Below are 56,898 nucleotides of genomic sequence, written 5' to 3' on the forward strand. Positions count from 1 at the left end.
GTCCGGGCGCAGCCCGGTACCCCTCCCCAGCCCGTCCGGCGTTTGAGGACCGGGGTCCGGGCAGCGCCCGGGGAACGGTGGAAGGGCGGGTAGGGGAACTTCGGCCCGCGCAGCGGACACCCGTAGCGGGTGAGCGGCCCGGGGCGGGCCCCAGGGTGGGGCACGGGCGTGGCAGGGTGGCAGGGGCCATCGGTCGGGCCCCCCGGGGCCGGGCCGGGTACACGCGGAGCTAGGAGCAGCATGCACACCCTTCTCGTCACCGGCCCCGGCGGCGCCGGGCGGAGCACCATCGCGGCGGCCACCGCGCTCGCCGCCGCCCGCCAGGGCCACCGGGTGCTCCTGCTCACCGCCGGCCCCACCACCCCGCCCCTCACCCCGCACGGCACGCTCGACGTGACCCGCGTCGACTCCGGCGAGGAGTTCCGGCACGAGTTCGTCGAGCTCCAGGAGCGCGGCTCCGCGGTCCTCGGGATGCTCGGCGCCCGCCCGCTGCACGCCGACGAGATCACCGAACTGCCCGGCGCCGAACAGTTCGCCCTGCTCCGCGCCCTGCGCCGGGCCGCGCACACGCCCGGCACCGACCTCGTGGTCGTGGACATGCCCCCGCTGCACCAGGCGGTCGCCACCCTCGCCCTCCCCGCCCAGCTCCGCCGCTACCTCGCCCGGCTGCTCCCCGCGGAGCGCCAGGCGGCCCGCGCCCTGCGCCCCGTACTGGCCCAGCTCGCCGGCGTCCCCATGCCCGCGCAGTGGCTGTACGAGGCCGCCGCCCGCTGGGACGAGGACCTGGCGGCCGTCCAGGACGTGCTGGAGGCCCCCACCACCTCCGTACGGCTCGTCGCCGAGCCGGGACCCGCCGCCGACGCCGCGCTGCGCCTGGGCATGCTCGGGCTCGCCCTGTACCGGCTGCCCGTCTCGGCGCTCGTCGCCAACCGGATGCTGCCCGCAGGATCCGCCGACCCCTGGCTCGCGGGACTCGCCGCGCAGCAGGAGAAGTACGCGGCCCAGTGGGCCGGGACCGGCGACGGGAGCCTCCCGGTGCTCCCCGTGCTCCCCGTGCCCCACCTGGGCCGGGACCCGCACGGCCCCGAGGACCTCGCGGAGCTGGCCCCGGCGCCCGCCCCGGCCGTCGCGCCCCGGCCCGTCTGGACCGTCGAGGACCGGATCGCCGAGGACGGGGTGCTGCTCTGGCGGGTCCCGCTGCCCCGCGCCGAGAAGAGCGAGCTCGGGCTGGTGCGGCGCGGGGACGAGCTGCTGCTCACGGTGGGCCCGTACCGCAGGATCGTTCCGCTGCCCGCCGCACTGCGCCGCTGCACCGTCTCCGGCGCCGCCCTCGCCGACGACGAGCTCCGCATCCGCTTCACCCCGGACCCGGACCTGTGGCCCCGGAGCGGGGAGAAGGCGTAGCCCCCGGGGCGTACCGCCGTTCGGGTAACGTCGAAGGGAGCAGGAGTCCGTACCGCACGCCCACCCGCCGCCGCAGGAGAGTCCGCCATGAGCGAGGCCACTGACCGCCCCACCGATCCCTCGAACGGGGACGACGCCTGGGCCGAGGCCTGCGCCGAGGACCTCGCCGCCGAGCGGGAGCGCCGCAGGTCCGAGCAGGGCGCCTCCGGGGGCGCCGGCACCGGGACCGCCGCCGAGGAGCTGCTCAAGCTCTTCGAGGCCGTCGCGGACAAGGTGTCCGACAAGGTCTCCGCGCTGAACAACCCGCTGTTCGGCGTGGCCGCGCAGGGCGCCGTACGGCAGTTCGTCAACCAGGCGAAGACCGCCGCCAAACCCGTCGTCGAGCGCAATCCCGAGGTCTTCGACCACCTCGCGGCGGCCGGATCGGAGCTGCTCGCCGCCTACCGCTCCGCGGTCGAGGGCCACGAGCGCCGCTGGACGCGCGACGAACCGTCCCCCGACCGGGGGAGCGGCACCACCGCGAACGCGGCCGGAAACACGACCGCGAACGCCGCCGGGAACGCGAAGGACCCGCGTGACGAGGGCGAAGACGGCCCGACCGAGCGGATCGATCTCGACTGAACCCAGCCGTCCCTCGGGTACGGTTGACAGCGGCGGGGTTTGACCGGAAACCGAGGGACTAATGGGACTCACCATCGGCGTCGACATCGGCGGCACGAAGATCGCGGCCGGCGTGGTCGACGAAGACGGCACCATCCTTGAGACGTACAAGGTGCCCACGCCGCCGACCCCGGACGGAGTGACGGACGCGATCTGCGCCGCGGTCTCCGAGGTCAGCGCCAGCCACACCATCGACGCGGTCGGCATCGGCGCCGCCGGATACGTCGACGACAAGCGCGCGACCGTACTCTTCGCGCCCAACATCAACTGGCGGCACGAGCCGCTGAAGGACAAGGTCGAGCAGCGCATCGGCCTGCCCGTGGTCGTCGAGAACGACGCCAACTGCGCCGCCTGGGGCGAATACCGCTTCGGCGCCGGCCAGGGCCACGAGGACGTCATCTGCATCACGCTCGGCACGGGCCTGGGCGGCGGCATCATCATCGGCAACAAGCTCCGGCGCGGACGCTTCGGCGTGGCCGCCGAGTTCGGCCACATCCGGGTGGTCCCGGACGGCCTGCTGTGCGGCTGCGGCAGCCAGGGCTGCTGGGAGCAGTACGCCTCCGGGCGCGCGCTCGTCCGCTACGCCAAGCAGCGCGCCAACGCCACCCCCGAGAACGCGAAGGCGCTCCTCGCGCTCGGCGACGGCACCCCGGACGGCATCGAGGGCAAGCACATCAGCGAGGCGGCCCGCGCCGGCGACCTGGTGGCCATCGACTCCTTCCGCGAGCTGGCCCGTTGGGCGGGCGCCGGCCTCGCGGACCTGGCCTCGCTCTTCGACCCGTCGGCGTTCATCGTCGGCGGCGGCGTCTCGGACGAGGGCGACCTGGTCCTCGACCCGATCCGCAAGTCCTTCAAGCGCTGGCTGATCGGCGGCGCCTGGCGTCCGCACGCGCAGGTCCTCGCCGCTCAGCTCGGCGGCAAGGCCGGCCTGGTCGGCGCGGCGGACCTGGCCCGCCAGGGCTGAAGCCCGCCCCGGCGGCGACCCGTACCGGCGGACTGCCCGCCGCGCCCTCTGGGGTGCGGCGGGCAGTCTCGTTATGTTGCCGTGTATGGAACTGGGACAGGAACGCGCCGAGCTGCCGAACTCCCGTACCGAAGGCGATGGTTCCGCCGTGGTCCGGGTGCTCTCCTACAACGTCCGTTCGCTGCGCGACGACGAGGACGCGCTGGCGCGCGTCATCCGCGCGTGCGCACCGGACCTGGTCTGCGTCCAGGAGGCGCCGCGGTTCTTCCGGTGGCGCAAGCACGCGGCGCGGCTGGCCTCGAAGTGCGACCTGGTCGTCCTGTCGGGCGGCGCGACGGCCGCGGGCCCGCTGCTGCTGTGTTCCCTACGGGCCTTCGTGGAGCGGACGGAGGACGTCCTGCTGCCCCTGACGCCGGGCCGCCACCGGCGGGGCTTCGCCACGGCGGTCGTCCGGCTGGGCGGGGTGCGGGTCGGGGTGCTGAGCGCCCACCTGTCACTGGACGGGCCCGAACGCCTCGCCCAGGCGGAACTGCTCCTGGAACGGCTCGCCGGCATGGACGTGCCGTACGCGATCGCCGCGGGCGACATCAACGAGGGCCCGTCGGGGCCCGCCTTCCGCCGGCTGGCGGGGGCCCTGCAGGACTGCCGGGCGGTGGCGCCGTGGGGCGGGGAGCACACGTGGGTGCGGTCGTCGCCGCCCCGGCGGATCGACGCGGTCTTCGCCAGCCCTGCCGTGGAAGTCCTCGCCTGCGGCGTTCCCGAGGGCCTTGCGGGAGTCAGCCCCGCGGACCTGACCCGCGCCACGGACCACCTCCCGGTCCTGGCCACCCTCCGGCTTCCGGCCTGACGCGCCGCGGGCGCGGCAAGGGCCCCTCGAGCCCCTCGCCGCGCCCGCGACGCGTCAGAACATCACACCACCGCACCCCGGCCGGGGTCGTCGTCGTCGTCCTCGCCCGTGGACATCCGCGCGACCAGCGTCGCGAAGCCGCCCAGGAAGCCGCCGACGCCCAGCGTCGTCAGCCACCACGTCATCTCCCACTGCAGCAGCACCGCCAGGAGCAGCAGGACCGGTCCGCCCACCACCGCCAGCCAGGCGAACTTCGACGTGGCGTCGGCCTCCGGCAGCTCCGGCTCCGGGGGGACGAAGTGCCCCTCGTCCTTCGCGGCCTCGGGGGAGTCGTCCGGTTCGGCCAGGGAGTGGTCCCGGGGACCGGCTCCGCCCACGCCCGGAGCGAACACCACCGAGCTGCCCAGGGCCGCCGCCGACGGCGGCTCCGGGGAGGCCGGGCCCGCGGGGCCCGCCTGGTCGGGCGCCGGGGCCGGGCCGGCCGGTTTCACGTCCTCCTCCGGCAGGAGGAGGTTCTCGATCGGCCGGAACGGTCTCGCGCCCGGCGGGTCCGCGGGCTCCTGCCCGTAGCCGGCCACGATCGCCGCCCACGCCGCTTCCTCGTCCAGCGGGGGAACACCCCCGGCGGACTCCTCGTGCTCAGCCACCGCTGGCCGCCCCCTCCCTGCCCAAGCTCTCCGACAGCCGCCCGACGAACGCGTAGCTGTCCGCGAAGATCCGCTCCGCGTCATGGTCCAACGTCGCGACGTGGTAACTCTGTTCCAGCAGCGTCTCGGTGACGTCCGTGGAGGACACCCGCGCCAGGATCCGCGTCGAGTCCGTCGGCCGCACCACGTGGTCCTGCGGGCTGTGCAGCAGCAGCAGCGGCTGCGTCACCTGCGGCAGTTCGGTGTCCAGCATCCGCAGGAACGTGCGCAGCGAGTGCGCGGCCCGCGTCGGGACCCGGTCGTAGCCGACCTCGTCCGAGCCGGGCTTGGCGATGTCGCTCGCGATGCCCGGGGTCGACCGGATGAAGTGCTTGACCACCGGCAGGGCCACCGCCAGCGGGTCGTGGATCTTGTTGACCGGGTTGACGAGGACGATGCCGCTGATGCTGTCCCCGTGCTTCGCCGCCAGGCGCAGGGTCAGCGCGCCGCCCATCGACAGCCCGCAGACGAACACCTGGTCGCAGCTGTCGAGCAGCTCCCGCAGCGCGCGGTCCACCTCGGCGTACCAGTCCTGCCAGCCGGTGAGCTGCATGTCCTGCCAGCGCGTCCCGTGCCCGGGGAGCAGGGGGAGGGACACCGTCAGTCCGCGTGCGGCGAGGTACTCGGCCCAGGGGCGCATCGACTGGGGGGAACCGGTGAAGCCGTGGCAGAGGAGGACGCCGGCCTTTCCGCCCTCGTGGCGGAACGGCTCGGCTCCATGGAGGACGGGCACCAGGGTCTCCTTAGAGGGGGGCGTGGGGTGCGTAGCGCTGTGTGACTTCACCGTACGCGACGGGGATGACACCGACCAGGGTCGTCGGACGGCTCCGGGCACGACCAGGGGATAAGGTCTGTTCGACAGACACAGGAAGGCTTTCGAGTTGATCTACGGCGCAATGAAGTTCTCGATCGGCGGTTCCCTGAAGCTCGCCTTCAGGCCGTGGGTGGAGGGCCTCGAGAACATTCCCGCAGAGGGGCCGGCGATCCTCGCGAGCAACCACCTGTCCTTCTCCGACTCCTTCTTCCTCCCGGCCGTGCTGGACCGCAAGGTGACCTTCATCGCGAAGGCGGAGTACTTCACCTCCCCGGGCGTCAAGGGCAAGCTGACGGCCGCCTTCTTCAAGGGCGTCGGCCAGCTCCCGGTGGACCGTTCCGGTGCGCGCGGGGCCGGCGAGGCCGCGATCAAGAGCGGCATCGACGTCATCGAACGCGGAGAGCTGTTCGGTATTTACCCCGAAGGGACGCGTTCACCCGACGGCCGGCTGTACCGCGGCAAGCCCGGCGGTCTGGCCCGGGTGGCGCTGGCCACCGGAGCGCCCGTGATCCCCGTCGCGATGATCGACACGGAGAAGATCCAGCCGCCCGGCAAGGTGGTGCCCAAGCTGATGCGCCCGGGCATCCGGATCGGCAAGCCGCTGGACTTCAGCCGCTACCACGGCATGGAGGGGGACCGCTTCATCCTCCGCTCGGTGACCGACGAGGTCATGTACGAGATCATGAAGCTGTCCGGCCAGGAGTACGTCGACATCTACGCGACGGCCGCCAAGCGCCAGATCGCCGACGCGGAGAAGGCCGCCGCGAGGAACGAGAAGGCCGAGAGCGCCGAAAAGACCGAGCCCGGCGCCTCGGACACCGACAAGTAGCAGCACACGGGCGGGTCCGCCCGTACGGGGTGGGGGAGATGGCGAAGCGCGAGCGCGTCGTACGCATGTCGGTCGAGCAGCCGCTGTGGCGTGCCCTGACGGCCTACCGGCTGCTCACCATGGTCTACGCGGCCCTGCTGTTCGCCTCCGCCTACAAGAAGTTCGACCGCCCCTGGATCGCCGTCTCCTACCTGGCCCTCCTCGCGGGCTGGACCCTGTTCACGCTCCCCAAGGTGGCCAACGCCGCCAGTTGCACCAAGCGGTTCCTGGGCGCCGACCTCGCCGTCGCCTGCGTCGGGATCCTGCTCACCCCGCTCGCCGACAGCCACGAACGGGTCACCGGCGGCGGCCCCACGCTGCCCTCCATATGGACCGCGGGCGCGGTCCTCGCCTTCGCCCTCAAGGGCGGCTGGCGCTGGGCCTGTTTCGCCTCCAGCTTCGTCGCCGCCGCCAACCTCGTGCAGCGCGGCGAGCCCACCCGGGACACCCTGCACAACGTGCTCCTGGTGTGGGTGGCCTCCATCGCCATCGGCTACGTCGTCGAGGTGGCCCGGGCCAGTGAGGCCACGCTCGCCCGCGCCCTGGAGATCGAGGCCGCCACCCGCGAGCGCGAACGCCTCGCCCGCGACATCCACGACGGGGTCCTCCAGGTCCTCGCCATGGTCCAGCGGCGCGGCACCGAACTGGGCGGCGAGGCCGCCGAACTGGGCCGGATGGCGGGGGAGCAGGAGGTCGCGCTGCGCACCCTGGTCTCCAGCGGACTGGCGCGCCCCTCCCGGATCTCCCGCGACGAGGCGCTCGGCGCGATCGTGGCCGCCTTCGAGGTGGAGGAGCCCGGCGAGGACGAGGGCGACCTCGACCTGCGGACCCTCCTCGCCCCGCACGCGGGCTCACGGGTGAGCTTCGCCGAACCGGGCACCCCGGTGCCGTTGCCCGTGCCCGCGGCCCGTGAGCTGGCCGCGGCGGTCGGGGCGGCCCTCGACAACGTGCGCAAGCACGCGGGCGAGGGGGCCAGCGCCTGGATCCTGGTCGAGGACTGGGGCGACGAGGTGATCGTGACCGTCCGCGACGACGGTCCGGGCATCCCGGCCGGCCGGCTCGACCAGGCCGAGGGGGAGGGCCGGATGGGAGTGGCCCTGTCCATCCGGGGCCGCCTGCGCGACCTCGGCGGCAGCGCCGAGCTGGTGTCCGTCCCGGGGCAGGGCACCGAAGTGGAACTGAAAGTACCGAGGGGGAGCACCAAGTGAACGCGTCGAACGAGTCGACCGAGCCCAACGCGCCGACCGAGCCGAGCGGCCTCGGCGGCATCAAGGTCATGGTCGTGGACGACCATCCGATGTGGCGGGACGCGGTCGCCCGCGACCTGGCCGCCGCCGGCTTCGACCTGGTGGCCACCGCGGGCGACGGACCCGAGGCCGTGCGCAGGGCCCGCGCCGCCGCCCCGCACGTCCTGGTCCTCGACCTCAACCTCCCCGGCATGCCCGGCGTGCAGGTCTGCAAGGAACTGGTCGGCGCCAACCCGGCGCTGCGGGTCCTCGTGCTCTCCGCGAGCGGCGAGCACGCCGACGTCCTGGAAGCCGTGAAGTCCGGTGCGACCGGCTACCTGCTGAAGTCCGCCGGCGCCCAGGAGCTCATCGACGCCGTGCGCCGCACGGCGGCCGGCGACCCCGTCTTCACCCCGGGCCTGGCCGGCCTGGTCCTCGGCGAGTACCGCCGCCTCGCCACCGACCCGGCGCCCGCCGCCTCCGACGAGCCGAAGGCCCCGCAGCTCACCGACCGGGAGACCGAGGTGCTGCGACTGGTGGCCAAGGGGCTCTCGTACAAGCAGATCGCGGAACGCCTCGTCATCTCCCACCGCACCGTGCAGAACCACGTGCAGAACACCCTGGGCAAGCTCCAGCTGCACAACCGGGTGGAGCTCGTCCGGTACGCGATCGAGCGCGGCCTCGACGACGCCTAAGAGGTGTCTCGGGGACGTCCGCACGCCCGGGCGGCCCCTCGTACGAGTGAACGGGCGGATGCAACGCCCCGCAATTCCCCCGGAATTGACCCTTCCCGGCATCTTGCTGTGACCTGAGTCACCACTAGCGTGACCGTCATGCGGGCCCCGCGCCCTCAGCGGGCCCTGTGGCGAAGGGAAGATTCCATGAAGGCCATGAAGGTCGGAGTGCTGACGGGCGGCGGCGACTGCCCCGGGCTCAACGCGGTGATCCGCAGTGTCGTGCGCAAGGGCGTCCAGGAGTACGCCTACGAGTTCATCGGGTTCAAGGACGGCTGGCGCGGCGCGGTCGAAGGCCGCACCGTCCCGCTCGACATCCCCGCCGTGCGCGGGATCCTGCCGCGCGGCGGGACCATCCTCGGCTCCTCGCGCACCAACCCGTTCAAGCTGGACGACGGCGTCCGCCGGATCAAGGAGAACCTCGCCAAGTACGAGGTCGACGCCCTCGTCGCGATCGGCGGCGAGGACACCCTGGGTGTGGCCGCGAAGCTCTACGAGGAGTACGGCATCCCGTGCGTGGGGGTGCCCAAGACCATCGACAACGACCTCTCGGCCACCGACTACACCTTCGGCTTCGACACCGCCGTCGGTATCGCGACGGAGGCCATCGACCGGCTGCACACCACCGCCGAGTCCCACATGCGGGTGCTGGTCGTCGAGGTGATGGGCCGGCACGCCGGCTGGATCGCCCTGCACTCGGGGCTCGCGGGCGGCGCCAACGTCATCCTCATCCCCGAGCAGCGCTTCGACGTGGACCAGGTCTGCGCCTGGGTGAGCTCCCGGTTCAAGGCGAGCTACGCGCCGATCGTGTGCGTCGCCGAGGGCGCCATGCCCAAGGACGGGGACATGGTGCTGAAGGACGCGACGAAGGACTCCTTCGGGCACGTGCGGCTGTCCGGCGTGGGCGAGTGGCTGGCCAAGGAGATCGAGGCGCGGACCGGCAAGGAGGCCCGTACGACCGTACTCGGGCACATCCAGCGGGGCGGCACCCCCAGCGCGTTCGACCGGTGGCTGGCCACCCGCTTCGGGCTGCACGCGATCGACGCGGTGCGCGACGGGGACTTCGGGAAGATGGTCGCGCTGAAGGGGACGGACATCGTGCGGGTGCCGATCGCCGAGGCGACGGCGAAGCTGAAGACGGTGGACCCGGCGCTGTACCGGGAGGCCGGAGTGTTCTTCGGCTGAGCCGGCCGAGTCGGCTGAGCCGCCAGGGCGGGCACGGGGCATGGGTCGTAAGGTGACAAACGACCCATGGTCCGATTCTTTGGCGCAGTACGGGAGCGAACGTGGAAATCCTGGCATTCGGGGTGACGGCGGACGAGAAGCCGCTCATCGAGAAGGCTTTCGCGGGCCTGCACGAGGTGCGCTGCCTGGACGTCTTCCTCAGTGAGGACACCGCGCCCATCGCGGCCGGGTACGAGATCGTCTCGTCGAGCGTCAACGCGGACCTGAACGGCCGCGTGCTGCGCACCCTGGCCGCGGGCGGGACGAAGATGATCGCCCAGCGCTCCACCGGCTTCAACAACATCGACCTGGAGGTCGCGCGGCAGCTCGGCCTGACGGTCAGCCGGGTCTCGTACTACTCCCCGTACTCGGTGGCCGAGTTCGCGTGGACCCTGGCCATGGCGGTGAACCGGCGGATCGTCCGGGCCTCGAACCGCACGCGGGACTTCGACTTCCGGCTGAACGGCCTGATGGGCCGCGACATGCGCGGCCGCACGGTGGGGGTGCTCGGCACCGGCAAGATCGGGGAGGCGTTCACCCGGATCGCCCACGGGTTCGGGATGAACCTGCTGGGCTGGGACGTGGCGCAGAACCCGGCGTGCGTGGAGCTGGGCATGAAGTACGTGGACAAGGACACGCTGTTCGCCTCCTCGGACCTGATCAGCCTGCACGTGCCGCTGCTGGAGTCCACGCACCACATCATCGGCGCCGAGGCGCTGAAGGCGATGAAGGACGACGCCATCCTGGTGAACTCCAGCCGCGGCGGCCTGATCGACACGGAAGCGCTGGTCACGGAGTTGCGGTCCGGACGCTTCGCGGGGGTCGGCCTGGACGTGTACGAGGCGGAGGCCGGGCTCTTCTTCCTGGACAAGTCCCTGGTGGTCGTCGAGGACGACACCCTGGCGCGGCTGATCACCTTCCCGAACGTGGTCGTCACCTCCCACCAGGCGTACTACACCCACGACGCGGTGGGCCAGATCATCGACACCACGGTCGCCAACGTCGCGGACTACGTGGCGGGCCGCCGCTCGGAGAACACGCTCGTACCGTCCTGACGGACTCCGGCGGGTCCGGTCGGGTCGGGTCCGGCCCCGTTCGGCCCTGCGGGTGGGGGACGGCTCCGCGTGGCGGTCCCCCACCCGCCCGGGCGGGCTACGCCCGTGCGGCCGCGCGGACCCCGGCGATCAGATCGCGGACCAGGTCCGCGCCCCGCAGGGTCAGGACCGACTCCGGGTGGAACTGGACCCCCGCGAAGCCGCCGGAGGCGGAGCGCAGGGCGTGCACCTCTCCCGTGACGGGGTCACGGGAGACCTCGATGCCCCGCAGGGCCAGGGACCGCTCCCGCTGCGCCGAGCAGTGCGCCGCGTAGGTGTTGTAGAAGCCGACGACCTCCTCCGCCCCGAACAGCGGGATCCGCGTCTGCGCCCCCTGCGCCGGCTCCGCCTTGCGCACCAGCGGAAGCCCCAGCTCGGCGGCGAGCAGCTGGTGGCTGAGGCAGACCCCGAGCAGCCCGCCCCGGTGCGAGGCCAGCAGCTCCGCCGTCAGCTCGCGCATCGCGCGGATCTTCGGGTCGCCGAAGTCCGCCGGGTCGCCCGGGCCGGGGCCCAGCACGATCGGCCCGTCCCAGGCCAGGGCGGCGGCCCGCAGCCCGGGGTCGTCGTAGCGGCGTACGGTCACCTCCAGCCCGGTCACCCGCAGGACGTGGCGCAGCATCGAGGTGAAGGTGTCCTCCCCGTCCACCACCAGCGCGTGGCCCGTCACCGGTGCCGGCCGCTCCTGCATCCGCAGCCAGAACGGCGCCAGGTCCTCGCGGCGCGCCGCCAGGGCCGCCTGGACCCGGGGGTCGTCGGCCAGCCGCGGACCGGAGGAGGAGGGCGGCGCCGCCGCCGGACGCACGCCCAGCGCCGCCAGCACCCCGGCCGCCTTCGCGTGCGTCTCCGCGACCTCGCCCGCCGGATCGGAGTGCCGTACGAGGGTGGCCCCGACGGGCACCCGCAGCGTGCCGTCCGGGGCGATGTCCGCCGTCCGGATGAGGATGGGGGAGTCGAGGGTCTGGGCGCCCGAGGCGTCGAGGCCCAGCAGGGCCAGCGCGCCCGCGTAGTAGCCGCGGCCCACCCCGTCCTGCCCGAGGGGCTCGTACCGCTCGATGACCCGGCAGGCGTTCTGCACCGGCGATCCGGTCACGGTCGCCGCGAACATCGTCTCCTTCAGCACCTCGCGCACGTCCAGCGAGGAGCGGCCGCGCAGCTCGTACTCGGTGTGCGCGAGGTGCGCCATCTCCTTGAGGCGGGGGCCGACGACGACCCCGCCCATGTCCCCGACCGTGCACATCATCTTCAGTTCCTCGTCCACCACCATGGACAGCTCCTCGGTCTCCTTGCGGTCGCCGAGGAAGGCGAGGAGGGAGTCGGCCGTCGGCCCCCCGGCCGGGTGGCGGTACGTACCGCTGATCGGGTTCATCACGACCGTGCCCCCGGTCATCCGTACGTGTACCTCGGGGCTGGCCCCGACGAGGGTGCGCTCCCCGGTGTGGACCACGTACGTCCAGTACGCGCCCCGCTCGCCCTCCAGCAGCCGGCGGAACAGCGCGAGGGCGTCGGCGCGGCCGAAGCCCTCGATCCGGCCCCGGTAGGTGCGCCGGATGACGAAGTTCGCGCCCTCGCCCCGGCCGATCTCGTCCTCGATGACCCGCCGGACGGTGTCCGCGTACTCCTCGTCGGGGACGTCGAAGCCGCCGTCGTCGACCCGCACCCCGTGGTCCGGCAGCGCGGCCAGCGCCTCGGCGAGCGGGATCTCGTAGGTCTCCTCGGCGACCAGGACGCTCAGCGGCGTGCCGTCGTCGCGTACGTCGAACCCGCGCTCCCGGATCTGGCGGAACGGGACGAGCGCCAGGGCGGGGCGCTCGCCGACGGGCAGGTCGGCCAGCCGCGCGGCCTCGTGGACCGGGCCGATCAGCAGTTCCACAGTGTCGTGATCGCGGCCCGGCGTGCGGCGGCGCAGCAGCGCGAAGGGCGGGCAGGCGTCGTCGAGCAGGCGGTTCAGGAGCGGGTGCGGGTGCGAATGCGGATGCGCGTGCATGGAGTGGGCGTCCTATCCGGTTGCGGAGGGTGGGACGGCCCGGGTTTCCAGCGACTGTGTGTCTCACGGAATGCGGAAGGCCGCCCCTCGGGGCGGCCTTCGTATCGCTCGTGTCTTCAGGTACGCGCGAGAAGTGGGCCGCCGGGAGCGGGCCACCACCAGTTCTGGTTCGAGTGCGCGTACATGCTCCGAACCCTAGCCCACACGTCGGGCGGTGGGAGGTAAACGGGTGAGTAACACAGTGAGAGACATCCGTCTCACGTAGTGGTCCTCGACCGGAAGGCGGGGTGTGACGCCGTAATGTGTGTGGGGTGACCGTGAACGCTGAAACCCAAGCCCCCGCCTCCAAGGCGACCTGGCGAGACCTTCCCGCGGCGCAGCAGCCTTCGTACCCCGATGCCGAGGCCCTGCGCGCTGTCGTCGCGGACCTCGAGTCGTATCCTCCCCTCGTTTTCGCGGGCGAATGCGACCAGCTGCGCGCCCGTCTGGGAGCCGTCGCCAAGGGCGAGGCGTTCCTGCTGCAGGGTGGCGACTGCGCCGAGGCCTTCGATGCCGTCTCCGCCGACCACATCCGCGCCAAGCTGAAGACGCTGCTCCAGATGAGCGCCGTCCTGACCTACGCGGCCTCCGTGCCCGTCGTCAAGGTCGGCCGCATCGCCGGCCAGTACTCCAAGCCGCGCTCCAAGGACACCGAGACCCGCGACGGCATCACCCTGCCGACCTACCGCGGCGACTCCGTGAACGGCTTCGCCTTCACGGAGGAGTCCCGCGTCCCGGACCCCGAGCGCCTCAAGCGCATGTACCACGCGTCGGCCTCCACGCTGAACCTGGTGCGCGCCTTCACCACCGGTGGTTACGCCGACCTGCGCCAGGTGCACGCCTGGAACCAGGACTTCGTGAAGAACTCCCCGTCCGGGCAGCGCTACGAGCAGCTCGCGCGGGAGATCGACAACGCCCTGAACTTCATGAAGGCCTGCGGCACCGACCCGGCGGAGTTCAAGGCCGTCGAGTTCTACGCCTCCCACGAGGCGCTGCTCCTCGACTACGAGGGCGCCCTCACCCGTACGGACTCGCGCACCGGCCGGCTGTACGACACCTCGGGCCACATGGTCTGGATCGGTGAGCGCACCCGCCAGCTCGACCACGCGCACATCGAGTTCTGCTCGCAGATCGCCAACCCGATCGGCATCAAGCTCGGCCCCACCACCACGGTGGACGAGGCGCTCACCTACATCGACCGCCTCGACCCCGAGCGCGAGCCGGGCCGGCTGACCTTCGTCGTCCGCATGGGCGCCGACAAGGTCCGCGACAAGCTCCCCGAGCTCGTCGAGAAGGTCACCGCCTCCGGCGCGACCGTCGGCTGGGTCACCGACCCGATGCACGGCAACACCTTCGAGGCGGCCTCCGGCCACAAGACGCGCCGTTTCGACGACGTGCTCGACGAGGTCAAGGGCTTCTTCGAGGTCCACAAGGGCCTCGGCACCCACCCGGGCGGCATCCACGTCGAGCTCACCGGTGACGACGTCACCGAGTGCGTGGGCGGCGGCGACGAGATCTTCGTCGACGACCTGCACCAGCGCTACGAGACGGCCTGCGACCCGCGCCTGAACCGCAGCCAGTCCCTGGACCTGGCGTTCCTCGTCGCCGAGATGTACCGCGACCAGTAGGCGCCCGAGCGCAGTGTGAGCACTCCATGACGATGGGGCGCGGATCGAATGTGATCCGCGCCCCATCGGCGTATCCGGGTCTTTTAGGGAACCCTAAGTTTGGGTAGGGTTAGGTAAGCCTCACCGAATACGGGATGGCTGGCCGAACCGTTCCTGTCAGGGAGGTGAACCGCGTGTACGTCTGCTCTTGTTTCGGGATCACCGACAAGCAGGTCAAGGACCACGCGGAGGCCGGAGCCTGCACCCCCCGCCAGATCGCCTCGGCCACGAAGGCCGGCACCGACTGCGGTTCCTGCGTGCGGACCATCCAGGGCCTCCTCGGCCGCGGGGCCTGCCCGCGCCGCGAACTGCTGGAGAAGGGCGCCGCCGCCGCCGTGCTCGCCGCGGACCCGCTGGTACCGGCGGGCACGGAGCTCGCCGAAGCCGCGTAGGAGCCCCGGAAACCGGTACTAGCTCGGCTGCTCGATGAGCTGCGCGATGTAGAGCGCCTCGCCGATGGACTCGATGAGCTCCAGCTGGGTGTCGAGGTAGTCGATGTGGTGCTCCTCGTCCTCCAGGATCTCCTCGAACAGCCGCGCCGAGGTGACGTCGCCCTTGCCGCGCATGACCTCGATGCCGCGCTTGAGGCGGTCGATCGCCTCGACCTCGACCTGCCGGTCCGCCTGGAACATCTCCGTCAGCGTCTGGCCCACGCGGACGTGGAAGAGGCGCTGGTAGTTCGGCAGACCGTCGAGCATCAGGATGCGTTCGGTGATCTTGTCCGCGTGCTTCATCTCATCGATGGACTCTTCACGCGTGTACTTGGCGAGCTTCGTCCAGCCCTTGTTGTCCTGGATCCGGTAGTGGAGCCAGTACTGGTTGATGGCCGTAAGTTCGCCGGTCAGCTGCTCGTTGAGAAACTCAAGGACCTCGGGGTCGCCCTGCATCGCAGAGGCTCCTTCCAAGCAATGTCAGCAATGTGACGGGGCAGGTGCGCGCATCCTTGCACCGCCGCAGGAGGCCGTCCAGTAAGTGCCTCCTTAGTGGGAGTTACCGTGACTTGCCCGAATCCGGTCGAAGCTGGTCACGACCACCCCGCCAAGTCTGTCACCATGGAGACATGGGTCAGCCGGAAAGCCGGGAATCTCCGGGATCAGAGCAACTGGAGCTTCCCCCGGGGCAGAGGTTGCAGCGAGGCTGGCCGGTCACCCACTACGGACCGGTACCCAAGTTCAAGCCCGAGCGCTGGGAGTTCCGCGTCTTCGGCGCCACGGCCGACGGTGAGAAGCACTGCTGGAACCACGAGGAGTTCGCGGCCCTGCCGTTCGAGTCCGTCGAGGCCGACCTGCACTGCGTGACGAAGTTCAGCATGACCGGTGCCGAATGGGGCGGCGTCCTCGCCCGCACGGTCCTCGACCTCGCTCCGCCGTCCCCGCAGGTCACGCACGTGATGGTGTGGGCCGAGTACGGCTTCAGCTCCAACCTGCGCCTCGCGGACTTCGCCTCCGAGCGGACCGTCTTCGCCACCCATCAGGGCGGTGAACTGCTCACCGCGGAGCACGGTTTCCCGCTCCGGCTGGTCGTGCCGCACCTCTACGCGTGGAAGGGCCCCAAGTGGGTCCGCGGCGTCGAGTACATGACCGCCGACCGCCGCGGCTTCTGGGAGGAGCGCGGCTACCACAACATCGGCGACCCCTGGCGCGAGCAGCGCTACTCGTACCAGGAGGAGCCGGGGGACGGCCCCGAGCTGTAGCTCATCGGTTCGGTGGCTCAGTGGTGGTACTGGTGGACGACCGCGTGACCCTTTCCGCGGCCGATCATCCACTTGTTGACCGGCGTCGTGACGACGAAGGCCACCGCGAGCGCGATCCCGAGCGCCGCCCAGAAGAGCCCGTCCGACAGCATCGCGTCCATGGCTCCGGGCCAGAGCAGGATCACCCCGTTGTCGATCAGCTCCATGACGGCGATCGACAGGGTGTCCGCCGCCAACGCCACCCGGATGGCCGTACGGAAGTCCAGGCCCGCGGCGAGGATCCCGCGCAGGGTGAGCGCGTAGCCGAAGAAGAACGCCAGGACGATCGCGAGGACCATCGTCGGAGCGTTCCCCCAGCCGAGGGCGGTGCCGATGACCATGCCGAGCACCTCGCCGATGGCGCACCCGGTGAGGCAGTGGAGCGTGGCCTGCGCGGCGGCGGCCCAGGTGACCTTCCCGCCGCCGGAGGTGTGGGCGTGGGCGTGAGCATGGCCGTGCTCGTGCTCGTGCTCGTGGGTGTGGCCGTGATGTTCGCCCTGTGCATGGTGCTCGTGCTGCTCGTGCTGCCCCTGCTGCTCGTGCGCGTGTTCCATGACAACCCCCTGGCGAGGAACGCCGGATAGCGGCTCTGTCGGTCGATATGACAGAACCGTATACCCCCCTGGGGTATTCCTCAACAGATCAGTGGAGCCCGCGCAGCTCCTTCAGCAGCGCCACGTCCGCCGCGTGCCCCTCCTTGCCGCCGGGCGTCTCGATGATCAGCGGTACGCCCTCCATCGCCGGGTGCGTGAACAGCTCGGCGAAGGCCTCCCGGCCGATGTGGCCCTGCCCGATCTGCGCGTGGCGGTCCTTGTGGGCGCCCACGGCCTCCTTGGAGTCGTTGGCGTGCACCAGCTTCAGCCGGCCCTCGCCCACCGTGTCCACGAGCAGGTCCAGCGTCCGCTTCGTCCCGCCCGGCTCCGCCAGATCGTGCCCGGCCGCGAAGATGTGGCAGGTGTCGAGGCAGATCCCGAGCATCGGATGACGGTCGAGGGCGTCGAAGTACGGGCCGAACTCCTCGGCGGTCGAGCACAGCGAGGAACCCTGGCCGGCCGTGGACTCCAGCAGCAGGAAGGGGTCGTCCTCGTGCGTCAGCTCGTCCAGCAGCGGCAGCATGTGTTCCCTGACCTGCGCGTACGCCGCTTCGCGCGGCCGGCCCCCGGTCGCCGAGCCCGTGTGCACGACCACCCCGAGCGCGCCGATCGCCCGGGCCCGGCGCAGCGAGTGCCGCAGGGATTCCACGGACTTCTCGACGGTGGCCTCGGTGTGCGAGCCGAAGTTGATCAGGTACGGCGCGTGGACGTACGCCGGGATGCCCTCGGCCGCGCAGGCCGCGCGGAACAGCTCGTCCTGGGCCGGATTGCCGACCGGGGTGGCCCAGCCGCGCGGATTGGCGACGAAGACCTGCACGGCCTCGGCGCCCATCTCGCGGGCGTACGCAAGCCCGACCGAGGCCAGCCCGCCCGCGACGGGCACGTGCCCGCCGACCGGATTGCGGCCCGTTGAATTGTTGTTCATGGCGTGCTGTTACAGCCCCTTGGTCCTGATGGTGATCGTGCTGCCCTCGGCGGCGTTCTGGCCCGCGGGGACCGACTGGGAGTCGACGGTGTTGCTGAAGGAGAGGAAGGGCTTGTCGACCTTGACCTTGAAGCCCAGCCCCTCCAGGGTCGCGCGGGCCGCGTCGGCCTCCTGGCCGGTGACGTCCGGAACCGGGATCTGGCGGGGGCCCTTGGACAGGGTGAGGGTGACCGTGTCGCCGGCGGCGGCCTGGCTGCCGGCGCCGATCGACTGGTTGGCGACCGTACCGGCGGGGGAGGGGGAGTTGACCTCCTCCGGGGCCGTCTCCACCTTCAGGCCGAGGCCCTCCAGGGTGGAACGGGCCTGGTCGAGGGAGACGCCCGTGACGCGCGGGACCGGCACCGGGCGGCCCTTGCTGACCACCATCGCGACCAGGGTGTCCAGGGACCGCTTCTGCCCGCCCGCCGGGTCCGTGCCGATCACCGAGCCCTGCGCGACGTCCTCGCTGAACGCCTGCGTGACGGCCCCCGGCGTCAGACCGACCGAGGTCAGCTCCTCCTTCGCGGCCGCCACGGGCTTGCCCTTCAGGTCCGGGACCACGACGACCTCGGGCCCGCGCGAGATGGTGAGCGTCACGGCGCCGTTGCCGCGGATGCGCTTGCCGCCGGCCGGGTCGGTGTTCATCACGGTGCCCTTGTCGAAGGCCGCGCTGAACTTCCGGTCGATCCCCTTCACCCCGAGCCCGGCCGCCGACAGCCGGGACTTGGCCTCCGCCTCGGTCTTCCCGAGCAGGTTCGGGACCTTCGTGAACTGGCCGGAGCTGATGTACCAGACCCCCGTACCGAGGCCGAGGAAGAGCAGGACACCGAGCACCACGAGCAGCGGCCCGGGGCGCCGGATCCGCGGCCCGGCCGGCGCCGGGGGCAGCGGCGGAGCCGCGAGCCGGGAGGTGTGGGAGACGGGCTCGGCGTGCGAGGCGTGCGGGACGTTGTCGGCCCGCACGGTCACCGGGCGGGGGATCACGCTCGTGCGGTCCTCCGCGGCGGTCCGCTCCGCGGCCCGGGCCTGCGGCGGCACGGCGTCCAGCTCCGAGTCCGCGAGCTGGGCGCGGGCCTCCATGGCCAGCCCGAGGAGCGCGACCGCGTCGTAGGGACGCAGATCGGGGTTGCGCGCGGTGGCCTGGGCGACGAGCTCGTCGAGCGCGGTGGGCAGCCCGGGGACGGCGGCCGACGGCGGCGGGACGTCCTCGTTGAGGTGCTGGTAGAGCACCTGGGCGGGGTTGGTGCCGGTGTGCGGCTTGGAGCCGGTGAGCATCTCGTAGAGCACGACCCCGCAGGCGTAGACGTCCACGCGGGTGTCGGTGACGCCGTTCTCGATCTGCTCGGGGGCGAGGTAGGAGACGGTGCCGAGGACGGACCCGGTGGTGTTGGTCACGGAGTCCACGGACCGCACCAGCCCGAAGTCGGCCACCTTGACCCGGCCGTCGTCACCGATCAGCACGTTCTCGGGCTTCATGTCCCGGTGCACGAACCCGGCGCGGTGCGCGGCGCCGAGGGCGGCGAGCACCGGTTCGAGGATGTCGAGGGCCGCGCGGGGCTGGAGCGCGCCGCGCTCCCGGAGCACGTCGCGCAGGGTGCAGCCGGACACGTACTCCATGGCGAGGTACGTGTACGGGCCGTGCGTGCCCTGGTCGAAGACGGCCACGACGTTGGGGTGCGCCAGACGGGCCACGGACTTCGCCTCGCGGATGAACCGGTCGACGAAGCCGGGGTCGGCGGCGAGCGCCGGGTGCATCACCTTCAGCGCGAGGACCCGGTCCAGCCGGGTGTCGACGGCCCGGTAGACCGTGGCCATGCCGCCGGCCGCGATACGGGCGTCCACGCGGTAGCGGCCGTCGAGCGTCTGCCCGACGAGGGGGTCATCCAGGGTCGTGTCCACCCGGAGATTCTACGAGGGCCGGTCCGGCCCCCGCCCCGGGCCCGGACGGTTGCAGCGCACCTGTGACGTGGGGCGGTACGGGTTCCCGCGCGCGGGGGTGAGGGCTCCGCGCGCGCGGGAACCCGTACCGGCCCCTCAGAACGCCGGGCGTTCCGGGTCCAGGGCGGCTCGGCCCTCCACCGGGGAGGAGGCCTCCGCGAAGCGGCGTTGGGGGATGCGGCCCGCGCGGTGGGCCAGGCGGCCCGCCGCGACCGCGTCCCGCATGGCCGCGGCCATCAGGACGGGGAGCTGCGCCCGGGTCACCGCCGAGGCGAGCATGACCGCCGCGCAGCCCAGTTCCATGGCCAGGGCCACGTCCGAGGCCGTGCCGGCGCCCGCGTCCAGGATGACCGGGACCCCGGCCCGCTCGGTGATCAGCTCGAAGTTGTGCGGGTTGCGGATGCCCATGCCGGAGCCGATCGGGGAGCCGAGCGGCATGATCGCGGCGCAGCCCACGTCCTCCAGTTTGCGGGCGAGGACCGGGTCGTCGTTCGTGTAGGGCAGGACCGTGAAGCCCTCGTCGACCAGGGTCTCCGCCGCGTCGAGCAGCTCGATCCCGTCCGGGAGGAGGGTGCGTTCGTCCGCGACGACCTCCAGTTTGATCCAGTCCGTGCCGAGGGCCTCCCGGGCGAGGCGCGCCGTCAGGACGGCCTCGCCCGCCGTGAAGCAGCCCGCCGTGTTGGGGAGGACCGCGATGCCGAGGCGGTTCAGTACGGACAGGACCGAGCCCTGCACCGTCGGGTCGAGGCGCCGCATCGCGACGGTGGTGAGTTCGGTGCCGGAGGCGACCAGCGCCCGTTCCAGGATGTCCAGGCTCGGCGCCCCGCCGGTGCCCATGATCAGGCGTGAGGAGAAGGTCCGGCCGGCGAGGGTGAAGACGTCGTCCGCCATGGTGCTCAGCCTCCCTGGACCGCGGTGAGGACCTCGACGCGGTCGCCGTCGGTCACGGAGGTGTAGGGCCACTGGCCGCGCGGCACCACGGTCTCGTTGAGGGCGGCCGCGACCCCCTTGGTGGCCTCGGTGAGGGTGGCGACCACGGTGGCGAGCATGGTCCCGTCCGCGATCTCGCGCGGCTCGCCGTTGACGGAAATGGTCATGCGAACGACTCCTGTCGCGTGAGGGCCGGTGCGAGGGCGAAGCGGCGCGGGGTGAAGGGGCGGGCGATTTCCGGCAGTTCGCCGGTGGTCAGCAGGTCCGCCATGACGTCCCCGGTGAGCGGGGTGAGCAGGACGCCGTTGCGGTAGTGCCCGGTGGCCAGGTGCAGGCCGGGGAGTTCGGTGGGGCCGAGGAGGGGGGCGTTGTCGGGCGATCCGGGCCGCAGCCCGGCCCGGGTCTCCACCAGGGGGAGTTCGGTGATCCCGGGGACCAGTTCGTGGGCGTCGCGCAGGAGTTCGTAGACCCCGCCCGCGGTGACGGTGGTGTCCCAGCCGAGTTCCTCGCTGGTGGCGCCGACGACGAGTTCGCCGTTCTCACGGGGGACCAGGTAGACGTGGCTGCCGCGCACCACGGCCCGTACGGTCCGGGACAGGAACGGGGCGTACGAGGGCGGCACCGCGAGGCGCAGCACCTGGCCCTTGACCGGGCGTACGGGGGCCACGGCCTCGGGCGGTACGCCGTCCAGCCGGCCGCTGAGCGAGCCCGCGGCCAGGACCACCTGGTCGGCGCGCAGCTCCGTACCGTCCGCGTCGTCGAGGACCGCGCCGCAGGCCCGGTCGGCGGTGGTCAGCAGCCGGGCCGCCCCGGCGCGGTGCAGGGTGACCCCGGCCCTTTCGCAGGCGGCCAGCAGGGCGGCCGCGAGGCGGCGGGGATCGACCTGGTGGTCGCCGTCCACGCGCAGGCCGCCGCGCACGCCGGGGGCCAGCATCGGTTCCAGGCGGCGGCACTCGCGGCCGGTCAGCCAGTCGGACTCCAGGCCGCAGCGGCGCTGGAGGGCGTGCAGTTCGCGCAGGTGCAGCCGGTCGTCGGCGTCGAGGGCGACGGCGAGGGTGCCGCAGGCCCGGTAGCCGATGTCCATGCCGCCGCTGGCTTCGGCGAGCTCGGCGGCGAATGCGGGGTAGCGGGCGGCGGAGGCGAGGTTGAGCCCGAGGAGGGTCTCCTCGCCGTAGTGCAGCTCGGTGACGGCGGCCAGCATGCCGGCCGCGACCTGGGCGGCGCCGCCGCCGGGGGCCGGGTCGGCCAGCGCGGTGCGCAGCCCGCGCCGGGCCGCCCGCCAGGCGGTGACCAGGCCGATGATGCCGCCCCCGATGACGAGGACGTCGTGGCCGGTGCTCCGGCCGTTCCTGGATGAATGCATGGGCGTCCAGCCCCTCCCTTCGCCGGCATGACCCGGATCAGGTTCGTACGGTCGGAGGCCGGCCAGCCTCCCTCTCAGCCCGGTGCGCCCGGACTCCCGCGATAGGTTCCGTGCCAGAGTAACGGTGAGGCCGACGGGCGGTAAGGCTGCCTCCCCGGCGGCGGTGCCCGTCCGGATCCCGGAACGTGCCTGCCCGGATCCCGGCAGGTCGCCATCCCGCTATTCCTGACGGACCGTCAGTTGATTAGGCTGGGCCGGGTGAGCGAGCAGACGCAAGAGCAGAAGCGGCAGGCCCGGGACGCGGGGCGCGGCGTGGTGGTCGTCGGCGCCGGGATGGCCGGGGTCCAGACCGCGGTCGCCCTGCGGGAACAGGGCTGGACCGGCCCCGTCACCCTGCTGGGAGCCGAACCCCACCAGCCCTACGACCGGCCCCCGCTGTCCAAGGCGGTGCTCCTCGGCAAGGCGGAGGACTCGGCCTTCGACGTCGACTTCGAGGAGCTCGGCATCGAGCTCCGCCTGGGGGTCGAGGTCACCGGGCTGCGGGCCGCCGACCGGGAGGTCGACACCGAGGCCGGCCCGGTCCCGTACGAGGTCCTCGTGCTGGCGACCGGCGCCCTGCCGCTGACCCTGCCCGGCGCGGAGGGCGTCCCCGGGGTGCACCTGCTGCGCACCCTGGACGACGCGGCCCGGCTGCGGCCCGTCCTGGCGGACGGCACGCCGGTCGTGGTGGTCGGCGCCGGCTGGATCGGCGCGGAGTTCGCCACCGCGGCCCGCGAGGCGGGCTGCGCGGTGACCGTGGTCGAGGCGGCCGACCGGGTCCTGGCGGGCGCGCTGCCGGCGGAGGTCGCCGAGCCGATGGGGCGCTGGTACGCCCAGGCGGGCGCCGAGCTGCTGACCGGCGCGCGGGTGGCCTCCGTGGAGCCGGGCCGGGTCCTGCTGGCCGACGGCCGGGAGCTGCCGGCCGGTGCGGTGGTGGTGGGCATCGGCGCCCGGCCGGCCACCGGATGGCTGGCCGGGTCCGGCGTGGAACTCGGTGCCGACGGGGCGGTGGCCGCCGACGCGTGGCTGCGCACCTCGGTGCCCGGGGTGTACGCGGTGGGGGACTGCGCCTCCTTCCCCTCGGGGCGCTACGGGGCCCGGCTGCTGGTGCACCACTGGGACAACGCGCTCCAGGGGCCCCGGGTGGTGGCGGCGGACATCCTGGCCGGGGGCTCGGGGGGCCAGGTCTACGACCCGGTCCCGTACTTCTGGTCGGAGCAGTTCGGCCGCTTCGTGCAGTACGCGGGCCACCACGGCTCCGCGGACGCGCTGGTGTGGCGCGGCGACCCGGCGGACGCCACCTGGTCGGTGTGCTGGCTGCGGGACGGCCGGCTGGCCGCGGTCCTCGCGGTGGGGCGGCCGCGCGACCTGGCGCAGGGGCGCCGCCTGATCGAATCGGGCGCGCGGGTGGACCGGGCGAAGCTGGCCGACCCGGCGACGGCCCTGAAGTCGACGCTCCTCCCCTGACCCGGCGGGCCCGTCGGCGTTCTGATTCCGGGGTGCTCCGGGCCCGCCCGGACCCGTTTTCGGCCCCGTCCGGCGGGGCCCCGGGCCCCGGACGGGGCCGCTCGGGTACCGGCGGCGAGTCCGAGATGGCAGGCTTGTGCTCGTGACCGAGATTGACGCAAAGATCGATGCCCTTGTTCCCGCCTGGCTGTACCTCCCCGACATCGCGGAGATGCTCGACATCGAAGTGACCAAGGTTCGCCAGCTGGTCAAGGAGGGTCAGCTGCTCGCGGTGCGCCGCGGCGAGAACCGCTCCCTCCAGGTCCCCGCCGCCTTCATCGACGGAGACAAGATCGTCAAGGGGCTGGTCGGCCTGCTGACCGTCCTGCGCGACGACCGCTTCACCGACGCCGAGATCCTGGAGTGGCTCTTCACCGCCGACGACACCCTGCCCGGCACCCCCGTGCAGGCGCTGAGCGAGAATCGCGGCACGGAGGTGAAGCGCCGCGCTCAGGCGCTCGCCATCTGACCCGACTCCACCTCGAGCGTCGCGGTGGGCGGGCCCCGGTCCGGGGTTCGCCCACCGCGTACGTCCGTACTGACACGAACGACTCATCACCCGGGGGTACCCATGTCCGCCATCGCCGCCCAGCTGTCCGATGCCCGGCTCTACCTGTGCACGGACGCCCGCAAGCGGCAGGGCGACCTCCCCGGATTCCTGGACGCGGTCCTCGCCGGCGGCGTGGACATCGTCCAGCTCCGCGACAAGGGCATGGAGGCGGGCGAGGAGCTGGAGCACCTCCAGGTCTTCGCCGAAGCGGCCCGCCGCCACGGCAAGCTGCTCGCCGTCAACGACCGGGCCGACGTCGCGCACGCCATCGGCTCGGACGTGCTGCACCTCGGGCAGGGCGACATCCCCGTGCCCGCCGCCCGCGCCATCCTGGGGCAGGACGTCCTGATCGGCCGCTCCTGCCACTCCGAGGCGGAGGTCGACGCTGCTGCCGCCGAGCCCGGCGTGGACTACTTCTGCACCGGCCCCTGCTGGCCCACCCCCACCAAGCCCGGCCGGTTCGCCCCCGGCCTCGGCCTCGTCCGGCACGCGGCCTCCCTCGCGCAGGACCGGCCGTGGTTCGCCATCGGCGGGATCGACGCGGGAAACCTGGACGAGGTCCTGGACGCCGGCGCCTCCCGCGTCGTGGTCGTACGGGCCCTCACCGAGGCCTCCGACCCCGGCGCCGCCGCCGCCGACCTGGCCAAGCGGGTCCGCGCCCGGCTCGGCTAGCCACCGGCCGGACACCCCCTTGCGGCTCCGCCGTCTCATTTTCGCGTCCAGTCCGTGGACAACGCTTCGATGGACACCGGACCGCGTCTAACCTCCCCGTATGGCCCTTGGTACCTCTTCCACCTGGTCGGACCGTGCGCACACGGTCCGCGACCTCATCGCGTCCGGGCGCTCGTACTCCTTCGAGTTCTGGGCCCCCAAGACGGAGAAGGGCGAGCGCAACCTCTGGAACGCGCTCCGCCGGGTCGAGGCGGTGGCCCCGAGCTTCGTGTCCGTGACCTACGGGGCCGGCGGCTCCACGCGCGGCGGCACCGTCCGTGCCACCGAGCAGATCGCCGCGGACACCACGCTGACCCCGGTCGCGCACCTCACCGCCGTCGACCACTCGATCGCCGAGCTGCGCAACGTCATCGGACAGTTCGCCGACGCGGGCATCCGCAACATGCTCGTCGTGCGCGGAGACCCGCCGGGCAACCCCATGGGCGAGTGGGTGCCGCACCCCGAGGGCGTGCACTACGCGGCGGACCTGGTCCGGCTGGTCAAGGAGTCCGGCGACTTCTGCGTCGGCGTCGCGGCCTTCCCCGAGATGCACCCGCGCTCCACGGACTGGGACACGGACATCCGGCACTTCGTGGACAAGTGCCGCGCGGGCGCCGACTATGCGATCACACAGATGTTCTTCGATCCGGAGCACTACCTCCGGATGCGCGACAGCGTCGCGAAGGCGGGCTGCGACACCCCGATCATCCCCGAGGTCATGCCTGTTGTGAACATCAAGCAGCTCGACCGGCTCCCGCAACTCAGCAACGCAATCTTCCCCGCGGCTGTGAAAGAGCGCATGCTCGCGGTCAAGGACGACGCGGCCGCTGTACGCTCCATTGGCATCGAGTTCGCCACGGAGTTCTGCGCGCGGCTGCTGTCCGAGGGTGTCCCGGGTCTGCACTTCATCACGCTGAACAATTCCACGGCGACGCTCGAGATCTACGAGAACCTGGGCCTGCACCAGCGGGCCTGACCGGCCGTACCGTTCCCCCCGGGCGGGCGGCCGCACCGAGAGGGGCCCCGCATGGGAATGACGGTCCTCTACATCGCGTTCGGTTTCGTCGCGCTGTGGCTGCTTGCCGAGGTCCTGATGCAGTACAAGGCCCGGCTGCGCTGGCGCCTGCTCGCCTTCGCCGGGTTCGTCGGCGTGGTCGCCGGCGTCGTGCTGCCGTCGGTGCTCGTCATCGCGGCCGGAGCCGTGGCGTTCGCGATCGGCCAGACGCTGGTGACCCTCTCCTTCCGCAAGGGCTTCGTGTCCGGCTGGGCGCTGCGCCGGGGCAAGGCCCCCGAGCCCGAGCTCCCGCAGAGCCGGCGCCGGCGGGCCGGGGGCGCACCGCGCCCGGAGCCGGCCCTGGAGGTCACGGCCCTGGAGTACGGGCCGGACGAGGCCGGGGACGACAGCGACGCGTACGACACGTACGACACGTACGACAAGGAAACCGAAGAGGACTCCGGCGCGTTCTCCGGGGGCGCCGTGCGCGAACAGGTCCAGGGGTTCTACCCGGCGCAGCCGGCCGCCGCAGACGCGGGCTCGTACGGGGTGCCCGGCGAGACCACCACCTTCGCCTCCCCGTTCGCCCCGGCCGAGCAGGACGCCCACCAGTACGCGGCGTACTACGACCCGCAGACCCAGGGCGGCTACGACTACACCACCGGCTATCCGGCCCCCGGCGAGCAGCAGGTGTACGCCGCCTACTCGGATCCGTACATCGGCACCGGCGGAGCCGTCGCCCCGCAGCAGCCCTACGGCTACGCGCCCCCGTACGGCGGCTACGCCCCGGACCCGTACGCGAGCGGGCAGCAGGAGCAGTACTCCATGGACACCCCGCCCGGCGGTGTCTGGGTCCCGCAGCAGCGCGACGTGAACCAGCCCTACCCGGCGGACGATCCGCAGCAGCAGCAGCAGCCGTACCCGTATCCGTACCAGGGCACGGGCGAGTACGAGCAGTACCGCTACTAGCCGCCGGCCGACCATCGGCCCGGCGCAGCTCGGCGTACGGCCTAGCGAGAGCCCCGGAAGTCCGCGCCCTCCACGATCAGCCCGGCCACCAGGGCCCCCGTCATCCCGGCGTGCGCCAGCCCGCCGCCCGGGTGGGCCCAGCCGCCCGCCAGGTACAGCCCGGGCACGGCGGTGGTGTTCGCCGGGCGCAGCAGCCGGCCCCCGGCTCCCGCCAGCGCGGGCGCGGGCACCCGGCCGCCGACCGCACCCGTGGCCGCCTCCACGTCGGCCGGGGTGCGCAGCTCGTGCCACAGCAGCCGCTCCCGCAGTCCGGGGACGGCCCGCTCGGCCGCCGTCAGCAGGTCCTCGGCGGACGGCGCGGGCCCCGGGCCCCCGGTCCGCACCGCGTGCACGGTGACCGCCTCGTGGTCCGCGTCGGGCCGGGTGGCCGGGTCGTCGGGGCGCAGCACGGTGACCGGGCCCACCAGGGTGCGGTGCGCGGCGCCGGCGTCGCGGGCCCCGCGCAGCGCGGCGAACAGGGTGTACCAGCGTGCCGGTTCCGCGGTACGGGGGGACGCGGAGTCCGCGGCGGGCGGGATCCGCAGCCCGCCGGGGTCGGCGGCGCACACCACGTGGTCGGCCCCGACCTCGGTGCCGTCGTCCGTCACCAGCCCGGCGGCCCGGCCCTCGCGCACGAGGACCTCCCGCACCCCGGCGGCGAACTCGAAGGCGACCTTGCGCTCCAGGCACCGCTCGTACACGGCGGTGGCCAGCTCCCGGACCCCGCCGCGCACGTACCAGCTGCCGAAGGTCTGCTCCATGTAGGGAAGCACCGCGGCCGAGGCGGGCGCGGTCGCCGGATCGACCCCGTACGCCCGTACGCGCGCGGTGAGCAGCTCGTCGAAGCCGCCGCCGCCGAGCTCGCGGGCGGCCACCTCGGCCAGGGTCGGGGGGCGGCGGCGCAGCAGTCCGCTCCCGCGCAGCGCGGGGTACGGGTCGCGGGCCAGCGGGGAGGTGTCCTGCTGCAGCGGCTCCTCCAGGAGCGGCCGGCGGGTGGCGTCCCAGGCGTCCCGGGCGCGGCCCAGGACGGCGCTCCAGCGGTCCCCGGAGCCGGGTCCGAAGGCCGCGTCGACGGCGGCCGCGGCGCCACCGTGCGAGCCGCCCGGGAAGGTGAGGGTGCGGCCGTCCGGGAGGACGTAGCGGACGGCGGGGTCGATCTGGACCAGCTCCGCGCACTCCTCCAGCGGCCGCTTGCCGGTCTTGACGAACAGGTCGCGGTAGACGGCGGGCAGGTGCACCAGACCGGGGCCGGTGTCGAAGACGAAGCCGTCGCGGGCGTAGCGGCCGACGGCTCCGCCGTAGGTCGCCCCCCGCTCGTACACCGTCACCTGATGTCCGGCCACGGCCAGCCGTGCCGCCGTCGCCATCGCGCCCATGCCGGCGCCGATCACCGCAATTCGTGCCATGCCGCTGAGCCTATCGAGCGACGCGCGCGACCTCGGCGGCGAGCCTCTTCTCCTCGCGGCGCTGGGCGCGGCGGCGCAGGAAGCGGCGGATCTTGGCCCAGAGGTAGATCAGCAGGGCGAGTCCGATGATCAGCAGGACGGCGCAGATGATCGCGGCGGCCTCGGGATTGAACATCGCGAAGGTGACGATGCCGCCCACCCCGAGGTCCTCGGCGGTGCTCATCACGACGTTGCTGAAGGGTTCGGGGGAGGTGTTGATGGCCATGCGCGTGCCGGCTTTGACGAAATGGCTGGCCAGGGCGGTGGAACCGCCGACCGCGCCGGCGGCGATGTCGGAGAGCGAGCCGCTCTGCCCGGCCAGCAGCGCGCCGACCACCGCTCCGGACACCGGGCGGATCACGGTGTGGACGGTGTCCCAGAGGGAGTCCACGTACGGGATCTTGTCGGCGACGGCCTCGCAGAGGAAGAGGGCGGCCGCGACGATGAGCACGTCGGTGCGCTGCAGGGACGCGGGGACCTCGTCGGTCAGGCCGGTCCGGCCGAAGATGCCGAGCAGGAGGACCACGGCGTATGCGTTGATCCCACTGGCCCAGCCGCTGGTGAAGACCAGGGGGAGCACACTCATCTGATCATCATGTCCCAGAAGCCGTGATCCGGCGCGGATTCGGGAAACCGTGGATCCGGGAAACAGCGGATTCGGGAAACAGTGAGGGGACGGCCGCCTTTCGGCGGCCGTCCCCTCACCCGAGTCTGTCGGTGGGGCCTACTGCCCCTGTTCGTCCCGGCGGCGCTGCCACCGTTCCTCGATACGGGTCATCATCGACCGACGCTGCCGGTTCTGCCCTTGGGGCGAACCGCCTGCACTGCCGGAGGCGGGTTGCTCACCAGGCTTGGGTGCCTTGCGCCAACCGGTGACCACGAGCACCGTACAGCCCAGCATGACGAGGAATCCCACCACGCTGATCCACAGTACGTTCGGCACGATCACACCGGTCATGAGGAGCGCGATACCCACCACAATGCCTGCGACTGCCTGGTAGACCCGTCGCCGGGTGTACGTGCGCAGTCCGCTTCCCTCAAGCGCTGTAGCGAATTTGGGATCTTCGGCGTACAGCGCTCGCTCCATCTGCTCGAGCATTCGCTGCTCGTGCTCCGAGAGCGGCACGGGAGTCCTCCTCATCCGTCGGTCGCGGGGGGTAGCGACCAGGGGTCCCCTTCAGGATAGGCGGGGAATCGCCCCCGTGATACCCGCCCTCTACGCCACGTTCTAAAAAAACACTGCCCGTAAAAAGTACCGCTTGGGGAATGCTCAGCGCCGTTTGAACGGCTCACTGAGGGCGTTATTCCCCAGCGGTCCGCTCGGCATGCCGGGCGCTGACCCCGATCATACGGGTCACGACCCCGGTTCGGAGGGTGAGTGGCGCACCGCGTGCCCGGAAGCCGCGCAGATCAGGCGGGCTTCTCGCCCAGTACGTGCAGCTGCGTGGCGACCGCGTGGAACGCCGGCAGCTCCGCCGCGGCCTCCTCCAGTCGCAGCAGGGCCTCGACGGCGCCCGGCTCGGTGTCGACCAGGACGCCGGGGACGAGATCGGCGAAGACCCGGACCCCGTGCACCGCGCCCACGGCCAGCCCCGCCTCGGAGACCAGCGCGGAGAGCTGCTCGGCGGTGAAGCGGCGCGGTACCGGATCGCCCGCGCCCCAGCGGCCGGCCGGGTCGGTCAGGGCCGTACGGGCCTCCGTGAAGTGCCCGGCCAGGGCGCGGGCCAGGACGGCCCCGCCGAGTCCGGCGCCGAGCAGGCTGAGGATGCCGCCGGGGCGCAGGGCGGCCACCGCGTTGGCGACGCCCTCGGCCGGGTCGTCCACGTACTCCAGGACGCCGTGGCAGATCACCACGTCGTACGCATCGCGCTCGACGACGTCGAGCAGACCCTGGGCGTCGCCCTGCACCCCGCGGACCAGATCGGCCACGCCGGCTTCGGCGACCCGCCGCTCCAGACCGAACAGCGCGTTGGGGCTCGGGTCGACCACGGTGACCCGGTGTCCGAGGTGGGCCACCGGCACGGCGAACTTGCCGGTGCCGCCACCCGTGTCCAGTACGTCCAGCACGTCCCGCCCGGTCGCCTTCACCCGGCGGTCGAGCGCCTCCTTGAGTACCTCCCACACCACGGCGGTGCGGAGGGAGGCGCGGGGGCGGGAAGTGTCCGACACGGCTGATGGCTCCTCGGCGCGTTGGTGAGCGGTCGCTGCCCACCCTATGGCCTCGCGCTGCCGGGCAGGTCATCCCGCGTCCGGACGCTCCGTACGCGGCAGCGGCAGGCCCGGCGGAAGGCCCTGCGGCAGGTCGGCCGGCAGCAGCGGGCGGAGCGAGAGCATCCGCTCCACCAGGCGCAGGAACATCGCGACGGCACGCACCAGATCGTCCGCGTCCCGGGCGGTGGCCGCTCCCGCTATGCCCGCCTCCGCCCGCGCCCGGCGGGCCGCCCCGGAGGCGAAGAGCGCGCTCCACTCGGCCAGTTCCGGAGCTATCTCCGGGAGCACCTCCCACGCGCTGCGGATCCGCGGCCTGCGCCGGGGGTGCGCCGGCTCCGGCCGTCCGCGCGCGGCGAGCACGGCCGCGGCGGCGCGCAGCGCGGCGAGGTGGGCGGTGGCGTACCGCTCGTTGGGCCGGGTCAGCAAGGCGGCTTCGGCCAGGCCCTCGTGGGCCTTGGTGAGCAGATCGAGGGCGGCCGGGGGTGCCGTGGACTTCCGGGGGACGGGGTGGACAGGGGACGGGGACGGTGTGGCCATGACGAACCTCCTGTCATCGCGTGCGCTGGGCGCTGCCTGGTGGAGCTCCTACGGGTCGAGCTGTTTCTCGTCTGCCCCCATCGTGACGGTCCCCACTGACAATCCCGCTGACCTGCGGGTTCGTCCCGGTATCCGGGGTTGTGAACCGGCAACTGCCGCCCCGTGCGCCCTGGATGCCGCCGGGGATGCTAGTTTTTGAACTGACCGGTCAGTTCAAAAGAAGGGGGAGGGCGTGGACAGCCCGCACGGCGCGGCCGTCAAAGCCGAGGACTTCGGAGCCAAAGGCCCGCGGGGCTGGGTGTTCCGGGGGATCGGGATCGACGCGGCGCCCGGCTCGCTCATCGCGGTCGAAGGCCCCTCCGGGAGCGGGCGGACCTGCCTGCTCCTCGCCCTCACCGGCCGCATGAAGTCCACCGAGGGCCACGCCGAGATCGGCCGCCACCGGCTGCCGAAGAAGATGGCCTCGGTCCGCCGCATCGCCGCCCTCGGCCCGGTGCCCGGGGTCAACGACCTGGACCAGGCCCTCACCGTCGCCGAGCAACTGCGCGAGGGCGCCATGCTCCAGCGCCGCTACGACGGTCCCGTCCGCGCCCTGCTCCGCCCGCGCGCCGAGCGCCGCACCTCCACGGCTGCCCGGATCGACGCCGCGCTGGCCGCCGCCGGACTGGACCTCGCGACCCTGCCGAAGGGGCCGCGCACCTCCGTACGGGACCTGGAACGGCTGGAATCCGTACGGCTGTCGGTGGCCATCGCGCTGCTCGGCTCGCCCCGTCTGCTCGCCGTGGACGACCTCGACCTCAAGCTCTCGGACGCCGAACGCGCCGAAGCCTGGGACCTGCTGCGGTCCGTGGCCGCCCGCGGGACCACGGTCCTCGCGGTGTGCAGCGAGGCCCCGTCCGACGCGACGGTCCTGCGCACGGGCCCGGCGGCCACCGCCCCCACCGACCCGGCGGCGACACCGGCCGCGGGATCCGCAGTGGTGCCCCGGCCCATGAACTCCCAGGACTCCCAGGACTCCCAGGACTCCCAGGACTCCCAGGACTCCCAGGACTCCCAGGACTCCCAGGACTCCCAGGACTCCCAGGACTCCCAGGACTACCAGGACTCCAAGGTCACCTGGGGTGCCGAGGCCACCACCCCGCACGAATCCGCAGGCACCGCCGACTCCGCAGGCACCGCCGGATCCGCAGGCACCGCCGACACCGAAGGCACTGGCGACTCCGCCGGCACCGGCATCCCGGCCGCCGCCCAGGACCCGCACGACACGAAGGGGGACGACGATGCGCTCGCCGAAGCTGGCCGCGCTTGAGCTGAAGCGGTTCGGGCGGGGGAAGCTGCCCCGGGCCGCCCTCGTGGCGCTGCTCCTGCTGCCGCTGCTCTACGGAGCCCTGTACCTGTGGTCCTTCTGGGACCCGTACAGCCGCCTCGACAAGGTGCCGGTCGCCCTCGTCAACTCCGACCGGGGCGCCACCGTCGACGGGAAGCGGATCGACGCCGGCGGCGAGATCACCCGCAAGCTCCGCGACAGCAAGACCTTCGACTGGCGCGAGGTGAGCGCCGAGGAGGCGGCCGACGGGCTGGAGAAGGGCACGTACTACCTCTCCCTCACCATGCCCGCCGACTTCAGCGCGAAGATCGCCTCCAGCTCGGGCGAGGACCCCGCCACCGGAGCCCTCCAGGTCCGCACGAACGACGCGAACAACTACATCGTCGGCTCGATCTCGCGCACCGTCTTCTCCGAGGTCCGCTCGGCGGCGTCCACCAACGCCTCCCGCGGGTTCCTCGACAAGATCTTCGTCAACTTCTCCGACCTCCACGACAAGACCGCCCAGGCCGCCGACGGAGCCGACAAGCTCACCGACGGGGCCGGCAAGGCACGGAAGGGCGCCAAGGACCTCGCCGACGGCCTGGACACGGCGAAGGCGAAGAACGGCGAGCTCACCGGCGGACTGAAGAAGCTGAACGAGGCCGCCGGACAGCTGGAAACCGGTTCGAAGGGCGTCGCGGACGGCACCCAGACGCTCGCCGACAAGGTCGGCGGCGCCGCCGACAAGGCGCGCCCCTTCCTCAAGGACCCCAAGAGCCTCGCGGACAGCGCCGAACTCGTCGCCGACACCGCGAAGGTCGTCGACAACCACCTCGCGGCCTTCGCCAAGGCGGCCCCGGCCGCCGCGACCGTCACCCAGCGCGTCTCCACCGGCGCCGCCGACGTCTACGCGAAGACCTGCACCACCGGCGCCAAGCCGCTCCCGCAGACCTGCCCGCAGCTGAAGCGGCTCAAGGACGACGCGGCCGAGGCCGCCGAACTCGCCGGTGACGTGGACACCCTGCTGGGGAACTCGAAGGGGGACCTCGCCACCCTCCACAAGCAGCTCGCCGACCTGGAGCGCGAAGCCCGCCTCCTCGTCACGAAGGCCCCCGGCCTCTCCGCGGACCTGGAAGCCGCGGTCACCCAGGTGAACGCCCTCAACGACGGCGCCCACAAGGTCTCCGCCGGCATGGCCAAGCTCCACACCGGCATCGGCTCCGCCACCGAGGGCTCCGGCGCGCTCGGCGTGGGCGTCGGCAAGCTCGGCGACGGCGCGCACGAGCTCGACGGCGGCCTGGTCAAGCTCGTCGACGGCAACGGCGAACTCGCCGGCGGCCTGCACGACGGCGCCGGCAAGATCCCGGCCTACGACGAGCAGCAGCGCGACGCCCGTACCGAGGTCATGGCCGACCCGGTACGCCTCGCCAACCAGTCCCTGCACAAGGCGCCCAATTACGGCACCGGTTTCGCCCCGTACTTCATCCCGCTCTCCCTGTGGGTCGGCGCGATGGTCGCCTACATGCTGATCGCACCGCTGAACCGGCGCGCGCTCGCCACCGGGGCCTCGCCCTGGCGGATCGCCCTCGCGGGCTGGCTGCCCGTGGTGGGGATCGGCGCCGCGCAGGTGGGCGCACTGATGTCCGTACTGCACTGGGGGCTCGGCCTGCAGATGGCCCGGCCCGCGCTCACCGTCGGCTTCCTGGTCCTGGTCGCCGCCTGCTTCGCCGCCATGGTCCAGTGGCTCAACGCCAAGTTCGGCGCGGCCGGCCGGATCCTGGTGCTGGCCGTCCTGATGCTCCAGCTCACCTCGGCGGGCGGTACCTACCCCGTCCAGACCAGCCCCGGCTTCTTCAACGCCATCCACCCGTACCTGCCGATGTCCTACGTGGTCGAGAGCCTGCGCCGGCTCATCACCGGCGGCGACCTCGCCCCGGTCTGGCAGGGCTGCCTGGTCCTCACCGCCTTCACGGCGGGAGCCCTCGCCCTCACCGCCCTCGCCGCCCGCGGCAAGCAGGTGTGGACGATGGACCGGCTGCGCCCGGAACTGAGCCTGTAGCCCGGACGGACAGGTTGACCTGTGAGAATCAGCGCCATGGAAAGCAGCAGCACCGGTACGGCCTCGGGCGGCGGTCGCCGCGCGGCCACACGGCAGAAGCTCTACGAAGCGGCCGTCACCCTCATAGCGGAGCAGGGCTTCTCCGCGACCACGGTCGAAGAGATCGCCGAGCGGGCGGGCGTGGCGAAGGGCACCGTCTACTACAACTTCGCCAGCAAGAACGACCTCTTCGAGGAGCTGCTGCGGCACGGTGTGGGACTCCTGACCGAGTCCCTGCGCACGGCCGCGGAGACGACCGAGGCCCGAGGCGGGAGCCGGGTCGAGGCGCTCGACGCGATGATCCGGGCCGGGCTGGTCTTCATCGACCGGTACCCCGCCTTCACCCAGCTCTACGTCGCCGAGCTGTGGCGCACCAACCGGACCTGGCAGTCCACGCTGATGGTCGTCCGGCGAGAAGCCGTCGCCGTCGTGGAGACGGTGCTGCGGGAGGGTGTGGAACGGGGCGAGCTCAGCACGGAGATCGACGTACCGCTGACCGCCGCGGCGATGGTGGGGATGGTGCTGGTGGCGGCGCTGGACTGGCAGTCGTTCCAGAGCGAGCGGTCGCTGGACGACGTGCACTCGGCGCTGTCGCTGCTGCTGCGGGGACGGGTGAGCGGGAACCGCTGACGGGTTCCCCCCGATCGGCGGTGCCGTTGCGGCCGCGGGGCCGCGTAGAACTGGTGGGGCGGGTGAGTATCCGTACCTAGTCGCGGAAATGAGTATCTGCGCGGATGGGTGCGGGGCGTCGGCGCGCCAGACTGGGGGCCACGGACAGGGGCCCGGGGCGCACCGCCGACACGGGGCGGCAGGTGCGGACCGGGCCTCTCTGGCCGACGGGGTGGGAACACGGCCGAGGCCGGGGCTCGGGGGGATCGAGCCCCGGCCTCAGCCGTGTTCCGGTTCCGGGGCGCGAAGCCCGTGCCAGGCTGCGCGGGTGCCGCTGGGCGGGACGGCCCCGCAGGGCTTCGGTGCCCGTCCCCTCCCTCAGCCGCGGCCGCGCAGGGGGATGCGGGCCCGGGTGCGTGACGCCGCGTCGGCGAAGCGGGTGGTCAGTGATGACCAGCGGGCCGAGGCGGCCCAGCGGACGCGGGCCGCCGAGCGGGGGAGGAGCAGGGCCCGCAGCCGGGCCCGGCGGGACACTCCGGCGAGGAGACCGGCCCGGGCGAGCAGGACGTCCTGCGCCAGCTCCCCGTAGGGGGGCTCCGCGCCCGGCGGTGCGTACAGCTCCCGCTCCACCGCGCCCGCGACGCGGCGTACGGCATCGGCCGCCTCCGCGTCCAGCCGGCCCAGGGAGACCACCCGGTCCGCCGCCCCCCGGGGGGACAGCGCCTCGTCCGGGACGATCCCGGCGTCCCACGCCGCGTCGCCCAGCTCCCGCCAGGCGGCCAGGACCTGCCCGGAGCCGAGCCGTCGCGCCCGCAGGCGCCCGCGCCACAGGAACGGCAGGAGCGGCAGGGCCAGCAGCAGGACGCCCGCGGCCGTCCAGGCCAGGACCGTGGGCGCCGAGGCGCCGTCGCCCCCCGCGCCCGTGTTCCGCCCGCCCGCGGCCGGACCGCACTCGCCCAGCTTCTTCTGGTCCGGCGGGCAGTCGTCCGCCGTCGAGGGACCGGCCGAAGGCTGCGCCGCACTCGCGGACGGAGCCGCCGTCGGCACGCTCGGCTGGGTCTGCGGGGCGGCGGGCCGGCTGTAGTCCGGCACCGTGATCCCCGACCGGGGCGTCGGCTCGAAGCGGGTCCAGCCCACGCCCTCGAAGTACAGCTCCGGCCAGGCGTGCGCGTCCCGCATCGAGACGTTGACGACGCCGTCGGACTGCTTCACCCCGGGCGTGAACCCGACCGCGACCCGCGCCGGGATCCCGAGGGTGCGCGCCATCGAGGCCATCGAGAAGGCGAAGTGGACGCAGAAGCCCTCCTTGTCGGCGAGGAACTTGGCGATGGCCTGCGCACCCGTACCCGAGGAGACCTTCGTGTCGTAGCGGAATCCGCCGCTCACCGCGAAGTAGTCCTGGAGCTTGACCGCCGCCGAGTAGTCGTCCTTCGTGCCGCGCGTGACCTCGCGGGCCTTCTGCACGACGACCGGCGGCAGGTTGTCCGGCACCTTCGTGTACTCGGCCGCGATCTCGGGATTCGGCGCCGGGGCGCGGCGCAACTGCTCCGCCGTGGGGTTCAGCAGCAGGCTCCGCACCGAGTACTGCACGCCCTGGGCGTTCTGGAACTTGTCCTTGCCCAGCTGGTCCCCGACGAGCGTGCGCCCGGCCGGCTCGAACCGCCACTTCCCGGCGATGTCCACGCCCGTCGCCGGGTAGGGCATCGGCAGGTAGCGCTGCGCGTAGGTCTGGGCCGAGGAGATGAAGGTCTGCACCTCGGTGGCGCCGCCCAGCACGCTCTCGCTCACCCCGGGCGGGTTCGGCATCCGCTTCGGGACGTCCGTCAGGGCGCGCCCCGACGCCTCCCACTTGACGCCGTTGAACTCGTCCAGCGCCAGGATCCGCAGGTACTGCTCGCTGAGCTGCGGGCTGTCCGTGCGGTAGCGCAGCACCACCCGGTTGTCCTGGGTGTTCAGGCTGCTCTGCAGGGAGACCAGCGGGTTGACCGCCTGGATCGACGGGCCCAGGCCGTTGCCCTCGCCCTCGCCCGCGCCGCCGCCCGTGCCCAGCAGTCCGCTGCCCATGGAGGGCAGCACCAGCGGCATCGCCAGCGCCAGACCCAGCGCGACCGCGCCGATCCGCCGCCCGGTGCGCACCGGGGCGACGGCCTGGGCGCCGCCCGAGAATCCGGCGGCGACCTTTCCGCGAGGGGCGGCCCCGAAGACCCGGCCCCACTGGGCGAGCCGGTCGCGGCCCTCGGCGAGCAGGAGCAGGAGGTAGCCGCAGCCCGCGAGGAGGAAGGAGCCCGTCGACGAGACCGAGGCGCCGCCCGACCCGGTGGCCGCGCCCGACAGGCCCGCCGCCACGGAGTACAGCGCGAGCAGCGGGAGCCCGGCCGCGGCGGCCGTCCGTACGGTCACCGCCAGCAGGTCCACCAGCAGGCCGATCAGCAGCACCCCGGACACCAGCAGCAGCCGGATCCCGTCGGTGAGCGGGGCCGGCATCGAGAACTCGTTGACGTCCTGCACGCCCTGGCGGAACAGTGCGCCGAAGTCCGTGACGAGGTAGTCCAGCAGCCCTTCGCCGGCGGCGGACGGCATCTTCCCGCCGAACACCAGCATTAGTGCCAGCAGCGATACGAGGACCTGCGAGGCGACGGTCAGCGTCCGGGCCAGCGGCACCCGCCGCGCGCCCGCGCCCACCGCGCTCTGCAGCGCCAGCAGCAGCGCCGCCTGCGGCAGCCAGCCGCCCGTTTCCACCAGCGGTCTCAGCGACCAGGCGGTGAACAGCGTCGCCAGGGCCGCGAAGACCGTCAGTCTCGCCCGTCCGCTCATCCCCAGCCCCCCGCCGAACCAGAACCGCCCGCCGCGCCGATCGGCGCGTTGCCCGCCTGCCGCCACAGTTCCCCGAAGGCCACCCCGGGCGGGGCGGGCAGGGCCGTCCAGCCCGCGTCGCGCAGCCCGGCCAGGCGCTCCTCCAGCGGAGGCAGCCCCTGCGCCATCACGGAAGCCAGGCCCTGGGGCCGCCCCGACCATTGCGCGGAGTCCAGGACGAACGCCACGGCGCCTCCGCCGCGGCGGCACATCTTGGCCGCCAAGCCCGTCTGTACGTCGTCCAGGTCCCCGAAGAAGGCGATGAGGAGCCCGTCACCGCCCGCTCCGCCGAAGCCGCTGCCGGCGCCGTTGCTGCGTACCGCGTCGCAGGCCCGCGAGAGGCCCGCGCCGTCGGAGTGGCCGACCACCGCGAGGGTGTCCATCAGCAGCCCCGCCGCCTCCGCGGACTCCTGCCCGCCGGAGGTGAAGCCGCCGCCCTCGCGGGGCACGCAGTCCCCGGTGTCGGTCAGCAGCCGCACGGAGAAGCCCTGCTCCAGCAGGTGCACCAGGGCCGACGCGGCGGCGGAGACCGCCCACTCGAAGGCCGAGTCGGGGCCGGCGCCCTCGTAGGCGAGGCGCCGGGTGTCCAGCAGCACGGTGGCCCGGCTGCGCTGCGGCTGCTCCTCGCGGCGCACCATCAGCTCGCCGTAGCGGGCGGTGGAGCGCCAGTGCACGCGGCGCAGGTCGTCCCCGCGCCGGTAGCCGCGCGGGATCACGTCGTCCTCGCCCGCCAGGGCCAGCGAGCGGCGGCTGCCGTCGCCGTAGCCGGAGGACTCGCCGGTGAAGCGGACCGGGGGCAGCGCCTCGGTGCGCGGGATGACGGTGAGGGTGTCGTACGCGGAGAAGGAGCGGGTCAGCTCGACCAGCCCGAAGGGGTCGGTGAGCCGCAGCTGGAGCGGGCCCAGCGGGTAGCGGCCGCGCAGGTCGGAGCGGACCCGGTAGGAGACCTCGCGGCGGCCGCCCGGCTCCACCCGGTCCAGGACGAAGCGCGGCCGGGGCCCCAGTACGTACGGCACCCGGTCCTGGAGCATGAGCAGCCCGGTCGGCATCCGGGAGGTGTTGTCGAGCCGCAGCTGCACCCGCGCCTCGGCGCCGGCGGGCACCCGCATCGGGGTCAGCCGGCGGTTGCCGGAGACCCGGTGGCGGGTGCGGTGCAGGGCCAGGACGCAGAGCAGCGGCAGCACGGCGAGCAGCAGCCCGACCCGGAGCAGCTCGGACTGGCCCAGCACGTACGCGCACAGCCCGGCGGCGATCCCGGCGGCCAGGAAGGACCGGCCGCGGGTGGTCAGCCCGGACAGGGACGCGCGCAGCCCGCCACCCTCCTGGGGACCCCGGCCGCCCGCGTCGTGCGGGGCGCCGGCGCTCATCAGAAGCCCCGGATGCCCGCGCCGGGCGGGATCTCGCCGCGGGACTGCGCGGCCGGTACGGGGGTGCGCTGGAGGATGTCGGCGACGACCTGCTCGGCGGTGCGCCGGCTCAGCTGGGCCTGCGCGGTCGGCAGCAGCCGGTGCGCGAGGACCGGTCCGGCCAGGGCCTGGACGTCGTCGGGCAGGACGTAGTCCCGACCGGACAGGGCGGCGGAGGCCTTCACGGCGCGCAGCAGGTGCAGGGTGGCACGGGGCGAGGCGCCCAGGCGCAGGTCCGGGTGGCTGCGGGTGGCGGCGACCAGGTCGACGACGTAGCGCCGGACGGGCGCGGCCACGTACACCTCGCGGACGGCTTCGATGAGCTTGCCGATGTCGTGGGCGTGCGCGACGGCCGTCAGATCGTCGAGCGGGGAGAGTCCGCCGTGCACGTCGAGCATCCGCAGTTCGGCCTCGGGGCTGGGGTAGCCCACCGAGACCCGGGCCATGAAGCGGTCGCGCTGGGCCTCGGGCAGCGGATAGGTGCCCTCCATCTCCACCGGGTTCTGGGTGGCGACGACCATGAAGGGGCTCGGCAGCGTGTAGGTGGTGCCGTCGATGGTGACCTGGCGCTCCTCCATCGACTCCAGCAGCGCGGACTGGGTCTTGGGGGAGGCGCGGTTGATCTCGTCGCCGATGACGATCTGCGCGAAGATCGCGCCCGGCTTGAACTCGAACTCCCGGCGCTGCTGGTCGTAGATGCTCACGCCGGTGATGTCCGAGGGCAGCAGGTCCGGGGTGAACTGGATCCGCTGGACCGAACAGTCGATGGACTTGGCGAGCGCCTTGGCCAGCATCGTCTTGCCGACGCCGGGAACGTCCTCGATGAGCAGGTGGCCCTCGGCGAGCAGGACGGTCAGCGCGAGGCGGACCACCTCGGGCTTGCCCTCGATCACGCTTTCGATCGATTCCCGCACCTGCTGCGCCGTGCTGGTCAGATCCGCGAGGCTCGCTCGGTCGTCATACGTGGTCACCTGATTCTCCTCGACCCTTTCCCAGGGCCGGCGCCCCATGGCGCATGACCGGCCCACCCCGAAACACCTCTGAAACCGCGAGCATCAAGAACGTCGTCACGCGATCACCGGCCCGGAAGCTTCCTTCCGGGTGACGTCTCCCCGCATTCTTGACGCCGCTTGGCCCTGGTGTCACTCAAGAGGTGGGATCGATCTCCCGCAGGAGCCCGGTGTGCACGTCGAAGACGAAGCCTCGCACATCGTCCTTGTGGGGCAGGAAGGGGTTCGTGCGGACCCGCTGCATGGACTGCCGGACGTCCTGGTCCACGTCGCGGAAGGCCTCGACGGCCCAGGCGGGGCGCTGGCCGACCTCGTCCTCCAGCTCGTGCCGGAAGTCCTCGGTCAGGCTTTCGAGACCGCATCCGGTGTGGTGGATGAGTATCACGGTGCGGGTGCCGAGCGCCCGCTGGCTGATGGTGAGGGAGCGGATGGTGTCGTCGGTGACCACACCGCCGGCGTTGCGGATCGTGTGACAGTCGCCGAGCTCCAGGCCGAGGGCGGCGTGCAGGTCGAGACGGGCGTCCATACAGGCCACGACGGCCACCTGGAGGACCGGCCGGGCGTCCATGCCGGGGTCGCTGAACTTCGCCGCGTAGGCGCGGTTCAGTTCCACGAGCCTGTCGGTGGTGCCGGAGCCCTCGGGGGACAGGCGGGCGGACTCGGCGGGCAGGGATGCGGAAGTCGTCATGGATACGACGTTAGTGGTCACAGGGCGTATGAGCATCGAGTGAGGGTGGACAAAGAAGGTCACCTGATCCTGTTGTGAGCTAACCCACAAGGGTGAGGCGCACGCGGCTGTCCGGGTGATTCGCGGCTTTTGCGGCTTCGGTCGCAGTGGGGCGCACGGCGCGCGGGGCGGTTCGTTGACCGCGGCGACCGTTGCACTAAAGTGACGCGAACCGGCCGGAGCCCGGCCCTGACCGGCCGCCCGGCCCTTTGGTAAGACTCCGCGTGCGCGGCGCGGCGTATGCCTGCCGCGCCGTTATCTGAGAGGGCGCTTTGACTAGCGAGTCCCGACACGTCCCGGTGATGCTCCAGCGGTGCCTGGACCTGTTGGCCCCGGCACTGGAGAGGCCCGGGGCCGTCGTCGTCGACTGCACCCTCGGCCTCGGCGGCCACAGCGAGGCCCTGCTCACCCGGTTCCCCGAGGCCCACCTGATCGGCCTCGACCGCGACAAGGAAGCCCTGCGCCTCTCCGGGGAGCGCCTCGCGCCCTTCGGGGACCGGGTCACCCTCGTCCACGCCATCTACGCCGACCTGGCCGAGGTCCTGGACGGCCTGCGCATCCCCGCCGTGCAGGGCATCCTCTTCGACCTCGGCGTCTCCTCCATGCAACTGGACGAGGCCGACCGCGGCTTCGCCTACGCACAGGACGCCCCGCTCGACATGCGGATGGACCAGACGACGGGCATCAGCGCGGCCGAGGTCCTCAACACCTACGCGCCCGGCGAACTGGTCCGCATCCTGCGCCAGTACGGCGAGGAGAAGCAGGCCAAGCGGATCGTGTCCGCGGTGGTGCGCGAGCGGGACAAGGACCCCTTCACCAACAGCGCGCGCCTCGTCGAACTGATCCGCGACTCCCTGCCGCAGGCGGCGAAGCGGACCGGCGGCAACCCGGCCAAGCGCACCTTCCAGGCCCTGCGCATCGAGGTCAACGGAGAGCTGTCCGGACTGGAGCGGGCGATCCCCGCCGCGGTGGACCGGATCGCGGTCGGCGGCCGGATCGTGGTGCTCTCGTACCAGTCGCTGGAGGACCGCCTCGTCAAGCAGGTCTTCGCCGCCGGCGCCACCTCCACGGCCCCGCCCGGGCTGCCGGTCGTACCGGAGAAGTACCAGCCGAAGCTGAAGCTGCTGACGCGCGGTGCGGAGCTGCCGACGGAGGAGGAGATCGCGGAGAACCGGCGTGCGGCGCCGGCCCGCTGCCGCGGGGTGGAGCGCATCCGGGAGGCGCGGCTGTGAAACGCCTGGGGCGGGTGCTGGGGGGGCCGGTCGCCGGACAGGCGGCGCGGACCCCGTTCGTCCTGCTGGTCGTGGCGCTGCTCGGCGGCGGGCTGATCAGCCTGCTGCTGCTGAACTCGGCGCTCAACCAGGGCTCCTTCCAGCTGAGCAAGCTGAAGCGGGAGACCACCGCGCTCACGGACGAGGAACAGGCGCTGCAGCGGGACGTCGACGGCTATTCGGCGCCCGACGCGCTGCAGCGGCGGGCGCACGAGCTCGGTCTGGTGCCCGGCGGCAGCCCGGTGTTCATCGGGCCCGACGGCAAGGTCGCCGGGACCGCGTCCCCGGCCGCCGAGCCGCCGCCCCCGTCGCCGCCGCCGTCCGCCCCGCCGGTCCCGGCCTCCCCGGGCGGGGCCGTCCCCAGCCCGGCCGGCTCCCCGGCGCAGGCAGGCTCCCCGGCCCCGGGCGGATCCCCGGCGCCTCCGGCCGCTGCCCCGGCCCCCTCAAGCGCGCCCTCGGGTGGCGCTCCCCAGCCCTCCCAGACCCCTGGACGGTGACGTCGTGACGCGTACCCCTGCGGGGCCGGTCCCCTCCCCGCCCTTCCACCGTTCCCAGGGCTCCGCCCTGACCCGCGCCCCACACGCCGGCGAGGCCGGGGGAGGGTCCCCGGGCTCCGCCCGGACCCGCGCCGCGTGCGGCGCCGTCGCCGGGGGCCAGCCCCAGGACCCCCGCGCCTCACACGCCGGCGAGGCCGGATTCATCCACCCCGCCGACGTGCGCGTATGGGCCGGCGCAGGCCAAATCCAGCCCCTCCGGCGCTTGAGGAGCAGGGTCCGGGGCGGAGCCCCAAGAGCTCAGGCGCAGCCGGGCTTCGCGCACGTCCACGGGGCCGCCGCATGAGCCCCCAGGAGCCGCCGCGGCGGCGGGTGCCCGGGCCCGGGCGGCCCCGGCCGGCCGGGGAGCGCGCCCGGGCCGCGGCGGCCCGCCCGGCCGCCAGGCCCACCACCCGGCGCCCCGCCCCCGCGAGGAAACCGCACACCATCCGCCTCGGCGCCCCCAAGCCCCGGCTGCGGCTGGTCAGCGTGGGCCTGACGATGGTGATGCTGGTGTTCGTCGTACGGCTGCTCCAGGTGCAGGCCGTCGACGCGTCCGCGTACTCCGCCAAGGCCTCCGAGAACCGCTTCGCCAGCTACACCCTGGCCGCCGAACGCGGGGTGATCACCGACCGCAAGGGCGTGGCGCTGGCCACCAGCGTGGACGCGTACGACATCACCGCGGACCCGCACATGTTCACCGTGCAGGAGAGCAAGGCCCCCGACGCCCCCGAGCAGGCGGCGGCCCTCCTCGCGCCGATCCTCGGCAAGGACGCCAAGGAGCTCACCGCGCGCCTGAAGACGAAGAACACCCGCTACGTGGTCCTCGCCCGCCGCCAGACCCCGCAGGTCTGGAACCAGATCAAGGACCTCAAGAAGGTCTTCGCCGAGAAGGCGTCCGCCGACAAGAAGAACAACGGCCCCGGCGCCAACGTCCTGGCCGGCGTGTTCAACGAGAACAGCAGCAAGCGCGTGTACCCGAACGGCGACCTCGCCGCCGGGATACTGGGTTACGTCAACGCCGAGGGCAAGGGCGGCGGCGGCCTGGAGTCCTCCCTCGACAAGAAGCTGTCCGGCAAGGCCGGCGAGCTCACGTACGCCCAGTCCGGCGGCCGCCGCGTGCCCACCGCCGGGTCCAGCGAGAAGCCCGCCGTGCCCGGCGAGGACATCGAGCTGACCATCGACCGCGACATCCAGTGGGCCGCGCAGAGCGCCATCACCGAGCAGGTCGCCAAGTCGGAGGCCGACCGCGGGTACGTCATCGTCCAGGACACCACCACCGGCGAGATCCTCGCCATGGCCAACGCCCCCGGTTTCGACCCCAACGACCTCTCCAAGGCCAGCTCCGCCGCCATGGGCAACGCCGCGCTCCAGGACGTGTACGAGCCCGGCTCCACCGCCAAGGTGATGTCGATGGCGGCCGTCCTGGAGGAGAAGAAGGCCGGGCCCGGCACCCACGTCGAGGTGCCCAACCGGCTGCACCGCGGCGACCGGCTCTTCAAGGACGACATCGACCACCCGACCTGGTACCTGACCCTCAACGGGGTGCTGGCCAAGTCCTCCAACATCGGCACCATCCTGGCCACCGGCCAGCTCGGCCCGACGCAGCCCGAATCCAACAAGGTCCTGCACGCGTACCTGGACAAGTTCGGCATCGGCCGGCCCACCGGCCTGAACTACCCCGGCGAGTCCCGGGGCATCCTCGCCCCGGCCGAGAAGTGGTCCACTTCCCAGCAGTACACGATCCCGTTCGGCCAGGGCCTGTCCCTCAACGCCATGCAGGCGGCCTCCGTGTACTCGACCATCGCCAACGGCGGCGAGCGCATCGCCCCCACCCTGGTCCGCGGCACCAAGGGCCCCGACGGCCGCTTCACCCCGGCGCCCGCGCCCGCGAGGACCCGGGTGGTCAGCAAGGAGACCGCCAAGACCCTCGCGGAAATGCTGGAGTCGGTGGTCGACGACCAGGAGGGCACCGGCACCAAGGCCCGCATCCCCGGCTACCGGGTCGGCGGCAAGACCGGCACCTCCAACCGGGTGGATCCGGCCACCGGCCGCTACAAGGGCTACACCGCCTCGTTCGCAGGATTCGCACCCGCGGACAACCCCCGCATCACCGTCTACTGCGCCATCCAGAACCCCACCAAGGGCAGTTACTTCGGCGGCCAGATCTGCGGACCCATCTACAAGAAGGTCATGGAGTTCGCCCTCAAAACCCTCCAGATCGCTCCCACCGGAACCGCCCCCGCCGGACTCCCGGTCACCTACGAACCCGGCGCGCAGCCCGGCTCCAAGCCCAGCCCGCAGCCGGGCCAGTGACCGCAGCCCCGGCCGGCCCGCCCCAGAAAAGCGTGAGGCACCATCAGTGACAACGATCACCCCCGAATCCGGGAACCACGGGTCCGCCGCGCCCCAGGCCGGGCCCTCGCTTCGCGAGCGGCCCGCCGCGCCCGGTACGCTCACCGCCGTGCCCCACGCTGATCAGCCCAGAACCACCCAGAACGACGCACCGGCAGCGCCGCCGGGAGCGCCACGTCCCCTGTCCGTGCGCCCGACACCCCTCGGCGAGCTGGCGGAGCTGCTGGGAGTCGGAGCACCCGGCGCCCCGGACGCCCCCGGCGCTCTGACGCGGATCACCGGCATCACGCACGATTCGCGTGCCGTGCGCCCCGGGGACCTGTACGCGGCCCTGCCGGGCGCCAAACTGCACGGCGCGGACTTCGCCGCCCAGGCGGCCGCCCTCGGCGCCGCCGCCGTACTGACCGACCCGGCCGGCGCCGAACGCGCCGCGGCCACCGGACTCCCGGTCCTCGCCGTCGCCGACCCGCGCGGCCGGATGGGCGAACTGGCCGCCGCGGTCTACGGACGGCCGGGCGAGGCCCTGCTCCAGATCGGCATCACCGGCACCTCCGGCAAGACCACCACGGCGTACCTCGTCGAGGGCGGCCTGCGCGGCGGCGGACGCAGGACGGGGCTCATCGGCACCGTCGAGATGCGCGTCGGCGACGAACGCATCAAGTCCGAGCGCACCACCCCCGAGGCCACCGACCTGCAGGCGCTGTTCGCGGTCATGCGCGAACGCGGCGTCGAGGCCGTCGCCATGGAGGTCTCCAGTCACGCCCTGGTGCTCGGCCGGGTCGACGGCTGCGTCTTCGACGTGGCCGTCTTCAACAACCTGAGCCCGGAGCACATGGAGTTCCACTCCGACATGGAGGACTACTTCCAGGCCAAGGCGCAGCTCTTCACCGAGCGCCGCGCCCGCCTCGGCGTGGTCAACATCGACGACGAGTACGGCCGCCGCCTCGCCAAGGAGGCGCCGATCCCGGTCGTCACCTTCTCCGCCACCGGCGACCCGGCCGCCGACTGGCGGGCCGAGGACGTGGTCTCGCGCCACATGGACTCGACCCTGACCCTGGTGGGCCCCGCGGGCGAGCGGATCACCGCCACCGCCCCGCTGCCCGGCCCGTTCAACGTGGCCAACACCGTGGCCGCCGTCGTCACGCTCGCCGCCGCCGGCCTCGACCCGCAGACCGCCGCCGACGGCGTCGCCGCGGTCCCCGGGGTGCCCGGCCGCCTGGAGCGGGTCGACGCGGGACAGCCGTACCTGGCCGTCGTGGACTACGCGCACAAGACGGACGCCGTCGAATCGGTCCTGCGCGCCCTGCGCGAGGTCACCACCGGCAAGCTGCACGTCGTCCTGGGCTGCGGCGGCGACCGCGACACCACCAAGCGGGCCCCGATGGGCGCGGCGGCCGCCCGGTTCGCCGACACCGCCGTACTGACCTCCGACAACCCGCGTTCCGAGGACCCCCTCGGGATCCTCGCCGCGATGTTCCGCGGCGCCGTGTCCGTACCGCCCGCCGAGCGGGGCGCCGTCCTCGTCGACGCCGACCGGGCGGCGGCCATCGCCGCCGCCGTCGCGCGCGCCGAGCCCGGCGACACCGTGCTGGTGGCCGGCAAGGGCCACGAGCAGGGCCAGGACATCGCGGGCGTCGTACGCCCCTTCGACGACCGGGCGGTCCTGCGCGCGGCCATCGAGACCCAAGCACGCCAGCGTCCCCGACAGGCCGAGGTGAACCAGTGATCGCCCTTTCCCTCGCCGAGATCGCCGAGATCACCGGCGGGCAGCCCCACGACATACCGGATCCGTCCGTCCTGGTCACCGGCCCCGTCGTCTACGACTCCCGCGAGGTGCAGGCCGGCAGCCTGTTCGCCGCCTTCGTCGGGGAGCGCGTGGACGGCCACGACTACGCCGAACGCGCCCTGGCCGCCGGGGCCGTGGCCGTCCTCGCGACCCGGCCCGTCGGCGTCGCGGCCATCGTCGTCCCCGACGTGGTGGCCGCCCTCGGCGCGCTCGCCCGCGCCGTCGTCGAACGTCTCGGCACCGACGTCGTGGCCCTCACCGGCTCCGCCGGCAAGACCTCCACCAAGGACCTGATCGCCCAGGTCCTGCAGCACCACGCGCCGACCGTGTGGACCCCCGGAAACCTCAACAACGAGATCGGCCTGCCGATCACGACGCTGCGGGTCACCGAGGAGACGCAGCACCTGGTCCTGGAGATGGGCGCCCGCGGCATCGGCCACATCGCCTACCTCACCGGACTGACGCCCCCGCGGATCGGCGTGGTCCTCAACGTCGGCACCGCGCACATCGGGGAGTTCGGCGGCCGGGAGCAGATCGCGCAGGCCAAGGGCGAACTCGTCGAGTCCCTGCCGTCCGAGGCGGAGGGCGGCATCGCCGTCCTCAACGCCGATGACCTGCTGGTACGTGCCATGACCGGGCGCACGAAGGCCCGTACGGTGCTGTTCGGCGAGGCCGAGGACGCCGACATCCGGGCCACCGAGGTCCGGATGACGGACAGGGGACAGCCTTCCTTCACATTGCGAACACCCACCGGGTGCAGCGACGTGACCTTGCGGCTGTACGGTGAGCACCACGTGTCGAACGCGCTCGCCGCGGCCGCCGTCGCCCACGTGCTGGGCATGTCCGCCGAGGAGATCGCCATCGCGCTCTCCGGGGCGGGCAGCCTGTCCCGGTGGCGGATGGAGGTCACCGAGCGGGCGGACGGCGTGACGATCGTCAACGACGCCTACAACGCAAACCCCGAGTCCATGCGGGCCGCACTGCGCGCACTCGCCGCGATGGGCGGTGCCGGCAAGGCCAACGGGGCCCGCACGTGGGCGGTGCTCGGCCCGATGGCCGAGCTCGGAGACGACGCGCTCGCCGAGCACGACGCGGTCGGACGGCTTGTCGTCCGGCTCAACGTGAGCAAGCTGGTCGCGGTCGGGGGCAGGGAAGCCTCCTGGCTGCAACTGGGCGCATATAACGAGGGTTCGTGGGGTGAGGAGTCGGTGCTCGTGTCCGACGCGCAGGCGGCGGTCGACCTGTTGCGCAGTGAACTGCGCCCGGGAGACGTCGTGCTGGTGAAGGCTTCCAGGTCAGCCGGCCTGGAGCGGGTGGCCCAGGCCCTGCTCGACGGCGAGGTCGCCGGCCGATGAGGCAGATCCTGTTCTCCGGAGTCATCGGACTCTTCCTCACGCTCATCGGCACCCCGCTGCTGATCAAGGGTCTGGCCCGCAAGGGCTACGGCCAGTTCATCCGTGACGACGGGCCGCGCGGTCACGCCGGGAAGAAGGGCACGCCCACCATGGGCGGCATCTCCTTCATCCTGGCGACGCTGATCGCGTACGCCCTCACCAAGGTGATCACCGGCAGCCAGCCGACCTTCTCGGGCATCCTCGTCCTCTTCCTGATGGCGGGCATGGGCGTGGTCGGCTTCCTCGACGACTACATCAAGATCGTCAAGCAGCGTTCGCTCGGTCTGCGGGCCAAGGCCAAGATGGCCGGCCAGCTGATCGTCGGCATCGCCTTCGCGGTGCTCGCGCTGCAGTTCAAGGACGCCCGCGGACTGGCCCCGGCCTCCACCAAGCTGTCGTTCGTCACGGACTTCGGCTGGGCGATCGGCCCCGTGCTGTTCGTGGTCTGGGCCCTGTTCATGATCCTGGCGATGTCCAACGGCGTGAACCTGACCGACGGCCTCGACGGCCTGGCCACCGGCGCCGCCGTGATGGTCTTCGGCGCCTACACCTTCATCGGCGTCTGGCAGTACCAGGAGTCCTGCGCCAACGCGCAGACCCTGACCAACCCGGCGGCCTGTTTCGAGGTGCGCGACCCACTGGACCTCGCGGTCGTCGCCGCCGCCCTCATGGGCGCCTGCTTCGGCTTCCTGTGGTGGAACACCTCGCCCGCCAAGATCTTCATGGGCGACACCGGTTCGCTGGCCCTCGGCGGCGCGCTCGCCGGCCTGGCGATCTGCTCCCGCACCGAGTTCCTGATGGCGCTCCTCGGCGGCCTCTTCGTCCTCATCACCATGTCGGTCGTCATCCAGGTCGGCTCCTTCAAGCTGACCGGCAAGCGCGTCTTCCGGATGGCACCGCTGCAGCACCACTTCGAACTCAAGGGATGGTCCGAAGTCCTGGTCGTCGTGCGGTTCTGGATCATCCAGGGCATGTGCGTGATCGTGGGCCTCGGCGTCTTCTACGCGGGATGGGCAGCCGACAAGTGACCGCCTGGCACGGCAAGAACATCACCGTCGCCGGCCTCGGCGTGAGCGGCATCAGCGCCGCGCGCGCCCTGGCCGGGCTCGGTGCGGTCGTCACCGTCGTGGACGGCGGCGACAGCGAGGGCCACCGCGCGCGGGCCGCGGAGCTGGAGGCGGCGGGCATCTCCGTACGCCTGGGCGACGCGCAGACCCTGCCCGAGGGCACCGACCTCGTGGTCACCTCGCCGGGCTGGAAGCCCGACAGCCCCCTCTTCGCGGCAGCCGCCGCGGCCGGCGTGGACGTCGTGGGCGACGTCGAGATCGCCTGGCTGCTGCGCGGCCCGGACGCCGCCCCCTGGCTGGCGATCACCGGGACCAACGGCAAGACCACCACCACCCAGATGCTCGCCTCGATCCTGAAGGCGGCCGGGCTCCGGACGGCGGCCGTCGGCAACATCGGCACCCCGATCATCGACGTGGTCCTCGGCGAGGAGACGTACGACGTCCTCGCCGTCGAGCTCTCCAGCTACCAGCTGCACTGGGCGCCCTCGGTGCGCCCCCACTCCGCGGCCGTCCTGAACCTGGCCCCGGACCACCTCGACTGGCACGGCTCGATGGAGGCGTACGCCGCCGACAAGGGCCGGATCTACGAGGGCAACACGGTCGCCTGCGTCTACAACGCCGCCGACAAGGCCACCGAGGACCTGGTCGTCGAGGCGGACGTCGAAGAGGGCTGCCGGGCCATCGGCTTCACCCTCGGCGCCCCCGGCCCCTCCATGTTCGGCGTCGTCGACGGCATCCTCGTCGACCGGGCCTTCGTGGAGAACCGGCAGAAGAACGCCCAGGAACTCGCCGAGGTCGCGGACGTCAACCCGCCCGCCCCGCACAACATCGCCAACGCCCTCGCCGCCGCCGCCCTGGCCCGCGCCTTCGGCGTGGCGCCGCGCGCCGTCCGCGACGGACTGCGCGACTTCCGGCCGGACGCCCACCGGGTCAGCCACGTCGACGAGGTCGGCGGGGTCACGTACGTGGACGACTCCAAGGCCACCAACACCCACGCCGCGGAAGCCTCCCTGGCGGCCTTCGAGCCGGTGGTCTGGATCGCCGGCGGCCTCGCCAAGGGCGCGACCTTCGACGAGCTCGTGCAGAAGGCCGCGAAGCGGCTGCGGGGCGTCGTCCTGATCGGCGCCGACCGGGCCCTGATCGCCGAGGCACTGGCGCGACACGCCCCGGAGGTCCCGGTCGTGGACCTCGCACGGACCGACACTGGGGCGATGCTCGCGGCGGTCCGGGAAGCGGCCCGGCTCGCGGAACCCGGCGACACGGTTCTGCTGGCCCCTGCCTGTGCCTCGATGGACATGTTCGCGAACTACAGCAAGCGTGGGGACGCGTTCGCCGACGCGGTGCGCGAACTGGCCGCCGAGCAGGCCTAGGACCGGCTCGATCCAGGGCAGGTTCCCTCCGGCCGACCGGCTGCTCGCCTCGTACGAGTTGGAGGGGAAGATCACAGATGCCGGCCAAGCAAGTGCTGCCGGGGCGGCGGCCGTCCGCGGACAAGACCGCCAAGGCGGCCCGGACCGCCAGAGAGGGCAGGGCCGCCCCATCCGGCGCGCCCAGGGCCGGCAGGGGGGTGCTGGGCCGTGCGCGCCCCGCGGCGCGTCCCGGCAGGCCCGCCGGGGGCGGGCCGCTGACTCGGCTGCGGCGGACGCAACGGCAGCTCCGCCGGGCCTGGGACCGGCCCCTCACGGCGTATTACCTGATCTTCGGCAGCGCGCTGCTCATCACCGTGCTCGGCCTGGTGATGGTCTACTCGGCCTCCATGATCAAGGCGCTCCAGCTCGGGCTGGGCGACGCGTACTTCTTCAAGAAGCAGTTCCTGGCGGCCACGATCGGCACCGGACTGCTGCTGATCGCCTCCCGGATGCCCGTCAAACTCCACCGGGCCCTGTCCTATCCGGTGCTCACCGGCACGCTCTTCCTGATGGTCCTGGTCCAGGTCCCCGGGATAGGAGTGTCGATCAACGGCAACCAGAATTGGATCTCCCTTGGCGGTCCGTTCATGCTGCAGCCCAGTGAGTTCGGCAAACTGGCCCTCATCCTCTGGGGCGCCGACCTGCTGGCGCGCAAGGGCGACAAGGACCTGCTGAGCCAGTGGAAACACCTGCTGGTGCCGCTGGTCCCCGTCACCTTCCTGCTGCTCGGGCTCATCATGCTCGGCGGGGACATGGGCACCGCGATGATCCTCGGAGCCATCCTGTTCGGGCTGTTGTGGCTGGCCGGAGCCCCGACGCGGATGTTCGCGGCGGTCCTGGCCTTCGTGGGCGTGCTCGTCGCCCTGCTCATCAAGACCAGCCCGCACCGCATGGACCGGCTCCAGTGCATCGGAGTCTCCGAGCTGCCCGACAACGGGCTGTGCTGGCAGGCCGTCCACGGAATCTACGCCCTGGCATCGGGCGGATGGTTCGGTTCCGGACTCGGTGCCAGTGTGGAAAAATGGGGGCAACTGCCAGAGGCCCACACCGACTTCATCTTCGCCATCACCGGCGAGGAACTGGGGCTGGCGGGGACGCTGTCGGTGCTCGCCCTGTTCGCGGCCCTAGGCTATGCGGGTATCCGCGTGGCCGGACGCACGGAGGACCCCTTCGTACGGTTTGCCGCGGGAGGCGTGACCACCTGGATCACGGCGCAAGCCGTGATCAACATCGGTGCGGTGCTCGGTCTGCTGCCGATCGCCGGGGTCCCGCTCCCGCTGTTCTCCTACGGTGGGTCCGCCTTGCTGCCGACCATGTTCGCGGTCGGACTGCTCATCGCCTTCGCGCGGGAGGAGCCGGCGGCACGGGCGGCGCTCGCGATGCGGAGGCCCAAGAACGGCCGGCCGCGGACCGGGCAGAGATGGAAGTCGATGAGACGGCGCGTCAAGAAGCGTCCGTCCGGAGAGCGGTGAATTTCGGTGCATGTCGTACTCGCCGGTGGGGGGACCGCCGGCCACATCGAGCCGGCGCTGGCCCTCGCGGACGCCCTGCGCAGGCAGGACCCTTCCGTGGGCATCACCGCCCTCGGCACCGAACGCGGACTCGAAACCCGCCTGGTGCCCGAGCGCGGCTACGAGCTGGGACTGATCCCGGCCGTCCCGTTGCCCCGTAGGCCCACGCCCGAGCTGATCACCGTCCCAGGACGGCTGCGCGGCACCATCAAGGCCGCGGAGGAGATCCTGATCCGCACCAAGGCCGACTGCGTCGTCGGCTTCGGCGGCTACGTGGCCCTGCCCGGCTACCTCGCGGCCAAGCGGCTCGGGGTGCCGATCATCGTCCACGAGGCCAATGCCCGGCCCGGACTGGCCAACAAGATCGGCTCCCGGTACGCGCACGCCGTCGCGGTCTCCACCCCCGACAGCAAACTGCGCGGCGCCCGCTACGTGGGCATCCCGCTGCGCCGCTCGATCTCCACCCTCGACCGGGCGCTGGTCCGCCCGGAGGCGCGCGCCGCCTTCGGCCTGGACCCCAACCTGCCGACCCTGCTGGTCTCCGGCGGCTCGCAGGGCGCCCGCCGCCTCAACGAGGTGATCGAGCAGGTCGCGCCGACCCTCCAGCGCTCCGGCGTCCAGATCCTGCACGCGGTCGGCCCGAAGAACGAACTGCCGCGTGTCGACAACATGCCCGGGATGCCGCCCTATGTCCCGGTACCGTACGTGGACCGGATGGATCTCGCGTACGCCGCCGCCGACATGATGCTGTGCCGCGCGGGCGCGATGACCGTCGCCGAACTGTCCGCCGTCGGGCTGCCCGCCGCCTACGTCCCGCTGCCGATCGGCAACGGCGAACAGCGGCTCAACGCCCAGCCGGTGGTCAAGGCCGGCGGCGGCCTGCTCGTGGACGACGCGGAACTGACGCCCCAGTGGGTGCTCAGCCAGGTCCTCCCGGTGCTCGCCGACCCGCACCGGCTGTACGAGATGTCCCGCGCCGCCGCCGAGTTCGGCCGGCGGGACGCCGACGAGCTGCTCGTCGGCATGGTGTACGAGGCGATCGCAGCCAACAGAGCCCGCTGACGCGGGAAGCACCGACGCAGGAGGCACACGAGTGGCCGGAGCGAGCACCGCGCAGCGTGGCGGCCCGGGAGCCGCCGGGAAGGGCTCCGGCCCGCTCGGGCGGCCGGGGACCCCCAAGGCCCCCAAGTCGCCGAAGCCGCCCAAGGGCTCCGGCCCCGGGGGGCCGCGCGGACCGCGCCCCGGGGGACTCCCGGGAGGACTGCGCCGGGGACCCCTCGTGGTCGCCGGGGTGGTCCTCGCGCTGCTCCTGGCCGCCGGCTGCACCTGGGTGCTCTACGGCTCCTCCTGGCTCCGGATCGAGAAGGTCACCGCCACCGGCACCGAGGTCCTGACCCGGGAGCAGGTGCTGGCGGCGGCGGCCGTTCCCGTCGGAGCCCCCCTGGTGTCCGTGGACACCGACGAGATCGAAGCCCGGCTCCGCGGCCGCCTGCCCCGTATCGATTCGGTCGATGTGGTGCGGGCCTGGCCGCACGGAATCGGTGTGAAGGTGACGGAACGCAAACCCGTTCTGCTCATCAAGAAGGACGCGCGGTTCGTGGAAGTGGACGCTTCCGGTGTGCGATTCGACACGGTCGGACAGGCTCCGGCGGGTGTTCCGCTCCTCGAACTGAGCTCCAAGCAGTCCCCGAGCGGCCGCCGTTTCGACGAGGAACGGCTGCTGCGCGAGGCCGTCCTCATCGCAGGAGTCCTCCCGGAACCCGTCCGCAAGCAGACCCTGCAGGTCAGGGTCCGGTCCTACGACTCGGTGGTACTGGAGTTGAGCGGCGGCCGGTCGGTGGTCTGGGGGAGCGGCGAACAGGGCGAGGCGAAGGGCCGCGCGCTGTCGGCGCTCCTGAAGGCCTCGCCCAAGGCTGACCGATTCGACGTGAGCGTCCCCACCGCCCCGGCGGTGTCCGGTAGTTGACGTCCGGCCGAACAGCGTCGCACCCTGGTTGGCCACCGATACGGGTGATCACATAGGGTGAAAAGAAAAACGGGAGGTTCGGCGTGTTCGTTGAACACGCGCTACTTGTCGACTTAGTGTCCTGTTCGGAAGAGTCCAAGGAACAGACACACTCATAACCCTAAACTTCAGGGTTAGGGTTCGGGTCGGCGTGTACGGACCGTCCCAATTTCGGCATCAGTCGTCGCACCGCAGGCCCGCGAGGCGAACGACACGTAACTCGAGGCGAGAGGCCTTCGACGTGGCAGCACCGCAGAACTACCTCGCAGTCATCAAGGTCATCGGTGTCGGCGGCGGTGGTGTCAATGCCATCAACCGAATGATCGAGGTCGGTCTCAAGGGCGTCGAGTTCATCGCCATCAACACAGACGCCCAGGCGCTGTTGATGAGCGATGCCGACGTCAAGCTCGACGTCGGCCGGGAACTCACCCGGGGTCTCGGCGCCGGGGCCAACCCCGATGTCGGCCGCAAGGCGGCAGAGGACCACCGCGAGGAGATCGAGGAGGTCCTCAAGGGGGCCGACATGGTCTTCGTCACCGCCGGCGAAGGCGGCGGCACCGGAACGGGCGGCGCACCCGTCGTCGCCAACATCGCGCGCTCGCTGGGCGCCCTGACGATCGGTGTGGTCACCCGGCCGTTCACCTTCGAGGGCCGGCGCCGCGCGAACCAGGCCGAGGACGGCATCGCCCAGCTCCGCGAGCAGGTCGACACCCTCATCGTCATCCCCAACGACCGCCTGCTGTCCATCTCGGACCGCCAGGTCAGCGTGCTGGACGCCTTCAAGTCGGCGGACCAGGTCCTGCTGTCCGGCGTCCAGGGCATCACGGACCTCATCACGACCCCGGGTCTGATCAACCTCGACTTCGCGGACGTCAAGTCCGTGATGTCCGAGGCGGGCTCGGCCCTGATGGGCATCGGCTCGGCGCGCGGCGACGACCGCGCGGTGGCCGCGGCGGAGATGGCGATCTCCTCGCCGCTGCTGGAGGCGTCCATCGACGGCGCCCGCGGCGTGCTCCTGTCCATCTCCGGCGGCTCGGACCTCGGTCTCTTCGAGATCAACGAGGCCGCGCAGCTGGTGAGCGAGGCCGCGCACCCCGAGGCGAACATCATCTTCGGAGCCGTCATCGACGACGCGCTCGGCGACGAGGTACGGGTCACCGTCATCGCGGCCGGGTTCGACGGCGGACAGCCCCCGGCCCGCCGCGACAACGTCATCGGCGCGGCCTCCACCAAGCGCGAGGAGCCGGCCCCGGCTCCGGTCCGTGCCGCCGAGCCGGCCCGCCCGGCCTTCGGCGGACTCGGCTCGGTCACCCCGCGCGAAGAGCCGGTCCGCAGCGAGCCGGTCCCGGTCGCCGAGGCTCCGGCCCCGCAGGTCCCGACGGCCCGGCCGTACCAGGACAGCCCGGCCGAGGAACTGGACGTCCCGGACTTCTTGAAGTGACCCTGGAGCAGTACAGCGAGAGCGGCGCCCACTTCGCCTTCACCGACCGGTGGGGCGGGGTGAGCGCCGTTCCGTACGAGGAGCTCAATCTCGGCGGCGCGGTCGGAGACGACCCGGCCGCCGTTCGTGCGAACCGGGCCGCCGCGGCGAAGGCGCTCGGCATCGCGCCGGACCTGGTGGTCTGGATGAACCAGGTGCACGGCCGGGACGTGGCGGTGGTCGACGGCCCGTGGGGCCCGGACCGGGAGGAGATCCCGGCGGTGGACGCGGTGGTGACCGCCCGTCGGGGGCTCGCCCTCGCGGTCCTCACCGCCGACTGCACGCCCGTCCTGCTGGCCGACCCCGTCGCCGGCATCGCGGGAGCCGCCCACGCCGGGCGGCCCGGACTGGTCGCCGGAGTCGTGGGCGCCGCCGTCGGGGCGATGGTCTCGCTCGGCGCCGACCCCGCGCGCATGGTGGCCCGTACCGGACCGGCGGTGTGCGGACGCTGCTACGAGGTTCCCGCCGAGATGCGGGCGGCGGTCGCCGAGGTGGTGCCGGCCGCGTACGCCGAGACGAGCTGGGGGACACCGGCCGTCGACGTGGTGGCCGGAGTGCACGCGCAGCTCGCGGAGGCGGGGGTGGCCGACCTCGGCCGTTCCCCGGTCTGCACACTGGAGTCGCGGGACCACTTCTCGTACCGCCGCGACCGGATGACCGGGCGGCTTGCCGGATATGTCTGGTTGGACTGAAGAATGACGGATCGTAAGTCCGAGCTCGCCGAGAACCTCGCGCGGGTGCAGGAGCGGATCGGGGCCGCCTGCGCGGCCGCCGGGCGCAAGCGGGAGGAGGTGACCCTCATCGTGGTCACCAAGACCTACCCGGCGAGCGACGTACGACTGCTGGCGGACCTGGGGGTCCGTCACGTGGCGGAAAACCGGGACCAGGACGCGGCCCCCAAGGCCGAGGCCTGCGCGGATCTGCCCCTCACCTGGCACTTCGTCGGTCAGTTGCAGACGAACAAAGTCCGTTCGGTGGCGGGATACGCGCACCTCGTGCAGTCCGTCGACCGCCCCAGGCTCGTCACCGCCCTCTCGGCGGCCGCGGAGGGCGCCGGGCGGGAACTGGGCTGCCTGGTCCAGATCGCCCTCGACGCCGAGTCGGGCGAACGGGGGGCCCGCGGCGGCGCGGCGCCCGAGCAGCTCGCCGAGTTGGCGGACCTCGTGGCGGCGGCTCCCGGACTGCGCATCGACGGTGTCATGACGGTCGCTCCGCTGGCCGGGCAGTACGCGGGACGCGAACAAGCGGCCTTCGAGCGGCTGGTGGAATTGTCATCCCGCCTGCGCGCGGACCATCCGGCTGCCACGATGGTCTCGGCCGGGATGAGCGCAGACCTGGAACAGGCC

General features: G+C 72.6%; 52 protein-coding genes and 1 riboswitch (1 of these 53 only partly in view). Of the genes, 33 read left to right on the plus strand and 19 right to left on the minus strand.

Translation table 11 applies throughout. From position 1 onward, the window contains the following. Positions 1-240 precede the first annotated feature (240 nt). The 4 genes from ACWCP2_RS31235 to ACWCP2_RS31250 all read left to right on the plus strand — a co-directional run bounded on the left by ACWCP2_RS31235 (position 241) and on the right by ACWCP2_RS31250 (position 3,875). Positions 241-1,404, plus strand: coding sequence for an ArsA family ATPase (locus tag ACWCP2_RS31235; RefSeq protein ID WP_450911924.1), 1,164 nt, complete (start codon positions 241-243; stop codon positions 1,402-1,404). 87 nt (positions 1,405-1,491) lie between these two features. Beyond that, entirely contained in the window at positions 1,492-2,025 is a 534-nt protein-coding gene (locus ACWCP2_RS31240) for a DUF5304 domain-containing protein (RefSeq protein WP_450911925.1), read from the plus strand. Positions 2,026-2,086: 61 nt separating this feature from the next. Then, positions 2,087-3,028, plus strand: a complete 942-nt coding sequence (locus tag ACWCP2_RS31245; RefSeq protein WP_250743712.1) for an ROK family glucokinase — start codon at positions 2,087-2,089, stop codon at positions 3,026-3,028. Positions 3,029-3,113: 85 nt separating this feature from the next. Next, complete coding sequence (locus ACWCP2_RS31250; RefSeq protein ID WP_450911926.1) at positions 3,114-3,875, plus strand: endonuclease/exonuclease/phosphatase family protein; 762 nt, start codon at positions 3,114-3,116, stop codon at positions 3,873-3,875. Between the two features lie 62 nt (positions 3,876-3,937). Here the strand turns inward: ACWCP2_RS31250 and ACWCP2_RS31255 are convergent, their stop codons facing one another. Both ACWCP2_RS31255 and ACWCP2_RS31260 read right to left on the minus strand, forming a co-directional pair. Further along, entirely contained in the window at positions 3,938-4,522 is a 585-nt protein-coding gene (locus ACWCP2_RS31255) for a hypothetical protein (protein WP_450911927.1), read from the minus strand. Further along, positions 4,515-5,294: an alpha/beta hydrolase gene (locus ACWCP2_RS31260; protein ID WP_450911928.1), complete on the minus strand. Its 780-nt coding sequence runs from the start codon at positions 5,292-5,294 to the stop codon at positions 4,515-4,517. Before ACWCP2_RS31260 ends, ACWCP2_RS31255 begins: the two co-directional genes overlap by 8 nt. Positions 5,295-5,457: 163 nt before the next feature. On the opposite strand from ACWCP2_RS31260, the gene ACWCP2_RS31265 reads away from it, so the two are divergent. From ACWCP2_RS31265 to ACWCP2_RS31285, 5 genes are all read left to right on the plus strand, one after another. Then, positions 5,458-6,204, plus strand: coding sequence for a lysophospholipid acyltransferase family protein (locus tag ACWCP2_RS31265; RefSeq protein WP_450911966.1), 747 nt, complete (start codon positions 5,458-5,460; stop codon positions 6,202-6,204). A gap of 38 nt (positions 6,205-6,242) precedes the next feature. Continuing rightward, positions 6,243-7,451 carry a MacS family sensor histidine kinase gene (gene macS / locus ACWCP2_RS31270; RefSeq protein WP_450911929.1) on the plus strand — a complete coding sequence of 403 codons (1,209 nt, stop codon included), beginning with the start codon at positions 6,243-6,245 and terminating at the stop codon, positions 7,449-7,451. A gap of 68 nt (positions 7,452-7,519) precedes the next feature. Next, complete coding sequence (locus tag ACWCP2_RS31275) at positions 7,520-8,164, plus strand: response regulator (protein ID WP_250743819.1); 645 nt, start codon at positions 7,520-7,522, stop codon at positions 8,162-8,164. A 195-nt stretch (positions 8,165-8,359) separates the two neighbouring features. Further along, a complete protein-coding gene (locus ACWCP2_RS31280) occupies positions 8,360-9,388 on the plus strand; it encodes a 6-phosphofructokinase (RefSeq protein ID WP_450911967.1) in 1,029 nt (342 codons plus the stop codon). 101 nt (positions 9,389-9,489) lie between these two features. Beyond that, on the plus strand, positions 9,490-10,482 hold the full coding sequence (locus ACWCP2_RS31285; RefSeq protein ID WP_450911930.1) for a 2-hydroxyacid dehydrogenase: 993 nt from the start codon (positions 9,490-9,492) through the stop codon (positions 10,480-10,482). Positions 10,483-10,579: 97 nt separating this feature from the next. Here the strand turns inward: ACWCP2_RS31285 and ACWCP2_RS31290 are convergent, their stop codons facing one another. Next, positions 10,580-12,505 carry an anthranilate synthase family protein gene (locus tag ACWCP2_RS31290; RefSeq protein WP_450911931.1) on the minus strand — a complete coding sequence of 642 codons (1,926 nt, stop codon included), beginning with the start codon at positions 12,503-12,505 and terminating at the stop codon, positions 10,580-10,582. Between the two features lie 302 nt (positions 12,506-12,807). On the opposite strand from ACWCP2_RS31290, the gene ACWCP2_RS31295 reads away from it, so the two are divergent. Together ACWCP2_RS31295 and ACWCP2_RS31300 are read left to right on the plus strand one after the other, a co-directional pair. After that, the gene (locus tag ACWCP2_RS31295) at positions 12,808-14,172 is read left to right on the plus strand and encodes a class II 3-deoxy-7-phosphoheptulonate synthase (protein ID WP_430625628.1); all 1,365 of its coding nucleotides are present in this window, start codon (positions 12,808-12,810) and stop codon (positions 14,170-14,172) included. Positions 14,173-14,336: 164 nt separating this feature from the next. Continuing rightward, the gene (locus ACWCP2_RS31300) at positions 14,337-14,603 is read left to right on the plus strand and encodes a (2Fe-2S)-binding protein (protein ID WP_450911932.1); all 267 of its coding nucleotides are present in this window, start codon (positions 14,337-14,339) and stop codon (positions 14,601-14,603) included. A gap of 18 nt (positions 14,604-14,621) precedes the next feature. Here the strand turns inward: ACWCP2_RS31300 and bfr are convergent, their stop codons facing one another. Beyond that, positions 14,622-15,098 (minus strand): bacterioferritin, encoded by a 477-nt coding sequence (gene bfr, locus ACWCP2_RS31305; RefSeq protein ID WP_112446344.1) that lies wholly within the window; start codon positions 15,096-15,098, stop codon positions 14,622-14,624. A 173-nt stretch (positions 15,099-15,271) separates the two neighbouring features. Here bfr and ACWCP2_RS31310 point away from each other — a divergent pair, with 173 nt between their 5' ends. After that, entirely contained in the window at positions 15,272-15,904 is a 633-nt protein-coding gene (locus ACWCP2_RS31310) for a sulfite oxidase-like oxidoreductase (RefSeq protein ID WP_450911933.1), read from the plus strand. A 17-nt stretch (positions 15,905-15,921) separates the two neighbouring features. Here the strand turns inward: ACWCP2_RS31310 and ACWCP2_RS31315 are convergent, their stop codons facing one another. The 6 genes from ACWCP2_RS31315 to thiO all read right to left on the minus strand — a co-directional run bounded on the left by ACWCP2_RS31315 (position 15,922) and on the right by thiO (position 21,731). Next, positions 15,922-16,497: a DUF4396 domain-containing protein gene (locus ACWCP2_RS31315; protein WP_450911934.1), complete on the minus strand. Its 576-nt coding sequence runs from the start codon at positions 16,495-16,497 to the stop codon at positions 15,922-15,924. An 88-nt stretch (positions 16,498-16,585) separates the two neighbouring features. Then, positions 16,586-17,461: a deoxyribonuclease IV gene (locus ACWCP2_RS31320; RefSeq protein ID WP_450911935.1), complete on the minus strand. Its 876-nt coding sequence runs from the start codon at positions 17,459-17,461 to the stop codon at positions 16,586-16,588. Between the two features lie 9 nt (positions 17,462-17,470). Next, the gene (pknB, locus tag ACWCP2_RS31325; RefSeq protein WP_450911936.1) at positions 17,471-19,399 is read right to left on the minus strand and encodes a Stk1 family PASTA domain-containing Ser/Thr kinase; all 1,929 of its coding nucleotides are present in this window, start codon (positions 19,397-19,399) and stop codon (positions 17,471-17,473) included. A 135-nt stretch (positions 19,400-19,534) separates the two neighbouring features. Continuing rightward, positions 19,535-20,329, minus strand: coding sequence for a thiazole synthase (locus tag ACWCP2_RS31330; RefSeq protein ID WP_450911937.1), 795 nt, complete (start codon positions 20,327-20,329; stop codon positions 19,535-19,537). A 5-nt stretch (positions 20,330-20,334) separates the two neighbouring features. Next, positions 20,335-20,535, minus strand: coding sequence for a sulfur carrier protein ThiS (thiS, locus tag ACWCP2_RS31335; RefSeq protein ID WP_243330100.1), 201 nt, complete (start codon positions 20,533-20,535; stop codon positions 20,335-20,337). Next, on the minus strand, positions 20,532-21,731 hold the full coding sequence (thiO, locus tag ACWCP2_RS31340; protein ID WP_450911938.1) for a glycine oxidase ThiO: 1,200 nt from the start codon (positions 21,729-21,731) through the stop codon (positions 20,532-20,534). Before thiO ends, thiS begins: the two co-directional genes overlap by 4 nt. After that, a riboswitch (TPP riboswitch) is annotated at positions 21,729-21,841 on the minus strand. It overlaps the preceding gene by 3 nt. Positions 21,842-21,989: 148 nt before the next feature. On the opposite strand from thiO, the gene ACWCP2_RS31345 reads away from it, so the two are divergent. The 5 genes from ACWCP2_RS31345 to ACWCP2_RS31365 all read left to right on the plus strand — a co-directional run bounded on the left by ACWCP2_RS31345 (position 21,990) and on the right by ACWCP2_RS31365 (position 26,500). Continuing rightward, complete coding sequence (locus tag ACWCP2_RS31345; protein ID WP_450911939.1) at positions 21,990-23,237, plus strand: NAD(P)/FAD-dependent oxidoreductase; 1,248 nt, start codon at positions 21,990-21,992, stop codon at positions 23,235-23,237. 142 nt (positions 23,238-23,379) lie between these two features. Continuing rightward, positions 23,380-23,745 carry an Rv2175c family DNA-binding protein gene (locus ACWCP2_RS31350; protein ID WP_450911940.1) on the plus strand — a complete coding sequence of 122 codons (366 nt, stop codon included), beginning with the start codon at positions 23,380-23,382 and terminating at the stop codon, positions 23,743-23,745. Positions 23,746-23,847: 102 nt separating this feature from the next. Further along, positions 23,848-24,498, plus strand: a complete 651-nt coding sequence (gene thiE, locus ACWCP2_RS31355; RefSeq protein WP_450911941.1) for a thiamine phosphate synthase — start codon at positions 23,848-23,850, stop codon at positions 24,496-24,498. Between the two features lie 100 nt (positions 24,499-24,598). After that, complete coding sequence (gene metF, locus ACWCP2_RS31360) at positions 24,599-25,513, plus strand: methylenetetrahydrofolate reductase [NAD(P)H] (RefSeq protein ID WP_388508385.1); 915 nt, start codon at positions 24,599-24,601, stop codon at positions 25,511-25,513. A 51-nt stretch (positions 25,514-25,564) separates the two neighbouring features. Further along, positions 25,565-26,500, plus strand: a complete 936-nt coding sequence (locus ACWCP2_RS31365) for a hypothetical protein (RefSeq protein WP_450911942.1) — start codon at positions 25,565-25,567, stop codon at positions 26,498-26,500. A 41-nt stretch (positions 26,501-26,541) separates the two neighbouring features. Here ACWCP2_RS31365 and ACWCP2_RS31370 read toward each other — a convergent pair whose 3' ends face one another. From ACWCP2_RS31370 to ACWCP2_RS31390, 5 genes are all read right to left on the minus strand, one after another. Next, complete coding sequence (locus ACWCP2_RS31370; RefSeq protein WP_450911943.1) at positions 26,542-27,945, minus strand: phytoene desaturase family protein; 1,404 nt, start codon at positions 27,943-27,945, stop codon at positions 26,542-26,544. Between the two features lie 10 nt (positions 27,946-27,955). Further along, positions 27,956-28,570, minus strand: coding sequence for a DUF4126 domain-containing protein (locus tag ACWCP2_RS31375; protein WP_450911944.1), 615 nt, complete (start codon positions 28,568-28,570; stop codon positions 27,956-27,958). A 138-nt stretch (positions 28,571-28,708) separates the two neighbouring features. Then, positions 28,709-29,110, minus strand: coding sequence for a DUF3040 domain-containing protein (locus ACWCP2_RS31380; protein ID WP_266909422.1), 402 nt, complete (start codon positions 29,108-29,110; stop codon positions 28,709-28,711). Positions 29,111-29,394: 284 nt separating this feature from the next. Then, complete coding sequence (locus ACWCP2_RS31385) at positions 29,395-30,153, minus strand: class I SAM-dependent methyltransferase (RefSeq protein WP_450911945.1); 759 nt, start codon at positions 30,151-30,153, stop codon at positions 29,395-29,397. Positions 30,154-30,222: 69 nt separating this feature from the next. Continuing rightward, the gene (locus tag ACWCP2_RS31390; protein ID WP_450911946.1) at positions 30,223-30,732 is read right to left on the minus strand and encodes an SAV_6107 family HEPN domain-containing protein; all 510 of its coding nucleotides are present in this window, start codon (positions 30,730-30,732) and stop codon (positions 30,223-30,225) included. 232 nt (positions 30,733-30,964) lie between these two features. Here ACWCP2_RS31390 and ACWCP2_RS31395 point away from each other — a divergent pair, with 232 nt between their 5' ends. Genes ACWCP2_RS31395 through ACWCP2_RS31405 form a run of 3 tightly spaced genes read left to right on the plus strand, consistent with a single transcriptional unit; the run spans position 30,965 to position 34,766 of the window. Further along, complete coding sequence (locus ACWCP2_RS31395) at positions 30,965-32,041, plus strand: ATP-binding cassette domain-containing protein (RefSeq protein WP_450911947.1); 1,077 nt, start codon at positions 30,965-30,967, stop codon at positions 32,039-32,041. Next, on the plus strand, positions 32,013-34,097 hold the full coding sequence (locus tag ACWCP2_RS31400; protein ID WP_450911948.1) for a YhgE/Pip family protein: 2,085 nt from the start codon (positions 32,013-32,015) through the stop codon (positions 34,095-34,097). The genes ACWCP2_RS31395 and ACWCP2_RS31400 overlap by 29 nt, the downstream gene beginning before the upstream one ends. Before the next feature lie 36 nt (positions 34,098-34,133). Next, positions 34,134-34,766, plus strand: coding sequence for a TetR/AcrR family transcriptional regulator (locus tag ACWCP2_RS31405; RefSeq protein WP_450911949.1), 633 nt, complete (start codon positions 34,134-34,136; stop codon positions 34,764-34,766). Between the two features lie 357 nt (positions 34,767-35,123). On the opposite strand, the gene ACWCP2_RS31410 is transcribed toward ACWCP2_RS31405, so the two are convergent. The 4 genes from ACWCP2_RS31410 to ACWCP2_RS31425 form a co-directional block, all read right to left on the minus strand. Continuing rightward, positions 35,124-37,559, minus strand: coding sequence for a transglutaminase family protein (locus ACWCP2_RS31410; protein ID WP_450911950.1), 2,436 nt, complete (start codon positions 37,557-37,559; stop codon positions 35,124-35,126). Next, positions 37,556-38,965, minus strand: coding sequence for a DUF58 domain-containing protein (locus tag ACWCP2_RS31415; protein WP_450911951.1), 1,410 nt, complete (start codon positions 38,963-38,965; stop codon positions 37,556-37,558). Before ACWCP2_RS31415 ends, ACWCP2_RS31410 begins: the two co-directional genes overlap by 4 nt. Continuing rightward, entirely contained in the window at positions 38,965-39,975 is a 1,011-nt protein-coding gene (locus tag ACWCP2_RS31420; RefSeq protein WP_450911952.1) for an AAA family ATPase, read from the minus strand. The genes ACWCP2_RS31415 and ACWCP2_RS31420 overlap by 1 nt, the downstream gene beginning before the upstream one ends. A gap of 175 nt (positions 39,976-40,150) precedes the next feature. Next, complete coding sequence (locus ACWCP2_RS31425) at positions 40,151-40,702, minus strand: beta-class carbonic anhydrase (RefSeq protein WP_450911953.1); 552 nt, start codon at positions 40,700-40,702, stop codon at positions 40,151-40,153. A 341-nt stretch (positions 40,703-41,043) separates the two neighbouring features. Here ACWCP2_RS31425 and rsmH point away from each other — a divergent pair, with 341 nt between their 5' ends. The 13 genes from rsmH to ACWCP2_RS31490 form a co-directional block, all read left to right on the plus strand. Further along, positions 41,044-41,973, plus strand: a complete 930-nt coding sequence (rsmH, locus tag ACWCP2_RS31430) for a 16S rRNA (cytosine(1402)-N(4))-methyltransferase RsmH (RefSeq protein WP_399453912.1) — start codon at positions 41,044-41,046, stop codon at positions 41,971-41,973. Continuing rightward, positions 41,970-42,509 carry a hypothetical protein gene (locus ACWCP2_RS31435; RefSeq protein ID WP_450911954.1) on the plus strand — a complete coding sequence of 180 codons (540 nt, stop codon included), beginning with the start codon at positions 41,970-41,972 and terminating at the stop codon, positions 42,507-42,509. The genes rsmH and ACWCP2_RS31435 overlap by 4 nt, the downstream gene beginning before the upstream one ends. 339 nt (positions 42,510-42,848) lie before the next feature. Beyond that, the gene (locus ACWCP2_RS31440; RefSeq protein ID WP_450911955.1) at positions 42,849-44,861 is read left to right on the plus strand and encodes a peptidoglycan D,D-transpeptidase FtsI family protein; all 2,013 of its coding nucleotides are present in this window, start codon (positions 42,849-42,851) and stop codon (positions 44,859-44,861) included. A 46-nt stretch (positions 44,862-44,907) separates the two neighbouring features. Further along, positions 44,908-46,626, plus strand: a complete 1,719-nt coding sequence (locus tag ACWCP2_RS31445; protein ID WP_450911956.1) for a UDP-N-acetylmuramoyl-L-alanyl-D-glutamate--2,6-diaminopimelate ligase — start codon at positions 44,908-44,910, stop codon at positions 46,624-46,626. Then, positions 46,623-48,041 (plus strand): UDP-N-acetylmuramoyl-tripeptide--D-alanyl-D-alanine ligase, encoded by a 1,419-nt coding sequence (locus tag ACWCP2_RS31450; protein ID WP_450911957.1) that lies wholly within the window; start codon positions 46,623-46,625, stop codon positions 48,039-48,041. The genes ACWCP2_RS31445 and ACWCP2_RS31450 overlap by 4 nt, the downstream gene beginning before the upstream one ends. Next, positions 48,038-49,108 carry a phospho-N-acetylmuramoyl-pentapeptide-transferase gene (mraY, locus tag ACWCP2_RS31455; RefSeq protein WP_450911958.1) on the plus strand — a complete coding sequence of 357 codons (1,071 nt, stop codon included), beginning with the start codon at positions 48,038-48,040 and terminating at the stop codon, positions 49,106-49,108. Before ACWCP2_RS31450 ends, mraY begins: the two co-directional genes overlap by 4 nt. Next, complete coding sequence (murD, locus tag ACWCP2_RS31460) at positions 49,090-50,517, plus strand: UDP-N-acetylmuramoyl-L-alanine--D-glutamate ligase (protein WP_450911959.1); 1,428 nt, start codon at positions 49,090-49,092, stop codon at positions 50,515-50,517. Before mraY ends, murD begins: the two co-directional genes overlap by 19 nt. 77 nt (positions 50,518-50,594) lie before the next feature. After that, entirely contained in the window at positions 50,595-52,028 is a 1,434-nt protein-coding gene (gene ftsW, locus ACWCP2_RS31465) for a putative lipid II flippase FtsW (protein WP_450911960.1), read from the plus strand. Between the two features lie 6 nt (positions 52,029-52,034). Continuing rightward, positions 52,035-53,129 carry an undecaprenyldiphospho-muramoylpentapeptide beta-N-acetylglucosaminyltransferase gene (murG, locus tag ACWCP2_RS31470; RefSeq protein WP_274552337.1) on the plus strand — a complete coding sequence of 365 codons (1,095 nt, stop codon included), beginning with the start codon at positions 52,035-52,037 and terminating at the stop codon, positions 53,127-53,129. Positions 53,130-53,160: 31 nt separating this feature from the next. Next, positions 53,161-54,033: a cell division protein FtsQ/DivIB gene (locus ACWCP2_RS31475; protein ID WP_450911961.1), complete on the plus strand. Its 873-nt coding sequence runs from the start codon at positions 53,161-53,163 to the stop codon at positions 54,031-54,033. Between the two features lie 280 nt (positions 54,034-54,313). After that, complete coding sequence (gene ftsZ, locus ACWCP2_RS31480) at positions 54,314-55,513, plus strand: cell division protein FtsZ (RefSeq protein ID WP_243330151.1); 1,200 nt, start codon at positions 54,314-54,316, stop codon at positions 55,511-55,513. Then, entirely contained in the window at positions 55,510-56,244 is a 735-nt protein-coding gene (pgeF, locus tag ACWCP2_RS31485; protein ID WP_450911962.1) for a peptidoglycan editing factor PgeF, read from the plus strand. Before ftsZ ends, pgeF begins: the two co-directional genes overlap by 4 nt. Before the next feature lie 3 nt (positions 56,245-56,247). Beyond that, a protein-coding gene (locus ACWCP2_RS31490; RefSeq protein ID WP_450911963.1) for a YggS family pyridoxal phosphate-dependent enzyme crosses the window boundary here: on the plus strand, positions 56,248-56,898 show its 5' portion. Its footprint extends 69 nt past the window's final position; only the first 651 of its 720 coding nucleotides appear in the window; it begins with the start codon at positions 56,248-56,250; its stop codon lies off the right edge, out of view.

It is taken from the genome of Streptomyces sp. NPDC002104 (assembly GCF_053593795.1).

Coding starts and splice junctions, on each gene's coding strand:
- ACWCP2_RS31235 (WP_450911924.1), top strand. CDS start 241: ATGCACACCCTTCTCGTCACCGGCCCCGGCGGCGCCGGGCGGAGCACC.
- ACWCP2_RS31240 (WP_450911925.1), top strand. CDS start 1,492: ATGAGCGAGGCCACTGACCGCCCCACCGATCCCTCGAACGGGGACGAC.
- ACWCP2_RS31245 (WP_250743712.1), top strand. CDS start 2,087: ATGGGACTCACCATCGGCGTCGACATCGGCGGCACGAAGATCGCGGCC.
- ACWCP2_RS31250 (WP_450911926.1), top strand. CDS start 3,114: ATGGAACTGGGACAGGAACGCGCCGAGCTGCCGAACTCCCGTACCGAA.
- ACWCP2_RS31265 (WP_450911966.1), top strand. CDS start 5,458: ATGAAGTTCTCGATCGGCGGTTCCCTGAAGCTCGCCTTCAGGCCGTGG.
- macS (WP_450911929.1), top strand. CDS start 6,243: ATGGCGAAGCGCGAGCGCGTCGTACGCATGTCGGTCGAGCAGCCGCTG.
- ACWCP2_RS31275 (WP_250743819.1), top strand. CDS start 7,520: ATGGTCGTGGACGACCATCCGATGTGGCGGGACGCGGTCGCCCGCGAC.
- ACWCP2_RS31280 (WP_450911967.1), top strand. CDS start 8,360: ATGAAGGTCGGAGTGCTGACGGGCGGCGGCGACTGCCCCGGGCTCAAC.
- ACWCP2_RS31290 (WP_450911931.1), bottom strand. CDS start 12,505: ATGCACGCGCATCCGCATTCGCACCCGCACCCGCTCCTGAACCGCCTG.
- bfr (WP_112446344.1), bottom strand. CDS start 15,098: ATGCAGGGCGACCCCGAGGTCCTTGAGTTTCTCAACGAGCAGCTGACC.
- ACWCP2_RS31310 (WP_450911933.1), top strand. CDS start 15,272: ATGGGTCAGCCGGAAAGCCGGGAATCTCCGGGATCAGAGCAACTGGAG.
- ACWCP2_RS31315 (WP_450911934.1), bottom strand. CDS start 16,497: ATGGAACACGCGCACGAGCAGCAGGGGCAGCACGAGCAGCACGAGCAC.
- ACWCP2_RS31320 (WP_450911935.1), bottom strand. CDS start 17,461: ATGAACAACAATTCAACGGGCCGCAATCCGGTCGGCGGGCACGTGCCC.
- ACWCP2_RS31330 (WP_450911937.1), bottom strand. CDS start 20,329: ATGGCGGACGACGTCTTCACCCTCGCCGGCCGGACCTTCTCCTCACGC.
- thiS (WP_243330100.1), bottom strand. CDS start 20,535: ATGACCATTTCCGTCAACGGCGAGCCGCGCGAGATCGCGGACGGGACC.
- thiO (WP_450911938.1), bottom strand. CDS start 21,731: ATGCATTCATCCAGGAACGGCCGGAGCACCGGCCACGACGTCCTCGTC.
- thiE (WP_450911941.1), top strand. CDS start 23,848: ATGTCCGCCATCGCCGCCCAGCTGTCCGATGCCCGGCTCTACCTGTGC.
- metF (WP_388508385.1), top strand. CDS start 24,599: ATGGCCCTTGGTACCTCTTCCACCTGGTCGGACCGTGCGCACACGGTC.
- ACWCP2_RS31365 (WP_450911942.1), top strand. CDS start 25,565: ATGGGAATGACGGTCCTCTACATCGCGTTCGGTTTCGTCGCGCTGTGG.
- ACWCP2_RS31370 (WP_450911943.1), bottom strand. CDS start 27,945: ATGGCACGAATTGCGGTGATCGGCGCCGGCATGGGCGCGATGGCGACG.
- ACWCP2_RS31375 (WP_450911944.1), bottom strand. CDS start 28,570: ATGAGTGTGCTCCCCCTGGTCTTCACCAGCGGCTGGGCCAGTGGGATC.
- ACWCP2_RS31390 (WP_450911946.1), bottom strand. CDS start 30,732: ATGGCCACACCGTCCCCGTCCCCTGTCCACCCCGTCCCCCGGAAGTCC.
- ACWCP2_RS31400 (WP_450911948.1), top strand. CDS start 32,013: ATGCGCTCGCCGAAGCTGGCCGCGCTTGAGCTGAAGCGGTTCGGGCGG.
- ACWCP2_RS31405 (WP_450911949.1), top strand. CDS start 34,134: ATGGAAAGCAGCAGCACCGGTACGGCCTCGGGCGGCGGTCGCCGCGCG.
- ACWCP2_RS31410 (WP_450911950.1), bottom strand. CDS start 37,559: ATGAGCGGACGGGCGAGACTGACGGTCTTCGCGGCCCTGGCGACGCTG.
- ACWCP2_RS31415 (WP_450911951.1), bottom strand. CDS start 38,965: ATGAGCGCCGGCGCCCCGCACGACGCGGGCGGCCGGGGTCCCCAGGAG.
- ACWCP2_RS31425 (WP_450911953.1), bottom strand. CDS start 40,702: ATGACGACTTCCGCATCCCTGCCCGCCGAGTCCGCCCGCCTGTCCCCC.
- rsmH (WP_399453912.1), top strand. CDS start 41,044: ATGCTCCAGCGGTGCCTGGACCTGTTGGCCCCGGCACTGGAGAGGCCC.
- ACWCP2_RS31440 (WP_450911955.1), top strand. CDS start 42,849: ATGAGCCCCCAGGAGCCGCCGCGGCGGCGGGTGCCCGGGCCCGGGCGG.
- mraY (WP_450911958.1), top strand. CDS start 48,038: ATGAGGCAGATCCTGTTCTCCGGAGTCATCGGACTCTTCCTCACGCTC.
- murD (WP_450911959.1), top strand. CDS start 49,090: ATGGGCAGCCGACAAGTGACCGCCTGGCACGGCAAGAACATCACCGTC.
- ftsW (WP_450911960.1), top strand. CDS start 50,595: ATGCCGGCCAAGCAAGTGCTGCCGGGGCGGCGGCCGTCCGCGGACAAG.